Annotated in this window: 58 protein-coding genes and 1 pseudogene (2 of these 59 cut by a window edge); 43 read left to right on the top strand and 16 right to left on the bottom strand. The window is 69.2% G+C overall.

Annotated elements, in window-relative coordinates; genetic code table 11:
- Positions 1 to 940 carry the 3' portion of a hypothetical protein gene (locus tag ACIPC1_RS09090; RefSeq protein WP_402514676.1) on the top strand. Its footprint begins 227 nt before the window's first position, so only the last 940 of its 1,167 coding nucleotides appear in the window; its start codon lies off the left edge, out of view; the stop codon is at positions 938 to 940.
- 265 nt (positions 941 to 1,205) lie between these two features.
- Here the strand turns inward: ACIPC1_RS09090 and ACIPC1_RS09085 are convergent, their stop codons facing one another.
- Positions 1,206 to 1,625: a hypothetical protein gene (locus ACIPC1_RS09085; RefSeq protein ID WP_402514673.1), complete on the bottom strand. Its 420-nt coding sequence runs from the start codon at positions 1,623 to 1,625 to the stop codon at positions 1,206 to 1,208.
- Positions 1,626 to 1,751: 126 nt separating this feature from the next.
- Positions 1,752 to 2,963: a pyridoxal phosphate-dependent aminotransferase gene (locus ACIPC1_RS09080; RefSeq protein WP_402514671.1), complete on the bottom strand. Its 1,212-nt coding sequence runs from the start codon at positions 2,961 to 2,963 to the stop codon at positions 1,752 to 1,754.
- Positions 2,964 to 3,187: 224 nt separating this feature from the next.
- On the opposite strand from ACIPC1_RS09080, the gene ACIPC1_RS09075 reads away from it, so the two are divergent.
- Positions 3,188 to 4,057, top strand: a complete 870-nt coding sequence (locus ACIPC1_RS09075) for a serine protease (RefSeq protein ID WP_402514668.1) — start codon at positions 3,188 to 3,190, stop codon at positions 4,055 to 4,057.
- A 19-nt stretch (positions 4,058 to 4,076) separates the two neighbouring features.
- On the opposite strand, the gene ACIPC1_RS09070 is transcribed toward ACIPC1_RS09075, so the two are convergent.
- A complete protein-coding gene (locus ACIPC1_RS09070) occupies positions 4,077 to 5,684 on the bottom strand; it encodes an amidohydrolase family protein (protein WP_402514664.1) in 1,608 nt (535 codons plus the stop codon).
- A gap of 111 nt (positions 5,685 to 5,795) precedes the next feature.
- Positions 5,796 to 7,073: an amino acid deaminase gene (locus ACIPC1_RS09065; RefSeq protein WP_402514662.1), complete on the bottom strand. Its 1,278-nt coding sequence runs from the start codon at positions 7,071 to 7,073 to the stop codon at positions 5,796 to 5,798.
- A gap of 128 nt (positions 7,074 to 7,201) precedes the next feature.
- Between ACIPC1_RS09065 and ACIPC1_RS09060 the strand changes: the two genes are divergently transcribed.
- The 5 genes from ACIPC1_RS09060 to ACIPC1_RS09040 all read left to right on the top strand — a co-directional run bounded on the left by ACIPC1_RS09060 (position 7,202) and on the right by ACIPC1_RS09040 (position 11,839).
- Positions 7,202 to 8,281: a sugar kinase gene (locus tag ACIPC1_RS09060; RefSeq protein WP_402514660.1), complete on the top strand. Its 1,080-nt coding sequence runs from the start codon at positions 7,202 to 7,204 to the stop codon at positions 8,279 to 8,281.
- A complete protein-coding gene (locus ACIPC1_RS09055; RefSeq protein ID WP_402514658.1) occupies positions 8,278 to 9,045 on the top strand; it encodes an IclR family transcriptional regulator in 768 nt (255 codons plus the stop codon). The genes ACIPC1_RS09060 and ACIPC1_RS09055 overlap by 4 nt, the downstream gene beginning before the upstream one ends.
- A 7-nt stretch (positions 9,046 to 9,052) precedes the next feature.
- Entirely contained in the window at positions 9,053 to 9,472 is a 420-nt protein-coding gene (locus ACIPC1_RS09050; RefSeq protein ID WP_384387576.1) for a RidA family protein, read from the top strand.
- Positions 9,473 to 9,595: 123 nt separating this feature from the next.
- Entirely contained in the window at positions 9,596 to 11,080 is a 1,485-nt protein-coding gene (locus tag ACIPC1_RS09045; RefSeq protein WP_402514655.1) for a GntP family permease, read from the top strand.
- An 81-nt stretch (positions 11,081 to 11,161) separates the two neighbouring features.
- Positions 11,162 to 11,839, top strand: a complete 678-nt coding sequence (locus tag ACIPC1_RS09040) for a hypothetical protein (protein WP_402514653.1) — start codon at positions 11,162 to 11,164, stop codon at positions 11,837 to 11,839.
- An 81-nt stretch (positions 11,840 to 11,920) separates the two neighbouring features.
- On the opposite strand, the gene ACIPC1_RS09035 is transcribed toward ACIPC1_RS09040, so the two are convergent.
- Positions 11,921 to 13,288 (bottom strand): M14 family metallopeptidase, encoded by a 1,368-nt coding sequence (locus ACIPC1_RS09035; RefSeq protein WP_402514651.1) that lies wholly within the window; start codon positions 13,286 to 13,288, stop codon positions 11,921 to 11,923.
- 554 nt (positions 13,289 to 13,842) lie between these two features.
- On the opposite strand from ACIPC1_RS09035, the gene ACIPC1_RS09030 reads away from it, so the two are divergent.
- Positions 13,843 to 14,325 (top strand): hypothetical protein, encoded by a 483-nt coding sequence (locus tag ACIPC1_RS09030; RefSeq protein WP_402514649.1) that lies wholly within the window; start codon positions 13,843 to 13,845, stop codon positions 14,323 to 14,325.
- 128 nt (positions 14,326 to 14,453) lie between these two features.
- Here ACIPC1_RS09030 and ACIPC1_RS09025 read toward each other — a convergent pair whose 3' ends face one another.
- Both ACIPC1_RS09025 and ACIPC1_RS09020 read right to left on the bottom strand, forming a co-directional pair.
- The gene (locus tag ACIPC1_RS09025; RefSeq protein ID WP_402514647.1) at positions 14,454 to 15,710 is read right to left on the bottom strand and encodes a hypothetical protein; all 1,257 of its coding nucleotides are present in this window, start codon (positions 15,708 to 15,710) and stop codon (positions 14,454 to 14,456) included.
- A gap of 79 nt (positions 15,711 to 15,789) precedes the next feature.
- Complete coding sequence (locus ACIPC1_RS09020; protein ID WP_402514645.1) at positions 15,790 to 16,305, bottom strand: SigE family RNA polymerase sigma factor; 516 nt, start codon at positions 16,303 to 16,305, stop codon at positions 15,790 to 15,792.
- 199 nt (positions 16,306 to 16,504) lie between these two features.
- Here ACIPC1_RS09020 and ACIPC1_RS09015 point away from each other — a divergent pair, with 199 nt between their 5' ends.
- Together ACIPC1_RS09015 and ACIPC1_RS09010 are read left to right on the top strand one after the other, a co-directional pair.
- Complete coding sequence (locus ACIPC1_RS09015) at positions 16,505 to 17,089, top strand: hypothetical protein (RefSeq protein WP_402514644.1); 585 nt, start codon at positions 16,505 to 16,507, stop codon at positions 17,087 to 17,089.
- A gap of 4 nt (positions 17,090 to 17,093) precedes the next feature.
- Positions 17,094 to 17,510 carry a hypothetical protein gene (locus ACIPC1_RS09010; RefSeq protein ID WP_402514643.1) on the top strand — a complete coding sequence of 139 codons (417 nt, stop codon included), beginning with the start codon at positions 17,094 to 17,096 and terminating at the stop codon, positions 17,508 to 17,510.
- Positions 17,511 to 17,550: 40 nt separating this feature from the next.
- Here ACIPC1_RS09010 and ACIPC1_RS09005 read toward each other — a convergent pair whose 3' ends face one another.
- Positions 17,551 to 19,245, bottom strand: a complete 1,695-nt coding sequence (locus ACIPC1_RS09005) for a chitinase (protein WP_402514641.1) — start codon at positions 19,243 to 19,245, stop codon at positions 17,551 to 17,553.
- A 412-nt stretch (positions 19,246 to 19,657) separates the two neighbouring features.
- Here ACIPC1_RS09005 and ACIPC1_RS09000 point away from each other — a divergent pair, with 412 nt between their 5' ends.
- From ACIPC1_RS09000 to ACIPC1_RS08940, 13 genes are all read left to right on the top strand, one after another.
- Positions 19,658 to 20,623, top strand: coding sequence for a hypothetical protein (locus ACIPC1_RS09000; RefSeq protein ID WP_402514638.1), 966 nt, complete (start codon positions 19,658 to 19,660; stop codon positions 20,621 to 20,623).
- A 192-nt stretch (positions 20,624 to 20,815) separates the two neighbouring features.
- The gene (cpaB, locus tag ACIPC1_RS08995) at positions 20,816 to 21,529 is read left to right on the top strand and encodes a Flp pilus assembly protein CpaB (protein WP_384387553.1); all 714 of its coding nucleotides are present in this window, start codon (positions 20,816 to 20,818) and stop codon (positions 21,527 to 21,529) included.
- A 378-nt stretch (positions 21,530 to 21,907) separates the two neighbouring features.
- Positions 21,908 to 23,527: a CpaE family protein gene (locus ACIPC1_RS08990; RefSeq protein WP_402514635.1), complete on the top strand. Its 1,620-nt coding sequence runs from the start codon at positions 21,908 to 21,910 to the stop codon at positions 23,525 to 23,527.
- Complete coding sequence (locus tag ACIPC1_RS08985; RefSeq protein ID WP_402514634.1) at positions 23,524 to 23,898, top strand: TadE/TadG family type IV pilus assembly protein; 375 nt, start codon at positions 23,524 to 23,526, stop codon at positions 23,896 to 23,898. Before ACIPC1_RS08990 ends, ACIPC1_RS08985 begins: the two co-directional genes overlap by 4 nt.
- A 26-nt stretch (positions 23,899 to 23,924) precedes the next feature.
- Positions 23,925 to 25,268 (top strand): CpaF family protein, encoded by a 1,344-nt coding sequence (locus ACIPC1_RS08980; protein WP_402514631.1) that lies wholly within the window; start codon positions 23,925 to 23,927, stop codon positions 25,266 to 25,268.
- 49 nt (positions 25,269 to 25,317) lie between these two features.
- Positions 25,318 to 26,259, top strand: coding sequence for a type II secretion system F family protein (locus ACIPC1_RS08975; protein WP_402514628.1), 942 nt, complete (start codon positions 25,318 to 25,320; stop codon positions 26,257 to 26,259).
- A gap of 7 nt (positions 26,260 to 26,266) precedes the next feature.
- On the top strand, positions 26,267 to 27,163 hold the full coding sequence (locus ACIPC1_RS08970; protein ID WP_402514627.1) for a DUF5936 domain-containing protein: 897 nt from the start codon (positions 26,267 to 26,269) through the stop codon (positions 27,161 to 27,163).
- Positions 27,163 to 28,695: a sensor histidine kinase gene (locus ACIPC1_RS08965; RefSeq protein WP_402514884.1), complete on the top strand. Its 1,533-nt coding sequence runs from the start codon at positions 27,163 to 27,165 to the stop codon at positions 28,693 to 28,695. The genes ACIPC1_RS08970 and ACIPC1_RS08965 overlap by 1 nt, the downstream gene beginning before the upstream one ends.
- Complete coding sequence (locus ACIPC1_RS08960; protein ID WP_402514625.1) at positions 28,688 to 29,422, top strand: response regulator; 735 nt, start codon at positions 28,688 to 28,690, stop codon at positions 29,420 to 29,422. Before ACIPC1_RS08965 ends, ACIPC1_RS08960 begins: the two co-directional genes overlap by 8 nt.
- Before the next feature lie 117 nt (positions 29,423 to 29,539).
- A complete protein-coding gene (locus ACIPC1_RS08955) occupies positions 29,540 to 29,743 on the top strand; it encodes a hypothetical protein (RefSeq protein WP_402514882.1) in 204 nt (67 codons plus the stop codon).
- The gene (locus ACIPC1_RS08950) at positions 29,740 to 30,348 is read left to right on the top strand and encodes a pilus assembly protein TadG-related protein (RefSeq protein ID WP_402514881.1); all 609 of its coding nucleotides are present in this window, start codon (positions 29,740 to 29,742) and stop codon (positions 30,346 to 30,348) included. Before ACIPC1_RS08955 ends, ACIPC1_RS08950 begins: the two co-directional genes overlap by 4 nt.
- A 15-nt stretch (positions 30,349 to 30,363) precedes the next feature.
- Positions 30,364 to 30,963 carry a hypothetical protein gene (locus tag ACIPC1_RS08945; RefSeq protein ID WP_402514623.1) on the top strand — a complete coding sequence of 200 codons (600 nt, stop codon included), beginning with the start codon at positions 30,364 to 30,366 and terminating at the stop codon, positions 30,961 to 30,963.
- Between the two features lie 2 nt (positions 30,964 to 30,965).
- Complete coding sequence (locus tag ACIPC1_RS08940) at positions 30,966 to 31,616, top strand: OmpA family protein (protein ID WP_402514620.1); 651 nt, start codon at positions 30,966 to 30,968, stop codon at positions 31,614 to 31,616.
- Positions 31,617 to 31,647: 31 nt separating this feature from the next.
- On the opposite strand, the gene ACIPC1_RS08935 is transcribed toward ACIPC1_RS08940, so the two are convergent.
- Positions 31,648 to 32,064 (bottom strand): PIN domain-containing protein, encoded by a 417-nt coding sequence (locus ACIPC1_RS08935; protein WP_402514617.1) that lies wholly within the window; start codon positions 32,062 to 32,064, stop codon positions 31,648 to 31,650.
- The gene (locus tag ACIPC1_RS08930) at positions 32,040 to 32,375 is read right to left on the bottom strand and encodes a hypothetical protein (RefSeq protein ID WP_402514614.1); all 336 of its coding nucleotides are present in this window, start codon (positions 32,373 to 32,375) and stop codon (positions 32,040 to 32,042) included. The genes ACIPC1_RS08935 and ACIPC1_RS08930 overlap by 25 nt, the downstream gene beginning before the upstream one ends.
- A 677-nt stretch (positions 32,376 to 33,052) precedes the next feature.
- Between ACIPC1_RS08930 and ACIPC1_RS08925 the strand changes: the two genes are divergently transcribed.
- From ACIPC1_RS08925 to ACIPC1_RS08895, 7 genes are read left to right on the top strand one after another with little or no spacing between them, the layout of a single operon-like run.
- A complete protein-coding gene (locus ACIPC1_RS08925; protein ID WP_384387519.1) occupies positions 33,053 to 33,691 on the top strand; it encodes a hypothetical protein in 639 nt (212 codons plus the stop codon).
- Positions 33,682 to 34,767, top strand: a complete 1,086-nt coding sequence (locus ACIPC1_RS08920) for a hypothetical protein (protein ID WP_402514612.1) — start codon at positions 33,682 to 33,684, stop codon at positions 34,765 to 34,767. The genes ACIPC1_RS08925 and ACIPC1_RS08920 overlap by 10 nt, the downstream gene beginning before the upstream one ends.
- Before the next feature lie 43 nt (positions 34,768 to 34,810).
- Positions 34,811 to 35,122 carry a hypothetical protein gene (locus ACIPC1_RS08915; protein ID WP_384387513.1) on the top strand — a complete coding sequence of 104 codons (312 nt, stop codon included), beginning with the start codon at positions 34,811 to 34,813 and terminating at the stop codon, positions 35,120 to 35,122.
- Positions 35,123 to 35,124: 2 nt separating this feature from the next.
- The gene (locus ACIPC1_RS08910; RefSeq protein ID WP_384387510.1) at positions 35,125 to 36,405 is read left to right on the top strand and encodes a putative T7SS-secreted protein; all 1,281 of its coding nucleotides are present in this window, start codon (positions 35,125 to 35,127) and stop codon (positions 36,403 to 36,405) included.
- A gap of 11 nt (positions 36,406 to 36,416) precedes the next feature.
- Positions 36,417 to 36,989 (top strand): hypothetical protein, encoded by a 573-nt coding sequence (locus ACIPC1_RS08905; protein WP_384387507.1) that lies wholly within the window; start codon positions 36,417 to 36,419, stop codon positions 36,987 to 36,989.
- On the top strand, positions 36,989 to 37,687 hold the full coding sequence (locus ACIPC1_RS08900; protein WP_402514609.1) for a hypothetical protein: 699 nt from the start codon (positions 36,989 to 36,991) through the stop codon (positions 37,685 to 37,687). Before ACIPC1_RS08905 ends, ACIPC1_RS08900 begins: the two co-directional genes overlap by 1 nt.
- Positions 37,684 to 38,259: a hypothetical protein gene (locus ACIPC1_RS08895; RefSeq protein ID WP_384387501.1), complete on the top strand. Its 576-nt coding sequence runs from the start codon at positions 37,684 to 37,686 to the stop codon at positions 38,257 to 38,259. The genes ACIPC1_RS08900 and ACIPC1_RS08895 overlap by 4 nt, the downstream gene beginning before the upstream one ends.
- Before the next feature lie 181 nt (positions 38,260 to 38,440).
- Here the strand turns inward: ACIPC1_RS08895 and ACIPC1_RS08890 are convergent, their stop codons facing one another.
- Both ACIPC1_RS08890 and ACIPC1_RS08885 read right to left on the bottom strand, forming a co-directional pair.
- Positions 38,441 to 39,301: an ATP-binding protein gene (locus ACIPC1_RS08890; protein ID WP_402514606.1), complete on the bottom strand. Its 861-nt coding sequence runs from the start codon at positions 39,299 to 39,301 to the stop codon at positions 38,441 to 38,443.
- Positions 39,301 to 39,627 carry a hypothetical protein gene (locus tag ACIPC1_RS08885; RefSeq protein WP_384387495.1) on the bottom strand — a complete coding sequence of 109 codons (327 nt, stop codon included), beginning with the start codon at positions 39,625 to 39,627 and terminating at the stop codon, positions 39,301 to 39,303. The genes ACIPC1_RS08890 and ACIPC1_RS08885 overlap by 1 nt, the downstream gene beginning before the upstream one ends.
- A 288-nt stretch (positions 39,628 to 39,915) precedes the next feature.
- Here ACIPC1_RS08885 and ACIPC1_RS08880 point away from each other — a divergent pair.
- The 5 genes and pseudogenes from ACIPC1_RS08880 to ACIPC1_RS08860 all read left to right on the top strand — a co-directional run.
- Positions 39,916 to 40,101 (top strand): annotated as a pseudogene (locus ACIPC1_RS08880) (helix-turn-helix transcriptional regulator); the annotation flags it as partial.
- A 9-nt stretch (positions 40,102 to 40,110) separates the two neighbouring features.
- Positions 40,111 to 40,758: a DUF5753 domain-containing protein gene (locus ACIPC1_RS08875; protein WP_402514880.1), complete on the top strand. Its 648-nt coding sequence runs from the start codon at positions 40,111 to 40,113 to the stop codon at positions 40,756 to 40,758.
- Positions 40,755 to 40,979, top strand: coding sequence for a DUF397 domain-containing protein (locus ACIPC1_RS08870; RefSeq protein ID WP_384387492.1), 225 nt, complete (start codon positions 40,755 to 40,757; stop codon positions 40,977 to 40,979). The genes ACIPC1_RS08875 and ACIPC1_RS08870 overlap by 4 nt, the downstream gene beginning before the upstream one ends.
- 255 nt (positions 40,980 to 41,234) lie before the next feature.
- Positions 41,235 to 42,107: an LLM class flavin-dependent oxidoreductase gene (locus ACIPC1_RS08865; protein ID WP_402514603.1), complete on the top strand. Its 873-nt coding sequence runs from the start codon at positions 41,235 to 41,237 to the stop codon at positions 42,105 to 42,107.
- A 52-nt stretch (positions 42,108 to 42,159) separates the two neighbouring features.
- Positions 42,160 to 42,681 carry a GNAT family N-acetyltransferase gene (locus tag ACIPC1_RS08860; RefSeq protein WP_402514600.1) on the top strand — a complete coding sequence of 174 codons (522 nt, stop codon included), beginning with the start codon at positions 42,160 to 42,162 and terminating at the stop codon, positions 42,679 to 42,681.
- Between the two features lie 32 nt (positions 42,682 to 42,713).
- Here ACIPC1_RS08860 and ACIPC1_RS08855 read toward each other — a convergent pair whose 3' ends face one another.
- Positions 42,714 to 43,226 carry a DinB family protein gene (locus tag ACIPC1_RS08855; RefSeq protein WP_402514597.1) on the bottom strand — a complete coding sequence of 171 codons (513 nt, stop codon included), beginning with the start codon at positions 43,224 to 43,226 and terminating at the stop codon, positions 42,714 to 42,716.
- Between the two features lie 179 nt (positions 43,227 to 43,405).
- Between ACIPC1_RS08855 and ACIPC1_RS08850 the strand changes: the two genes are divergently transcribed.
- Positions 43,406 to 44,176 carry a class I SAM-dependent methyltransferase gene (locus tag ACIPC1_RS08850; RefSeq protein ID WP_402514595.1) on the top strand — a complete coding sequence of 257 codons (771 nt, stop codon included), beginning with the start codon at positions 43,406 to 43,408 and terminating at the stop codon, positions 44,174 to 44,176.
- Between the two features lie 61 nt (positions 44,177 to 44,237).
- On the opposite strand, the gene ACIPC1_RS08845 is transcribed toward ACIPC1_RS08850, so the two are convergent.
- The 3 genes from ACIPC1_RS08845 to mgrA form a co-directional block, all read right to left on the bottom strand.
- A complete protein-coding gene (locus tag ACIPC1_RS08845; RefSeq protein WP_402514592.1) occupies positions 44,238 to 45,389 on the bottom strand; it encodes a winged helix DNA-binding domain-containing protein in 1,152 nt (383 codons plus the stop codon).
- Positions 45,390 to 45,822: 433 nt separating this feature from the next.
- Positions 45,823 to 46,158 (bottom strand): DUF192 domain-containing protein, encoded by a 336-nt coding sequence (locus tag ACIPC1_RS08840; RefSeq protein WP_402514590.1) that lies wholly within the window; start codon positions 46,156 to 46,158, stop codon positions 45,823 to 45,825.
- Between the two features lie 408 nt (positions 46,159 to 46,566).
- On the bottom strand, positions 46,567 to 47,607 hold the full coding sequence (mgrA, locus tag ACIPC1_RS08835) for an L-glyceraldehyde 3-phosphate reductase (protein ID WP_402514588.1): 1,041 nt from the start codon (positions 47,605 to 47,607) through the stop codon (positions 46,567 to 46,569).
- 153 nt (positions 47,608 to 47,760) lie between these two features.
- Between mgrA and ACIPC1_RS08830 the strand changes: the two genes are divergently transcribed.
- The 7 genes from ACIPC1_RS08830 to ACIPC1_RS08800 form a co-directional block, all read left to right on the top strand.
- Positions 47,761 to 48,534, top strand: coding sequence for an isoprenyl transferase (locus ACIPC1_RS08830; protein WP_402514585.1), 774 nt, complete (start codon positions 47,761 to 47,763; stop codon positions 48,532 to 48,534).
- 332 nt (positions 48,535 to 48,866) lie between these two features.
- Positions 48,867 to 50,192, top strand: a complete 1,326-nt coding sequence (locus ACIPC1_RS08825) for a PhoH family protein (protein ID WP_384387471.1) — start codon at positions 48,867 to 48,869, stop codon at positions 50,190 to 50,192.
- Between the two features lie 434 nt (positions 50,193 to 50,626).
- On the top strand, positions 50,627 to 51,325 hold the full coding sequence (locus ACIPC1_RS08820) for a transglycosylase SLT domain-containing protein (RefSeq protein WP_384387468.1): 699 nt from the start codon (positions 50,627 to 50,629) through the stop codon (positions 51,323 to 51,325).
- 142 nt (positions 51,326 to 51,467) lie between these two features.
- Positions 51,468 to 52,982, top strand: a complete 1,515-nt coding sequence (locus ACIPC1_RS08815; RefSeq protein WP_402514582.1) for an AI-2E family transporter — start codon at positions 51,468 to 51,470, stop codon at positions 52,980 to 52,982.
- 275 nt (positions 52,983 to 53,257) lie between these two features.
- Entirely contained in the window at positions 53,258 to 53,785 is a 528-nt protein-coding gene (locus tag ACIPC1_RS08810) for a PadR family transcriptional regulator (RefSeq protein ID WP_402514580.1), read from the top strand.
- Between the two features lie 41 nt (positions 53,786 to 53,826).
- Complete coding sequence (locus ACIPC1_RS08805; RefSeq protein WP_402514578.1) at positions 53,827 to 54,525, top strand: ABC transporter ATP-binding protein; 699 nt, start codon at positions 53,827 to 53,829, stop codon at positions 54,523 to 54,525.
- Positions 54,522 to 55,111: the 5' portion of an ABC transporter permease gene (locus ACIPC1_RS08800; protein ID WP_402514576.1), read on the top strand. The gene runs 1,756 nt beyond the window's last position; 590 of the gene's 2,346 nt are visible here — the first part of the coding sequence; it begins with the start codon at positions 54,522 to 54,524; the stop codon falls past the right edge of the window. Before ACIPC1_RS08805 ends, ACIPC1_RS08800 begins: the two co-directional genes overlap by 4 nt.

Raw genomic sequence — 55,111 nt, 5'->3', positions numbered from 1 at the left:
GGCCTGGCCCACCGCGCTCGCCCGCGGCCCCAAGGGCGAGTTCCTCGGCTACGCCATGCGCCGCTTCGGCGAACCCCAACACGTCCAGCTGATCGGCCTGTTCACCCGCGCCCAGCGCCTCAAGCTCTTCCCCGACCGGGCCGACTGGCGCTTCCTGCTCGGCGTCTCCTGGAACCTCGCCTTCATGACCGCCCGCATGCACTACGACAACCTCGTCATCGGCGACTTCTCCAGCAGCAACGTCGTCGTGGACGGCCACGGCTTCATCACCTTCCTGGACTGCGACTCCATCGCCTTCACCGACCCGGTGACCGGGGAACTCTTCCCCTGCCTGATGCACACCACCGACTACTCGTCCCCCGAGCGCCAGGCCGGCGGCCCCGCCACCCGCGCCACCGACGACTTCGCGCTCGCCGTCCTCGTCTACCAGCTGCTCACGGCCGGCAACCACCCCTTCGGCGGTGTCCCGCACGACAGCGCCTCCGAGTCGACCGTCAAGGACAACATCGCCGCGAGCTGCTCCTACGTCGTGCGCCCCGAGCGCGTCGTCATCCCGCGCGGCACCGTCGACCCCTCCGTGCTGCCGCCGGAACTCCTCACCCTGGCCCGCGCCGCCTTCGGCCCCGGCGTGCAGGCCCCCGCCGCGCGCCCCACCGCGGAGGCGTGGCTGCGCGCCCTGGACAGGGAACGCGCGCTCGTACGGGTCTGCCAGAACCGCCCGCTGCACGCGTACGGGTCCCATCTGCCGACCTGCCCGTGGTGCACACGGGCGGCGGTCACGGGCCATGACGTGTTCAACGGGCCGCCGCCTGTTCCGGTGCCCGTCGCGCCGCCGCAGGAGAAGCAGCCGTGGCCCGCCGGCCTGAAGGTCGGTCTGCTGATCCTGGCGGTGCTGATCCTGCTGATCATCGTGGTGCTGAGGGACAGGGCCGGCGGATAGCTCGTCCTGGGGGCGTAAGGGGCGCAGGGGGCAGGGGGCTGAGCGCCGTCGCGGCGCTCAGCCACGAGGGCGCTTTTCGGCGGTGCCGACACGATGGCGCTTTTCGGCGGTGCACGAGCAGGCGCGGCCCAACGAAAACACCGGGGTCACCCCGAGGCCCGCAGCAAGGGCGACCCCGGCTCAAGCGAACGCAGTGCTGTGGCACCCGGCCCGCACATCGCTGCGGTATACGCGGACCGGGGCCGAACGAGGGGAGCCCGGAGGCTCAGTGGGCCGCGAGGGACTGCGGGGCGGTGGCGGACGCGTGGGCGTCCATCCGCTCGGCGGAAAGGATCGCGGCGGCGGTGTCGGCGCGGGACGCCGCGACGACGAGGGCGCGGCCCGCGAGGGCGTGCGCACGCTGGTGCAGGGAGATGAGCTGCGGCTCGCGGAGGGCGTCGGCCACCGACGACCGCACCGGCGCCGCCCCGTCCCGCAGCCGGGCCACCTGCGCGGCGAGCCGCTCGGCCGCCGTGTCCAGCTCGCCGGAGGGCGCGGCCGCACGGATCTCGTCGGTCACCGCGAGCAGCGCCGCGAGATGGCCGGCCAACTGGATGTCCAGCTCCTCCTCGCGCGACCTATGGGGAAAGTCGGAGGTGGTGCCGGCCATCCTGTGGACCGACTTGGTGCGGATCGGTTCGTACATGGGACAGCCTCCTGTGCGCTGACAGGATCCCATCCTAGCTTGGATTTCGTCTAAAGTTGAGCCGGATCGTCCGACCGGTCGGAGCCTGCACGCAGCGCCACCGTCAGCGCACGCACGGTGTGAGCGTCACGGTTGCCCGTAGCCGTCCAGGAAGTTCCCGATCCTCGTCACCGCGTCCGTCAGGTCCCCGACGGTCGGCAGGGTGACCACGCGGAAGTGGTCCGGTTCGGGCCAGTTGAAGCCGGTCCCCTGGACGACCATGATCTTCTCGCGGCGCAGCAGGTCGAGGACCAGCTGCCGGTCGTCCTTGACCTTGAAGACCTGCGGGTCCAGGCGCGGGAAGAGATACAGCGCCCCCTTCGGCTTCACGCAGGTCACGCCGGGGATCTGGGTCAGCAGCTCGTAGGCCACATCGCGCTGTTCCCTGAGCCGCCCGCCGGGCAGCACCAGGTCGTTGATGGTCTGCCGCCCGCTCAGTGCGGCGACCACACCGTGCTGACCCGGCATGTTCGCGCACAGTCGCATGTTCGCGAGGATCGTCAGGCCCTCGATGTAGGAGTCGGCGTGCGCGCGCGGCCCCGAGATCGACATCCAGCCGACCCGGTACCCGGCCACGCGGTACGCCTTCGACATCCCGTTGAAGGTGAGTGTCAGCAGATCCGGGGCGATCTTCGCGGTCGCCGTGTGCGTGGCACCGTCGTACAGGATCTTGTCGTAGATCTCGTCGGAGCAGACCAGCAGGTTGTGGCGGCGGGCGATGTCGGTCAGCCCGCGCAGCATCGCGTCGTCGTACACCGCGCCCGTCGGGTTGTTCGGGTTGATGATCACGATGGCCTTGGTGCGGTCGGTGACCTTCCGCTCCACGTCCGCGAGGTCGGGCATCCAGTCCGACTGCTCGTCGCAGCGGTAGTGCACCGCCGTACCGCCGGACAGGGACACGGCCGCCGTCCACAGTGGGTAGTCGGGCGCCGGTACGAGCACCTCGTCGCCGTCGTCGAGCAGCCCCTGCATCGCCATCACGATCAGCTCGGACACGCCGTTGCCGATGAAGACGTGCTCGACGTCCGTCTCGATACCCAGGGTCTGGTTGTGCATCACGACCGCCCGGCGCGCCGCGAGCAGTCCCTTGGCGTCGCCGTAACCGTGCGCCGAGGAGACGTTCCGCAGGATGTCCTCAAGGATCTCGGGCGGGCACTCGAACCCGAAGGCCGCCGGATTCCCCGTGTTCAGCTTGAGGATCCGATGCCCGGCCGCTTCCAGCCGCATCGCCTCCTCGAGTACCGGTCCCCGGATCTCGTAACAGACATTGGCGAGCTTGGTCGACTGGATCACCTGCATGTCCGTGAGCTTACGGCCGGGTAACGCTCGGCGGCGGGTGTTTTCCACCACGTGAGACGGGATGTTTTGTTCCCTTTTCTCCCCTGCCGTGGCGAGAGTCGGCCGGCTGGTCAGGCCGGAAACCGCTCCTTGTCGCCCCTGGCCGATCCCTTCACAATGCGCATGACAAAACAGAAGGTGACCGGAAAACCTCCGGTCACTCACGTCGCAAGAGGGGACCCCACATGAGAAAGCCTCTCGTCGCCGCGCTCTTCGCCCTGGTGATCGCCGGGGCGGGCGCGGCACCCGCGGTCGCGGCACCGGCACCCGAGCCGAAGTCCGTGTCCGCGGAACCGCAAAGCGCCGCCGCTCCCGCGATCCAGGCCGTCGACTTCGCCGGCACCGTCGCGCTCAGCAACTGTTCCGGCTCGGTCGTCCGCATGCCCGCCTCCGAGGCCGACGACCCGGCCCTCGTGCTGTCCAACGGCCACTGCCTGGAGACCGGCATGCCGACGGCCGGCCAGGTCATCGTCGACCGCGCCTCCACCCGCACCTTCAGCCTGCTCAACTCCGCGGGTACGAAGGTCGCGACCCTGCGCGCCAGCAAGATCGCGTACGGCACGATGACCGACACCGACATCTCGATCTACCAGCTCACCAGCACGTACGCGCAGATCCAGAGCACGTACGGCATCAGCGCGCTGACGCTGGACGACGCGCACCCGACGGCCGGTACGGCCATCAAGGTCGTCTCCGGGTACTGGAAGCGGATCTACACCTGCAACGCCGACGGGTTCGTCTACCGCCTGAAGGAGGGGTCCTGGACCTGGAAGGACTCGCTCCGCTACACCTCCGCCTGTAACACCATCGGCGGTACGTCGGGTTCGCCCGTCATCGACAACACCACCGGCAAGGTCGTCGCCGTCAACAACACCGGCAACGAGGACGGCGCGAGCTGCACCGTCAACAACCCCTGTGAGGTCGACGCGAACGGCACCGTCACCGTCCGCCAGGGCATCAACTACGCCCAGGAGACCTACCAGATCGTCCCGTGCTTCGGGCTCGACAACAAGCTCGACCTGAGCCGCGCCGGGTGCACCCTGCCCCAGCCGTAGCGGCGGAGAGAGCGGGCGGTCACACGGGAGTCCCGCGGACCGCCCGCCCCGCCAGTACGTCCGTCCTGCGCCCGTCCTCGATCACGAAGCGGCCGTCGATGAGGACGTGCGGGATGCCGGTGGGCAGGGTGCGGGGGGAGTCGAAGGTGGAGCCCGCCGCCACCGTGGCCGGGTCGAAGAGCACCAGGTCGGCGCGGTGGCCCTCGCGGACGAGCCCGCGGTCCGCCAGCCGCAGCCGCGCCGCCGGGCGGCCGGTGAGGTGGGCGACGCACTCCTCCAGGGAGAGGACGCCCAACTCCCTTACGTACTGGCCCAGATAGTGCGGGAAGGTGCCGTACGCGCGCGGATGCGGCTTGTCGCCCCGCAGGATGCCGTCCGAGCCGCCGGTGTGCACCGGGTGCCGCATGATCGCGCGGACGTTCTCCTCGTGCCCGACGTGCTGGAGGATCGTCGAGCCGAGGCTGTCGGCGAGCAGCAGGCGGCGGGCGGTGACCCAGGGAGCCTCGCCGTGCCGGTCCGCGGACGCCTGCACGGTCCGGCCCACGTACGGCGCGAGCGCGGGGTCGGTCACTCCCGAGATCTCGATCGTGTCCCACTCGATGGGGACGCCGTGGCAGCCGTCGGCGCCCACGACCTCCATGTGGTGTCGGATACGTTCCGCCGTCCCGTCGTCCTTCAGACGGGCGAGGATCGCCTCCGGGCCGCCCTCGCTCGCCCAACTCGGCAGCATCGCCACCAGGGTGGTGCAGCCGGGGGTGTACGGATATGTGTCGAGGGTGATGTCGGCGCCCTCCGCCAGCGCCTTGTCCAGGAGGGCCAGCAGGTCCGGGGCCTTGCCCTCGTTCACGCCGAAGTTCATGGTGGCGTGGGCGAGATGGAGCGGGCAGCCGGCCTCGCGGGTGAGGGCGACCATCTCCTCGTACGCCGCCAGGGCGCCCGCGCCGTAGGAGCGGTGGTGTGGGCAGTAGTAGCCGCCGTGCCCGGCCACCACCCGGCAGAGTTCGGTGAGTTCGGCGTCCTTGGCGTACATGCCGGGCGTGTACGTCAGTCCGGAGGACATGCCGACGGCGCCCTCGCGCATTCCGGTGGCCACCAACTCCCGCATACGGTCCAGCTCTTCGGGAGTCGCCGCCCGGTCCTCCCAGCCGACGGCGAGCATCCGCAGGGTGCCCTGCGGGATGAGATAGGCGGCGTTCACCGCGATGCCCGCACCGCCGAAGCCGTGGTCGAGCCGGTCCAGGTACTCGCCCACGGAGCGCCAGGTGAAGTCGATGTCGTCGCCGTTGCCGTTCCAGCCGGTGATCGTCCGGCGGACCTCGGCGAGCGTGCGGTCGTCGACCGGGGCGTACGACAGGCCGTCCTGGCCGATGACTTCGAGGGTGACCCCCTGCGCGGCCTTCGCGCTGTGGTCCGGGTCGCGGAGCAGTGCGAGGTCGCTGTGCGCGTGCATGTCGATGAAACCGGGGGCCAGTGCCAGGCCTTGGGCCTCCAGTGTCCGGCGCCCGCCGAGGGGTGGGCCCGCGCGGCGGATCTCGGTGACCCGGCCGGCTGTGATGCCCACGTCGGCGTGGTACGAGGCCTGGCCGGTGCCGTCGATGACATGTACGTCTCTGATCGCCAGGTCCACTTGTTGCCGCCTTTCCGGGCTTCGCCCGCGCTGCTTGTTACCCGCGCTCCGCGCGGTGTTGCCCACCCACGGCCACCCGACTCGGCCGTCTCCCCGGCTCCGCCGGAAAACTCAGAAAAACGTGCGGATGTAGTCGACGACCGTCCCGTCCCCCTCCACCAGCGGGATCAGCTGCCACTTGTCGAACGACGTGCACGGATGCGACAGCCCCATCCCCACCCAGTCGCCGACCTGGACGTCCGCCTCCGGGGTCGTACGGAGCCAGCCGTGCTGGTCGGAGAGGCCGGTGACCGTGACGCCGGTGGCCGGACGGTCGGTGCCGTCGCGGCGGATCACCTGGGCCTCCGGCAGATCGAGGTCGTACGCAGCGTCCCGCTTGCCCGCGTTGACGAAGGCCTGGTCGGGGGAGGGGCGGGAGACGACCTGCGCCCACAGCCGGAAAGCGGGGTGCAGGGCGCCCTCCTCGGGGACGCGGGTGAAGGGGGTGAGCTTGCGGTAGTGGCCGTCGTCGTGCGAGACGTACGCGCCGGAGCGGAGCAACTTCAGTACGGGCAGGGAGAGTTCGGGGATCTTCGCGAACACGTCGGCCACCGCGTCGAACCAGGCGCTGCCGCCCGCGCTGACGACGATCTCCGCAAGGCCCGTGAACCGGCCCGCCTTGTCGAAGTCCGCCGCCAGGGCCGTGAGCCGGCGCAGCCACGCGTGCACCCGGTCGGGGTCGGCCCCCGGCACCTCGCCCTCGTAGCCCGCCACACCCACCAGCCGCAGCGTCGCCGCCCCGGCCACCGCGTCCGCGACCGCCGCGCACTCCGCCTCCGTACGGACGCCGGTACGGGCGCCCTCACCGGCGGCGAGCTCGACGACCACGTCCACGGGGCGGGGGGCTCCGAAGAGCGCGGCGTCCATCAGCTCCACGCCGCGCACGGAGTCGACGTAACAGATGAAGCGGAAGTCCGGGTCCGCCGCGAGTTCGGACGCGATCCAGCGCAGGGCGGAGGCGTCGACGAGTTCGTTCGCGAGGAAGACCCGGTCGATGCCGAACTCTCGTGCCACCCGCACCTGGTGGGGGACCGCGAGGGTGATGCCCCACGCGCCGTGCTCGATCTGCTGCCAGAACAGCTGCGGGGCCATCGAGGTCTTGCCGTGCGGGGCGAAGGCGAGGCCGTGGCGGGTCGCGTACGTCTCCATCAGCGCGAGGTTGTGGTTCAGACGCTCGGCGGAGAGGGCGAGGACGGGGGTGGTGAAGCCGTCCGTGAAGAGGTTGCGGCGCTGGGCGGCGAGTTCGCCGACGGTCAGGCCCGCGGCGTCCGGGGGGAGGCCCTTGAAGCGGAGGTCGACGCGGTCCGCCGTGAGAGCGGTGAGCTGTGCGGCGGCGGTGTCGGCGCCCATGGGGCCTCCCTGGTGTTCTGCCGAGCGTGTTCCCGGACGAGGTGCTGTGTTGCATTCTCTGCAACGCTCATTGCGTATGACGCTTACTGCTGTCTAACATCCCAGCCAATGCAGGGTCAACGGTGCCGATGCCGTTGCCCGGGAGAGCAAGGGGCCCCACCATCGTGACCGCCTTCGACGTCGTGGCACTCGGCGAGTCCATGGTCACGTTCCTGCCCTCCCGGCCCGGGCGCCTCGCCGACGTCCCCTCCTTCACCCGGGGGATCGGCGGCGCGGAGTCGAACGTCGCCTGCGTGCTCGCCGCCGCGGGGCACTCCGTGCAGTGGGTCAGCAGGGTCGGCACCGACGGGTTCGGCGATCACCTGGTGGAGGCGATCGCCTCGTACGGCGTGGACACCTCCGCCGTACGACGGGATCCCGCGCGTCCGACCGGCATCTACTTCCGTACGGCGGGCGACCGGGCGACCGACGCGCACGAGGTGGCGTACTACCGGGCCGGGTCGGCCGCCTCCGCGATGGCGGTGGACAACGTGGACCTGGACGCCGTCCGCGCGGGACGCGTGCTGCACCTGTCCGGGATCACCGCCGCGCTCTCCGACGACTGCCTCGGCCTGATGCGCGCGCTCACCGCGCGCCGGCCCGGCCGGCCGCTGGTCTCCTTCGACGTCAACCACCGCCCCGGGCTGTGGCACGACACAGCCGGACCGCGCGTCCTGCTCGACCTCGCGCGCGGCGCCGACATCGTGTTCGTCGGCGAGGACGAGGCGCGGGACGCCTGGGGGCTGCGCGGCGCACTGGCGATCCGTGACGCGCTGCCGGAGCCGGACGTCCTGGTCGTCAAGTACGGCAAGGGCGGAGCCGTCATGTTCGACAGGGACGTCGAGGGGACCGAGGACGCGGACGGCACCGCCACGCTCGTCGGCGCCCTGCGCGTGGACGTCGTCGCGGCCGTCGGCGCCGGTGACGCCTTCGCCGCCGGTTTCCTCTCCGCGACCCTGCGCGGACTCCCCGCCAAGGACCGGCTCCGGCACGGCCACCTCATGGCCGCCGCCGCCCTCACCGTGCCGGGGGACCTGGCCACGCCGCCCTCCCGGGACCACGCCGACCGGCTGGTCGCTCTGGACGACCGGGCGTGGGAGACACTTCGACTCGGCCCCGGCTGGACCCAGGCCGTCACGCGGGCCGACGAGGAGGTACGTACCCCATGAGCCAGACCGTCGACCGAGCGCTGAGCATCCTGCCGCTGCTCGCCGAGGGACCCGCCGACCTCGGGAAGGTCGCCGAGCGGCTCGGCGTGCACAAGTCCACCGCGCTCCGCCTGCTGCGCACGCTCCACGAGCACGGGCTCGTCTACCGCCAGTCCGACCAGCGCTACCGCCTCGGCGCCCGCCTCTTCGCCCTCGCCCAGCAGGCGGTGGAGAACCTGGACATCCGGGAGATCGCCCACCCCCACCTCGTACGGCTGAACGAGCAGTGCGGGCACACCGTCCACCTCGCCGTCCACGAGGAGAACGAGGTCCTCTACATCGACAAGGTGGAGAGCCGGTACCCGGTCCGGATGTACTCGCGGATCGGCAAGCCCGTCGCCATCACCGTCGCGGCCGTCGCGAAGCTGCTCCTGGCCGACCTGCCCGAGGCCGAGCGGCGCGCGATCGCCGACAAGCTCGACTACCCGATGTACACGGCCCGTTCGATCCCGGGCGCCGCCGCCTTCCTCAAGGAACTGGCGGCGGTGCGCGAACAGGGCTGGGCCACCGACCTCGGCGGCCACGAGGAGTCCATCAACTGTGTGGCCGCGCCCATCCGCGGCGCAGACGGACGGGTCGTCGCCGCGATGTCCGTCTCCGCCCCGAACGTCGTCGTCACCGCCGACGAACTCCTCACCCTGCTCCCGCTGGTACGTCGTACGACGGACGCCATCAGCCGCGAGTACTCCGGCAAGTCGCCCACGAAGGAAGCCCCGAAGGAATGAGCACGGCATGACTGAGAAGACCGAGAAGATCGCCCTCACCCCGAAGACCCACACCACCCCGCCCGCCAAGTTCTCGCACGGCGTGAAGAAGGGGAACATCCTCCAGGTCGCCGGACAGGTCGGCTTCCTCCCGGCCGTCGAGGGCCAGTCGCCCACGCCCGCGGGACCCGGCCTGCGCGAGCAGACCCTCCAGACCCTCGCCAACGTCAAGGCGATCCTCGAAGAGGGCGGCGCGAGCTGGGACGACGCGGTGATGATCCGCGTCTACCTCACCGACGTCGACCACTTCGCCGAACTGAACGGCATCTACAACACGTACTTCGAGGAGCAGGGACTCACCGCGCCCCCCGCCGCCCGCACGACGGTCTACGTCGGTCTGCCGGCCGGACTCCTCATCGAGATCGACGCGCTGGCCGTACTCGGCTGACGCCTCTCTCCACACAACTCCCGCACCCCGTACGCCATCACGGTGCGGCGCCCGTCATCCCGTGGCGCCGTGCCGCGATCCTCCACGCCCTGAAAGCACCATGCACTTAAGAAGAGGTCCCCCTTGCTCTCGTACCCGCTCGCAGCAACGCCCCCCGCCCCCGAGACCCCACCTCACACCGGCGGCCTGCTCCTCCTCATCGACGGCACCGCCGGGCTGCTCACGGTCGCCGCCCTCGGCATCGCTCTCCTGCTCGTCCTGATCATCAAGCTCAGGCTCCAGCCCTTCGTGGCGCTGCTCGCCGTCTCCATAGCCGTCGGCCTGGCGGCCGGCCTTTCGGTGACGGAACTCTTCGGCACGGTCCAGCGGTCCACGGCCGTCTCGGTCATCGAATCCGGCATGGGCGGCATCCTCGGCCATGTCGCGATCATCATCGGCCTGGGCACCATGCTCGGCGCGATCCTCGAAGTCAGCGGCGGCGCCGAGGTGTTGGCCTCCCGGCTGCTGAACCTCTTCGGTGAGAAGCGGGCCCCACTGGCCATGGGCCTGACCGGTCTGATCTTCGGCATCCCGGTCTTCTTCGACGTCGGCATCTTCGTCCTCGCACCGATCGTGTACGCCGCCGCCAAGCGCTCCGGCAAATCGATCCTGCTGTACTGCCTGCCGCTGCTCGCCGGCCTGTCCGTGACGCATGCGTTCCTGCCGCCGCACCCGGGTCCGGTGGCCGCCGCCGGACTCCTGCACGTGGATCTCGGCTGGGTCATCCTCATGGGCGTGATCTGCGGACTTCCCGCCGTGGCCGCCGCCTGGGTCTACGCCGCCTGGATCGGCAAGCGGATCTTCGTCGCCGTACCGCAGGACATGGTCGAGGCCGCCGCGGAGGCGAAGCTGGCCGTGCGGGAGGAGCAGCGGGCGTCGGGTGTCGAGCCGCGCGAGAGCCCGGTACCGTTCGGCACCGTCCTCGGCATCATCGGTACGCCGCTGGTGCTGATCCTGGCGGCGACGTTCTCCTCGATCGCCCTCGACCCCTCGACCCTCCGTTCCGTGATCGAGTTCTTCGGCAGCCCGTTCGTCGCCCTCACCATCGCTCTGCTGCTCGCGTACTACCTGCTCGGCATCCGGCGCGGCTGGTCCCGCAAGTCTCTTGAGACGGTGTCGACCTCGTCGCTCAAGCCGGTCGGCAACATCCTGCTGGTGGTCGGTGCGGGCGGGATCTTCGGCGCCGTGCTGAAGGCCAGCGGGGTCGCCCAGGCACTCTCGGACACCTTCAACGACGTCGGTCTGCCGGTGCTCGTCCTCGCCTACCTGATCTCGCTGGTCCTGCGCGTCGCCCAGGGCTCGGCGACCGTCGCCATCGTCACGACGGCCGGTATCGTCGCGCCGCTGCTCGCCGAGGGCGACCACTCCCAGGCCTTCGTCGCCCTCGTCATCATGGCGATCTCGGCGGGCTCGATCTTCGCCTCGCACGTCAACGACGGCGGCTTCTGGATGGTGGCGAAGTACTTCGGCATCAGCGAGCGGGACACCCTGAAGTCCTGGACGGTTCTGGAGTCGGTGCTGTCGGTCGCCGGGTTCGCGGTGGCGGCGGTGCTGAGCCTTTTCGTATAACGGCCGGTTTGTCATAACGGCCGTGCAGCTATGTAGGGGCTGGCTGTTCCTGACACAGGATCGTCGACCATACTGCCCGCTGTGGAGCAGCGCATAGGTTCGAAGAGCCAGCCCCTGGATGCCGCCGCGGTCGACCCGGCGTACATCCCCGGGCTCACGGCACCCGTGCCCGCGGAACCGGACGCGAAAGCGGACGCCGAAGACGCGGAGGTCGAGGACTCGGAGGTAGAGGACTCGGAGGTAGAGGACGCCGACGTCGAGGCGACCGAGACGGCCGAGGACGCCGAGGCTGAGGAGGTCGCCTCCGAGGAGGCGGTTTCCGAGGAAGCCGCCGACGGCGAGGACGGCGACGAGGACGGCGAGGACGAGACCGAGGCTTCCGACGAAGCCGACGAAGCCGAGGCGGACGCCGACGGTCCCGCCTTCGAGGCTTCCGACCGGCGCGCCTCGATCAGGGCCGATCACAGCGGCGTACAGCTGCGCCTGGACGACCAGCAGGCGGAGTTCCGCTGGGAGGAGATCGGCGCGGTCGAGACGGAGTCGCCCCGCTTCGGGAAGCGGTTCACCATCACGGTGCACACGCCGGACCGCCGCTGGTACCCGATCGAGATCGAGGCGTCGGCCCGGGCACGCTTCAAGGAGTGGGAGGACCAGCTCGACGCCGTCCTCGACGCCTACTTCGAGGAAGACGTCGAGGCGGATGTCGAGGAAGACGTCGAGGCGGATGTCGAGGCGGACGACAAGGACAGCACCTCGTAAAGGGGCGCGGGGAACTGCGCGACCGGCTACGTACGGCCCGCAGTTCCCCGCTCACCTGTCTTCAGCTCACCGGCGGAGAGTTCACGCGCAGTACTGCGTCGCTTTGCCGATCGAGCGGTACATGCAGTCGGCGTTCTCCAGGAGTTGGAGCACCGCGTCCCGGTTGCGGGACGTCTCCCGGGTGATGACCTCGTCGGGCGGGTAGAAGCCGCCGCCGGAGCTGGATGTCGGGTACATCTCGAAGGTGTACGAGAAGATCTTCTGGTTGCCCCACAGCCAGTCGTCGATCGAGCCGTCGGTGATGTAGAGGTCACTGGCCTGCTCGGCCGTGTAGCCGTTGCTGGCGGCCATCTTCCCGCCGACCGTGGCGAAGGCGTCGCGGTCGTCCTGGGTCATCCCCGTCGCGGTGTTGGCGGTCGTGTAGCCGTAGGGCCACAGCACCAGTTCGCTGTACGTGTGGAAGTCGATGCCCGCCTTGATCTGCTGGGCGCCGCCGACGACCCGGCTGCGCACGAAGTTGGCGACCACCTTGACCTCGGGGGCGGACTCGGCCGACGTACCGCGGTAGGTCTCCGAAGAGGTCGTCCCGGAGGAGCCGCCGCAGCAGCCGAACTGGTAGGCCCAGTTGCGGTTCAGGTCCGTACCGACGTACGACGAACCGGTGTTGGGCTGGCGGTTCTTGCGCCACGAGCGGTACGCGCCGGTCGCGATGTCGTACTCGCCGCCGTCCGGGTTGAGGTCCGGGATGATCCAGATCTCACGGGAGTTGACCAGGCTTGAGACACGGGAGTCCGTGGCGTACTTGGAGGTCAGCTCCTTCAGCAGATAGAGCGCCATCTCGACGGTGAGGTGCTCGCGGGCGTGCTGGTGGTGGGTGAACAGCACCTCGGGCTCGGCCTCGTCCGTGGCGACGTTGTCGCTGATCTTGAGAGCGACGATGTTCCGGCCCTGGTACGTGGTGCCGATGACCCGCTGGCTCACGAGGCTCGGGTAGGCGGCGACGACGGAGTTGATGTCGGTCGTCATCTCCGCGTAGTTGTGATAGGTCGAGTCGGCGGTGGGGAAGTCGAGGATCCCCACGTCGGCCGCGCTCGAACGGTCCGGCGCCGAGCCGAGCAGCGAGACCTCGTAGCCCTGCGAGCGCAGCTTCTTGATCTGGTCCGCGCGGCCCGAGACGACGACGGTCTCCGAGTCGGCCTCGTCCACGGTCACGCCGGCCTGCTGGATCGCCGTCCGGGACTTGGAGTCCGAGTGCATGTGCACCTCGTACTGGCGGACGGGGTCCGGCTCGGCCGCGGGGGCCTTCGCCCCGTCGGCGGTGGCGTCGGTGGCCGTCGTCATGAGGGGGGCCGCGAGCGCGAGCGCCACCAGGGTGGCGAAGGCGGCGGTACGGCGACGGCGTCTGCTTCCGGTGCTTTCGGCGCCGCTGCCGCGAATGCGAAGTCGCATGAAATCTCCTTGTTTCTCCGGGCGTTCCGGGATCTCCGGAACGAGGGGAGTGGAGCGGTGGGGGGTGGATCAGTGCGACGTGCTGGTGCGGGTGTGGCGCTCATCGTGGAGGTCTGGCATGGTCAGGTCAAGTATTCCCCAAGGGTTGGTGGCGGGAATCGGCCGAAATTCAGCCGGACAGCTGTACCGGAGAGCTACGAGGCCAGCGCGCCGGCGAAGGCCAGGTCCCGTTTGCGGGTGAGGGAGACACCTACCTCCGTGATGCCGGCCTCGGCGGCCCGCGCGGCGACCGCATCGTCGAGACGGACGACGGTCGGACGGCCGCCGCACCGTCGAGACGCACGACGGGAGCACCCTCGTCCGACCGCCGGACGGCCACCTGGCAGGGACGGACACCGCCCGTCATGCCCGTGCCGAGCGCCTTCGGCACCCCCTCCTTCGCGGCGAACCGGCCGACCAGGAACTCCCGGCGCCTTGTCAGGACCGCAGCCGGCCGCGAGGGTCAAAGCACGAGCCCGCTCCGGCCGGCCCCAGGCTTCCCGCCTCGATCCCCGGTGCCCGGCGCCGCGCGCAGCAGCAGGGCCGCGGCCGAGTCGGTCAGCGGCGTCCGGCTGACCCAGGGGTATGTCGGTGGGCAGGGTGGTCTGTTCCAGTACCGCGAGGACCACCTCCGCGGCCCGCCCGGACCGCTGGTGGGCGGCCGCGACGCGCAGCGCCGTGGAGGGGGCAACCAGGCCACGCTGGGCGCTCGCGAAGTTGACCGCGTCGCTCCCGGACGCCCCGGCACGCTCGCGGACGGCCGGACGCGGTGGACCCGGTCTGGCCCGTCCGGCCCGTCCGGTGCGTCCGGTGCGTCCGGTGCGCCCGGCGTAACCGGCGTAACCGGCGTAACCGGCGTGGCCGACACGGACGAGGCCACCGAACAGCTCACGACGGAGCGGGAGGACCCGGTGAACAACGGGTCCGATCTGCTGGAGGCTGGGGCGGCTGTAGGAGGCAGTGGCCCACTACACGCCGGCGGCCCGGCTCCGGGATGAGCCGGACGCCACCGCGAACGACCCCACGGCCGAAAAGTACCGCCACCCCTGACCCGAACAGGGGTGGCGATCCCGAGCGTGCCGCAGCCGGAAGGCTTTCGGCGGCGGCCGGTCCCGGCGGGGGAGGCTCAGCCGACCGTCAGCCACTTCGAGCTCGTGGCGATCGCCTTCAACTGCTCGATCGTGACCGCCGGAGCCTCACGCGTCGCGTCGCTGTTCTGACTGCCGGAGTTGAACGCGCTGACCACCACGCGCCTGCCGTCGGTCCTGATGGTGTCGGCCGTCCACATGACGACCCCCGAGCCGCTCTTCTCGCCGGGCCCCTGCCGGGTGACGACCTTCGTGCCGTCGGGCAGGACCTCGGCGTCCGGGCCGAAGAGCTGACCCTCGACATCCGACATGTCGGGCTGGACATTGATCTGGATCATGCTCTTGCCCTGCCCGTCGTCGACCACGACATAGGCGAACTCGGTGTCCTGGCCGCCCTTTCCGACCACCTCGACGTCGTCGGGGAGGAGTGAGACGAGCGTCGACCGGATCGCCGCGCTGTCGATGCCGACGGGCGGCGCCTGGGGGGCGTCGGTCGGCTTCTTCGGGTCTGCGGGGATCGTGCCGATGGCCGCACGCCATTCCGTGGCCTTGGCCACTTCCGTCAACTGGGCGGTCGACAGGGGTGGTTCGTCCCGACTCACCGGAGCGCCCTTCTCGGCCGAGGCGTTCCATTCGCTCACGTTGATGTGCTGCCCCTGCGGGGTGACCAGGTCCGCGCTCCACAGTTTCGTGTCCACGCGGCGGTCCGGATACTCGTACCCCTTGAACAGCATGAGCGCCGAACCGTCGGGGAGCCGGCTGGTGACACAGGAGTCGTACGGAACCAGTGTCCTGTCCGGGCAGCCGACGGCCTGGCGGCTCTGCTCACTGTCCGGCACGAGCTGACTGAGGCTGACCGCGACGGCCGCCTTGCCCTGGCCGTCGTCGTACACGACCTGTGCGTACGGTGTCAGCGGCTCGTCCGTGCCCCGTGCCTGCCGTCCGCTGAACTCGCCCTCGGGGAGCAGCTTTTCGAGGGTCCGTACGAGTTCGTCGCCGGAGATCGCGTCGGCTGTCGCCCGGCCCACGGACGACGAGGTCCCCGGGCTCGCTGCCACCGAGCGTTCGCCGCCCTCGCCGCCCCCGGGTACGAGCAGCGCGCCGCCCAGTGCCACCAGGGCGACCCCGGCCACCCCGCCCACGACGGCGGCCTTCCGGCGGAGCAGCAGCCTGCGCCCGCGTACCTCCCCGGCGGTGACCAGTGCGCTCCGGTCGGTCTCGTAGGATCCGCCGGCCTGGCGCAGGACCGCGCCGATCCGGTCCTCGAACTGCACTTCCGGCTCTTCGATGGGCATGGCGAACCAACCTCTCCGCGGGTCGATGGTCGATGAGGGGACAAGTCGATGTGGATGTCAGTGAGTTGTGGGTGCCGGTTCAGGGTGTCGCGTACTCGCCGAGGACGTCGCCGAGCAGGACGCGCAGCCGGGCCAGGGCGCGGACGCAGCGGGTGCGCACGGCGGCCGAGCTGACGTTCATCGCCTCGGCGGTCTCCTCGATGCTGCGGTCCTCCCAGTAGCGCAGGACGACCACCGCCCGGTCCTTGGCGGACAGTTGGCCGAGCGCCTCGACCAGGGTCAGCCGCAGGGGTGTGTCGGCGTCGGCCGCGTGCGGGTCCGGGAGGTCGGGGAGTACGTCCGTGGCCCGCTCCCCGCTGCTGCGCCGCCGCTGGTGCGCGAGGAACGTACGGGTGAGGACGGTCTGGGCGTATCCCGCCGGGTTGTCGGCCTTGGCGACCCGGTGCCAGTTGACGTACAGCCGGCCGAGCGCCTCCTGCACCAGGTCCTCGGCGAGATGGGTGTCCCCGCCGGTGAGCAGACATGCGGAACGGTACATATGCCCTGCGCGCGCCACCGCGAACTCCTGGTAGCCCTCCGCCCGGCCCTGTCTCATGCGCCGCCCTCCCCGTGACTCCCTACGGCCTTCACCTCTTTGATGCGGTGGACCCGGGGAAATGTTTCAACGGAGTACGGGATCGCCGGAAGGCACCGTCGCCCCGTCCGCGAACCGGGAGTTGGGACGCGTATTCGAGCTCACCCCATGGTGTAGCACGCGGCATGAAGCCGCCTCGCTGTGCCTAGGGTTGATGGTCATGAGGTCAGACTTCGGACTGGGCGCCGCCGTGGTGGCGACCGTCCTCCTCGCCGTTCCCCAGCCAGTGGCGGCCGCGGATCCCGCACGCCGGGCGGCCCCGGCCGGGTGCGCCGAGGGCGGTGAGGATTCCCGGGTCCGTTCCTCCGTGCACGAGGGGGAGATCCGCTGGAAGGACGAGACCGGGTTCGACGACGCGCTCGCCCGGGCGAACAGGGTCTGGTCCACCGACGGGCTCGCCCAGGTCCGGATCAGGTCCGCCACCTCGAACTCGGCCGCCGACCTGCGCTGGCGCGACGTGAACCGGACCGGGCCGGGTTGGAAGAACGTCTACGGCAAGTGGTCGTCGGGGCCGGGAGCCGACACCATCCACCTCAACCGGGCCTACCTGGGAGACGGCAGGCGGCGGGGCGACACCGGGGCCCGCCGGGTGGTGGCCGCCCATGAGCTGGGCCACGCCCTCGGCTTCTGCCACAAGTCGGCCGATCGGTACGCGACGTTGATGGACGCGGACTTCGGGCGCCTCCCCGAGGACGGCAGGCCGACTAAGGGTGACCGCCGGAACTATCACCGCCTCTGGGGCTGACGGAATGCGGAGAGCCCGTATCGCCGCTGCCTCGGCCTTCGTTGCCCTGGCCCTGGCCGGTGGCAGCTGGATCGGCGGTCAGGACATCGGCCGGCCGACGAGGCGGCCGGAATCCCTCACCCGCTACGACCCCGCCGACCCCCGCCAGGTCGCCGCCACCGCCGACGACGTCTTCATCGCCGACGTCCTCGACACCGCGGGCCGCAGGACCATCGACGAGATCGACTGGGACCTCTACCGGGTCCGGGTCGGCGAAAGAAGGAAAGGTGACCGCACGGGCACGGTGCGGGTGGCCGTGGAACACGGCGGCCCCCCGCTGAAGGCCGGCGCCACCTACCTCTTCGCGACCAACCGCTTTCCGCACCCCGCCGACGGCAACGGCCAGGTGGCCGAGACGACGCCGAGGGCCGCACCCCCGTAAGGAGTGCGGCCCACTGGAGGAACTGGAGGAAACGGAGGTACTACGGCAGTGCGTGGACCTTCGGCCCCACCGAGTTGGACCAGGCGTTGCCCGCCGTGGCGTCCCAGTTCGTCGACCAGGTCATCGCGCCGCGCAGGTCCGGGTAGGTCTTTGACGGCTTGAACGTGCCGCAGTTGGTGCCCGCGGTGAGGCAGTCAAGGGCGTTGTTCACGATCGTCGGGGAGACGTAGCCGCTGCCCGCGCCGCTGGTGGAGGCGGGAAGGCCGAGGCCCACCTGGGACGCGGCGAGGCCGCCCTGCAACTGGATGCAGGCGAGCGCGGTCAGGAAGTTCACCGTGCCCTGCGAGTACACCTGGCCGTCGCAGCCGAGCATCGAACCGCTGTTGTAGTACTGCATGTTGACGACGGTGAGGATGTCCTTGATGTTCAGCGCCGTCTGGAAGTAGGTGTTGGACGTGGACTGCATGTCGATCGTCTGCGGCGCCATCGTGATGATCAGCGACGAGCCCGCCTTGGTGGAGAGGGACCGCAGCGCCTGCGTCATGTACGTCGCGTTGAGACCGTTCTCCAGGTCGATGTCGACGCCGTCGAAGCCGTACGTCGTCATCAGGGAGTAGACGGAGTTGGCGAAGTTCGTCGCGGACGTCGAGTCGCTCACGGACACCGTGCCGGTCTCGCCGCCGATGGAGATGATGACCTTCTTGCCCGCCGCCTTCTTGGCCGCGATGTCCGCCTTGAACTGGTCGACGGTGTAGCCGCCGAGCCCGGCCGAGTCGAGGCTGAAGGTCACCGCGCCCGGTGTCGTGGTGGCGGAGGCGAAGGCGACCGCGATGATGTCGTACTGGGCCTGGACGGCGGAGATCTTCTGGACCGTCGCGCCGTTGTTGAAGTTCTGCCAGTAACCCGTCACGGCGTGCTTCGGCAGCGTGCTGCCACCGCCGGTGCCGGACGCGGTCGTCGTGCCGGTGACCGTCGCCGACTTCGCCGACTCACCGGCCGAGTTCGTCGCCGTGATCTGGAAGGTGTACGAGGTCGAGGCGGCCAGCGAGGAGACGGTCGCCGAGGTCCCCGTCACCGACTGGACCTTCGTGGCGCCCTGGTAGACGTTGTAGCCGGTCGCGCCCGACACCGTGTTCCAGGCGAGGGAGACGGAGGACGACGAGGTGGAGGAGACGGCCAGACCGGCCGGGGCCGTCGGGATGGTCGGCGCCGGGTCGCTGCCACCGCCGCCGTCGGGACCGAACACCGAGATGTCGTCGGCGTAGTAGGGGGCCTGTCCGTACCAGCCGTTCGTGTACGCCGTCACCGAGGTCGTCGAGGCGCCGGTGGTGAAGGTGGTCGTCAACTGCTTCCAGGCGGCGGAGTCGGGCGTCCAGGTCGACACGTCCGTCGTACCCGTGCCGGTCACGCCGAGGTACGTGTACCCGCCCTGCACCCAGGCGCTCAGTGTGTACGTCGAGTTGGGCTTGACGGCGACGGGCTGCGTGCACTTGGCGTTGTCCTGGCCGGCCGGCGTGCCCTTCAGTGCGGCCGCGCCGCCGTGCACCGGAGAGGAGACGGTCGAACCGCTGCCCGCGGTACATGTCCAGTTGGTCAGGCCCGACTCGTAGCCGGCGTTCTTGACGTTGTTGATGTCCGCGGCCGAGGCATCGGTGGCGAGGCCGGCGACGGTGAGGAAGGAAGCGGTGACAGCGGCGGCGAGGAGCCCCGCCCAGGTGCGTTTGCGTCCGGACATGCCTGATACGCGGTCCACTGGGACCTCCGGTGAGGGGGACGGGATGGGGGAGTGCTGGGGGAGGCGGTACGGAACGGTGGCCACCGTCGTTGGGGTACAAGGTGGTCCAGACCAATTGGGTTGTCAAGACCTCTGGCGGTGCTCGGACCGCTCAACGCCCTTACCGGCACGTGGAGTTGTGGCATATGCGGCTCACTCTCCGTTGATCACGCCCGCACCTTCAGTGAGTTGATCTCGCGAATTCGGTGCTGAGGGGGGCATGCCGTGGATAAGGTGCTGGTGCAGGAGGGCGTCACAGTGGCGATCCGTGGCCATATGTGACAGTCCATGGCGAAACAGGGGCGATCTGGGGCGGTGGTTGACCACTCCGCCGCAGTGAAGGGCCCGCCGCAGCGAACGGGGTGTGTGCAGCGTGCCGACCGCGATAGCCGTCACCAGTCCCGATCTGGTGCTCCCACCGCACGACCGGCAGACCCCGCCCGCCGTCGTCCAGCCCCTCGACACTCTCGAAAGCTCCCTGCTGGGGATGCACGCGCTCATCGAGCAGCACGGGTACGTCATCTCGCTCTACCCCGCCTCGGTCTCCGACGCCGTGACGCAACGGCTGCGCACCGTCCGCTCGGTCCTGGAGAGCGACCGCATCGCCCTGCTCGGCATCGACCTTCCGCCGCTCGGAGTGGCGCTGCTGGCCCAGCAGTTGAGGCAGCTGTCGGTCTGCGACTTCAGTCCGGGCGTACTCGCCTCCGCCGCCCGCCTGCTCGCCCACTACATCTACGCCGGCGCGCTGCTCGGCTCGGTCGCCAAGCTCGACCAGGTCCCGGTGTCCCTGAAGTCCCACGCCAAGTCGTGGGTGCCGGGTGCCCAGTTCGCCGTACTGGCCAATCCGCGGCCACAGCTCGTGCGGGTCGGCCAGGAGGAGCTCGCCGGGCCGGAGTTCGGCACCCGGCTGCTCGCCGCCGCAGGTCAGGCACCCTCCGACTGGGTCACCGAGACGCTCGCGCCCGCCTGGCGTGTGCAGGGCGTCGCGACCGTTCCGCTGCCGGAGGCATCGGCGCGCTGGTGGGGGACCGGGAAGCTCGTCGAGTTCGCCGCAGGGCTGTACGACGTGTCCGTGCTCTACCAGCTCGTGTCGTCCGTCCGGCGGGAGCAGTGCCACTGGTGCGGGCTCGAACTCATCGGTGACCGCTGCGGGTTCTGCGCGGCTCCACTGTCACCGCCGTCGTCCACGCCGCAACCGCAGTCGTCCACGCCGCAACCGCAGTCGTCACAGACCTCGCCGTCGCGGTCACTGTCCGCACCGGCATCGTCATCGGAGCTTCCGGCTGCCGCCGTACGGGCAGCCTCTTCTGTACGCGCCCTGCCCCCGGGCGCCACATAAGCACCACCGAGCAACAGCAGGTACGACCGCGCGACGACCAGCAGGTACGACCACTCAACCAACAGCAGGTACGACCGCTCGACCAACAGCAGGTACGACCGCTCGCCGACACCAAGTATGACCGCTCGACCAACACCAGGTACGACCGCTCGACCCCGCCGTCTCCGCCCCACGATCGAGGTTGTCCGGATCATGAACTCACGCCAGCGCCGCGGCGTCATCCTGCTGGTCCTCTCGGCCCTGTGCGCCATGGGTGCCTTCGCCGGAGTGCTCTCGGTGATCCGTGACGTGAACTCCAAGGTCGGCCCGGAGGTGGCCGCGTACCGCCTGAAGGGTGACATCGCGCCCTACAAGGAGCTGTCGGCCGACCAGTTCGAGAAGGTCGAGATGCCCGAGCGGTGGCTGTCGTCCACGGCCGTCACCGACCTCTCCCAGATCCGCGGCAAGATCGCGGTCACCCAGCTGGAGAAGGGCTCCCTGCTCCAGACCGACATGATCGTGGACCGGCCCGCACTGGAGGCGGGCCAGCAGGAGATCGCGATCATGATCGACGCGTCGACGGGGGTCGCCGGCAAGATCAACCCGGGTTCACGGGTGAACATCTACGCCACCTTCAAGGCCGAGGGGGACACGAGCGTCAACCAGTCCAAGGTCATCGTCGAGAACGCCCGCGTCATCGACGTCGGCAAGCTCACCGCCCTCGACCCCGGCCAGTCCACCGCCGAGCGCAGCCGGACCGCCACCCAGGCCGTCCCCATCACCTTCGCCCTCGACACCGCGGACGCCCAACGCGTCGCGTTCGCCGAGTCCTTCGCCGAACACGTCCGCCTGGCCCTGGTGGCAGGCGGCTCGAACACCCCCGTCGCCCCCGGCGACCGCACATACACCCTCGACGAGGACAAGTAGGAGGCCGGGCATGACGACCAGGAGGCCGGGCATGACGAGGCCGGGTGTGACTGTTCCGGGCGTGCCTCCGGCGGGGCGGCGCGGGGCGACGGCGGTGCCGGTGGTGACCCCGGCGGGGCCGCGTGTGGCGGCCGCGGAGTTGGTTGTGGCAGTCGTGAGGCGGCAAGCGGTGGCCGGTAGGTCGCGCGTGGCGACCGCTGTGACGGCCGTGACGACCGTGAGGCGGCGTGCGGTGGCTGTGAGGTCGTGTGTGGCGACCGCGGAGTCGGCTGTGGCGGTCGTGAGGCTGCGTGCGGTGGCCGTGAGGCGGCGTGCGACGACCGCCGAGTCGCCCGTGGTGATCGCGAAGCCGGTCGTGACGACCCGTAGGTGCGTCCGATGACCATCCGTATTCTCCCGGCCGTCGGGGACATCGACTCGGCTCGCGCGCTGACCACGCTGCTGAGTCAGCTCGCGGATGCCGAACCGGCCCCGCCGGTCCCCGACTCGACCGCCCTGCTCGACACCCTCGCTCGGCTCGCCGGGGAGTCGCTGGACGAGCTGCCGGAGGTCGTCCTCGTCCACGAACGAATAGGTCCCGTCCCGGCGTTGGACCTGATCCGGGACCTGGTGATGCGCTTCCCGGCGGTCGGCATCGTCCTCATCACCGCCGACACCGGCAACGGCGTACTCACCGCGGCCATGGACTCCGGCGCCCGCGGCATCGTCGGACTGCCGCTGGGCTACGACTCCCTCGCGGAACGCGTCCAGGCGGCCGCCGCCTGGTCGCGCGGCATGCGCCGCCATCTGGTCAGCGGTACGCCGGAGTTGTACGCGGGGCCCGGCGGCACCGTCGTCACGGTGACCGGCGCCAAGGGCGGCGTCGGCGCAACGGTGACGGCCGTCCAACTCGCCCTCGCCGCGCGGGCGTCGGGCCGCGACGTGGCCCTGGTCGACCTGGACCTCCAGTCCGGCGACGTGGCCTCCTACCTCGACGTCCAGTTCCGCAGGTCGATCGCCGACCTCGCCGGCATCAGCGACATCAACCCCCGCGTACTCCAGGACGCCGTCTACACCCACGACACCGGCCTCGGCCTGCTCCTCGCCCCCTCCGAGGGCGAACGCGGCGAAGAGGTCACCGACCGGGTGGCCCGCCAGGTCCTCGCCACCCTGCGCTCCCGCAACGACGTCGTGATCGTCGACTGCGGCTCCCAGCTGAACTCCGCGACCGCCGCCGCCATCGAGATGGCCGACCACGCCCTGCTCCTGGTCACCCCCGACGTCATCGCCGTACGCGCCGCCAAACGCATGATCCGCATGTGGGACCGCCTCCAGATCCGCAAGGCCGAGGAGACCACGACCGTCGTCAACCGTTTCGCCCGCGGTACGGAGATCCAGCCGTCCCTCGTCGAAAAGGTCACCGGCACCAAGGTCGCCCGCTCCGCGATACCCGCCGCCTTCAAGGAACTCCAGTCCGTCGTCGACGCGGGCCGCCTCCAGGACCTGGACGCCCGCTCGACGGTGAAACAGGCCCTGTGGGCGCTCGCGGGTGAGCTGGGACTGGTGATCGCCCAGGAGGGCGGAGGCGGCGGCAGGCGACGCAAGGCACCGTCCTCGGACCGGGGCGCGCTGGCACTGCGGCGCAGGGGCGGCGACCGAGGCGCCGTGACCCTCGAATTCGCCGGGATGTTCCCGCTGTTGCTCGTCGTGATGACCATCCTCTGGCAGTGCGTGCTGTACGGCTACTCGTACTCCCTCGCCGGGAACGCGGCGGACGAGGCGGCTCGCGCGGCGACGGCGGCGTACGCCGTGAATGGCGATGTGGGCGGGGCGTGCCAGGCCGCGGGGAGTGCGCATCTGCCGGGGGCCTGGAGCGGCGCCGAGATCGGTTGCGCTCCGGCCGGCTCGCTGATGACGGCCAACGTCAGCGTCCAAGTCCCGCTCTTCTTCCCCGGGTTCGACGCGGGGTGGACCGTGAACGGAAAGGCGGGCGCGGCGCTGGAGGGTGAGGGCGGATGAGCCTCTCCCAGATCCTTCAGAGATTCAGGCACCGGCTCCGCGACGACCGGGGCGTCTCCATCCTGGAGTTCACCGGCTTCCTGCCCATCCTGCTCGTCGTCGGGATGGCCGCCATCCAGCTGGGTCTGATCGGGTACGGCATCAACCAGGCCGGCACGGGGGCGCGAGCCGCGGCACGGGTCGCGTCGCAGGGAGGGGATGGCAACGCGGCCGGTCAGGCCGCCGTGAGCGGGTGGCTGGACCCGGACGTCTCGGCACCCGAGGGCCCCGACCTCACCACCGCCACCGTCACCGTCCAAGTCCCCGCAGTCATCCCGCTCTTCGACGACGTGACCGTGGTACGCCGCGCCACCATGCCCACCGACGACTGACCGCCCGTACGAGAGGAGCCGAATCCATGAGCCTGCGTTCCCGCATCGCCGCCCCCGACGAGGGGGGACCCGCCCGTGAGGACGGACACCTCGTCGCCCTGTACCGCACCAAACTGCTCGAAGAGATCGACCTCGCCGAGATGTCGAGCCTGGCGGCGGCCGAACGACGGTTGCGCCTGGAACGCGTCCTCGGCCACATCATCAGCCGAGAGGGCCCGGTCCTCTCCTCCGCGGAACGCTCCCAGCTGATCCGCCGAGTTGTCGACGAGGCCCTCGGACTCGGCGTCCTGGAACCATTGCTCGCCGATGCGTCGATCACCGAGATCATGGTCAACGGCCCGGACTCGATCTTCGTGGAGCGAGCGGGACGGGTGGAGCAGCTCCCCCTCCGCTTCGCCTCGAACGAGCAGTTGATGCAGACGATCGAACGCATCGTCTCCACCGTCAACAGGCGGGTCGACGAGTCGAACCCCATGGTCGACGCCCGCCTCCCCACCGGCGAGCGCGTCAACGTCATCATCCCGCCGCTCGCGCTCACCGGCCCGACCCTCACGATCCGCCGCTTCCCCCGCGCGTACACCCTCCCGGAGCTGATCGGCCTCGGCACCCTCGACGAGCAGATGCTGATGCTCCTCGCGGCGTTCGTCCGGGCCCGCTTCAACGTCATCGTCAGCGGCGGCACCGGCAGCGGCAAGACGACCCTGCTGAACGCCCTCTCCGGGCTCATCCCGTCCCACGAACGCATCATCACCATCGAGGACTCGGCGGAACTCCAGCTCCAGCAGGAGCACGTCATCCGCCTCGAATCCCGCCCCCCGAACGTGGAGGGCAAGGGCCAGGTCACCATCCGGGACCTGGTCCGCAACTCCCTCCGGATGCGCCCCGACCGCATCATCGTCGGTGAGGTCCGCGGCGGCGAGACACTCGACATGCTCCAGGCCATGTCGACGGGCCACGACGGCTCCCTCGCCACGGTCCACTCCAACTCCGCCGAGGACGCGCTGATGCGCTTGCAGACCCTCGGCTCGATGTCCGAGGTCCAGATCCCCTTCGAGGCGCTCAAGGACCAGATCAACTCGGCCGTCGAGGTCGTCGTGCAGCTCTCCCGGCACGCCGACGGCTCCCGCAAGGTCACAGAGATCGCGCTGCTCGTCTCGCACGGCCGCGAAGAGTTCCGTATCGCGCCCGTCACCCGTTTCGTATCCCGCCCCGTCGGCCCCGACCGGGTGGTCCGCGGCTACTTCGAGCACCTCCCGCTCCCGCGCGCGGTCGCGGAGAAGCTGTACGTCGCGGGCGAACCGCTCCCGCCGGCCTTCGGCGTGACCGAGGCCCCCGTCGACGTACTGAACACAAGGCAGGCCATCGGATGACCCCCGGGCCGGAGAGTCGGACGCCCCCCATGCCCGGGAGGTGTGAGCCATGAACAGCCCCGCCCTGCTCGCCCTCGGCGCGACGGTCCTGTGCGGCACGCTCGCCGTCGCGGGCGTCCACGCGTACGCCTCCGGACGCGCCCAGCGCCAGGCACTGGTCGACCGCCTCTCCGGCGCCGGCCCGCTGCGCACCGCGGCCGGCCGCGTACGCCGCTTCACCGGCATCGACCGGCGGCTGCGCCGCACCCGCGTCGGCCGCGGTATCCACCTGCGGCTGTCGGCGACCGGACTCGACGTGACGGCGGGGGAGTTCTTCACGTACGTCACCGCCGTGGTCGTGGCGCTCTGGCTGATCGCGGCGGCGGCGCTGGCCCCCTTCTTCGGCCCGATCGCCGCCCTCATGGGTGTCTGGGGCGCCGCCGTCTTCCTCAACTGGCAGCGGCAGAAACGCATCGAGGCCTTCATCAGCCAACTCCCCGACGTGGCACGCCTGCTGGCCAACGCGACCGCGGCGGGACTCGCGCTGCGGACCGCCCTGGCGATGGCGGCGGAGGAGCTCGAAGCCCCGGCGGGCGAGGAACTCGCGCATGTGGCCGACCAGTTGACGATGGGCCGGACGGTCGAGGACGCCCTCGCCGAACTCTCCGAACGCCTCCCTTCCCGCGAACTGATCGTCCTGGTCACGACCCTGGTGCTCGCCAACAAGGCGGGCGGCTCGGTCGTCAGCTCGCTGCGCAACCTCACCCAGACCCTGGAGGACCGCAAGGAGACCCGTCGCGAGGTCCGCACGATGCTCTCCGAGGTCAACGCCACCGCCTTCACGGTCCCGTTCCTGGGCATCGGCTCACTCGTGCTGATCAACTCCTCGAACGAAGGAGCCCTGGCCCGTGTCACCGGCTCCCCACTCGGCCAGGGCCTGGTCCTCCTCTCCCTGGGCCTCTACACCGTCGGCTTCTTCGTCATCCGCCGCCTCGGCAAGATCGACGTATGAGGGAGGGATGACCTTGCTGCCCCTGCTGCTTGCTCTCCTCATGGCCGCCTCGATCGCGGGCGTCCTGCTGGGCATCCGCATGATCCGGGCCGAGGCCAAACTGCCCTCCGACCTCGTGCTCGCTCTTGAGGTCGGCGGAACCCGCGTCTCCAAGGCGGACTCGGCCGTCGACCGTCTCGGCATGCGCTTCGCCCCCACGGTCCTGCGGCTGATGGGCCCCCGCCGTGTCGACGCCAAACGCCGCCGCATCGACATGGCGGGCAACCCCGGCGGCCTGACCCTCAACCGCTACGCGGCCCGCCGGGCGGTGTACGGCGTCTTCGGCGTCGTACTCGGCCTCGTCTTCCTCTCCAACGGCCAACTTCTCTTCGCCGCCCTGACCCTGGCCTTCGGCCTGGTCGCCGCCGACGCCCTCATCTGGCAGGCCGTCCGCGAACGCAAGGAGGTCATCGACCGCACCCTTCCCGACTTCCTCGACGTCCTCGCGGTCGTCGTCTCGGCGGGCCTCGGCTTCCGCCAGGCCCTGGACCGCGTCGCCGAGAAGTACGAGGGCCCCTGGGCGGACGAACTGCGCATCACGCTCCGCCAGATGGACGTGGGCGTCAGCCGCCGCCAGGCCTTCGACGAACTCCGCAGGCGCAACTCCTCCGAGCAGGTCGCCCAGTTCGTCTCGGCGTTGCAGCAGGGCGAGGAACTCGGCTCCCCGATCGCCGACACCCTCATCCAGCTCGCCAACGACATGCGCCGGACCGACGCCCAGAACGCCCGCCGCCGCGCCGCCAAAACCATCCCCAAGGCGACGATGGTCACCCTGGTCTTCATGCTCCCGGCGACCATGATCCTCATCGCCACAGGCATGTTCCTCGGCTCGGGCACCGACTTCGGCTCGATCCTGGGCCGATGATGACCACCCGCCGACTGACTTCGCTGTGGGCCGTGCGCGCCGGGGGCCGTCACCACTGCCGTCCCAGCTGTGGGCGTGTGTGCCGCCAGGGGCGGCACCCTTCCCAAAGTGAGCGGCACCCTGCAAGCGCCGGTAAGCGCACCCACCCCGACGGCACCCCGAACGCCGGGCTCCCGGAAACAGACGCAAGCGGGGCCTGGCCCAAGGGCGACGCCGGCTACCTCGCGGACGACGCCCCGGCCCCGGGAAGCATCCGCCTCCAACTGAACGCCCTACAGGCACTCTGCCGCCAGGCCTTCGCCGTACGCCTCGCAGCCATCGCGATAGGCGCCCCCGTCGCGATGGCCAACGCGACAGACGGCCCACCCCGCTACGCCGTACTTGCCGCGGCGGTCCTCGGCGTCATGGGCTCGTACGCCATGCTCCGCGACTGGGACCGGTTCGGCCCCCGCCTCCTGGCCCACCCCACCCTCATGGCCGTGGATCTCGCCTTCGGCGCGATCCTCCTCCTGACCGCGTCCCCGGCCTCCCCCCTCGCCTACGCGACGGTCTGCACCCCGCTCCTGGCAGGCCTCCTGTACGGCTGGCGCGGCTCGGGAGTCTTCACCGGCCTGCAACTGATCGTCCTGCTCACCGTGTACAGGGCCTGGGCACACCACCCGGGAACAGGTGCCAACACCCTCCTCATCGCGGGCTTCTGCGTCGGCGCCGGCATCATCGGCGTCACCCTCCGCAACCTGATGTTCCGCTTCGGCGCGGCCAGCGAGGCACTGTCGGAGGCGACCTCCCGCCTGGCCGTGGCGGAAGCCGTGGAGTCCGAACGAGCCCGCCTGGCACGCGAGATGCACGACTCCGTCGCGAAGACCCTGCACGGCCTGGCGTTGGCGGCGGAGGCGCTGGCGGCAGCGGCAGAGGCCTCGTGCACCTCGGAGGCTTCGGACCCGTCGGACCCGAAGGCGCTCAACGCACTTGACGGGCTCAAGGCACTCAAGGGCCAGGCGACGACGGTGGCGGGTGCGGCGCGCAGAGCGGCGGCGGAGTCACGCGCACTCCTGTCGGACCTGCGCCATCACACGGACCTCGTCTCCGAACTGACTCTCCGCACAGCGGACTTCGAGTCGCACACGCACATCAGAACCTCCCTGAACCACAAGGGCGGCCGCTGCCCGTCCCTCCCCGACACCACGGCCCACCATGTCCTGGCGATCGTGTCCGAGGCCCTGGAGAACACCCACCGCCACGCGGGCGCGAAGCGGGTCACGATCGAACTGGAAGCCTCCGACACCGCCCTCACGGTCCGCGTCCAGGACGACGGACGAGGCCTTCCGGCCGCCACCACGCTCCAAGACGCAACGAAAACCGGCCACTTCGGCCTGCTGGGCATGACGGAACGGGCCGCCACCCTCAACGCCCGCATTCACCTGGGCCCGTCCCCACAGGGCGGCACAGAGGTAGCCGTAACGCTCCCTGTCACCCTCCCTGCTCCGCCCGGCGCTCCCCACCCACCTCAACAGGAGGCCGCACATGCCTGACCAGGCACTTCCCGGCCCGCCGCCGCTACGCGTACTCGTGGCCGACGACAACCCGGTCGTCCGGGCCGGCCTCACCGCGCTGCTCGGCGGCCACCCGGACATCGAGGTCGTGGCGGCGGCGGCCGACGGCGACGAGGCCCTCACCCTTGCCGCCGACCTCACCCCGGACCTCGTACTCCTCGACGTCCGCATGCCCGGCACCGACGGCCTGACCGCCCTGCCGGGCCTGGCCCGTCTCGCCCCCGTGATGATGCTGACGTACAGCCGCGAACCCGAGGTCGTGGCCGAGGCCCTGCGCCGCGGCGCGACCGGCTACCTCGTTCACGGCGAGTTCACCGCCGCCGAACTGATCACAGCCGTACGGAACTTGAGGCACGCCACACCGACTTTCACGAATTCACTCGGTGTTTCCTACGAACCGAACAAAACTTCTTCGCATCTGCAACCATCTGTGGCACAGTCTTCAAAGGCTCGGCTCACATATGCGGCGGCTCTTCACCGCCGCATCCCCAACCGGTCCGACTTCGGCCTGAGTTCAAGGGAGGTGGAGGTAATGGACCTCATCGCAACCGGCATGAGCAACCGCCAGATCGCCGCCACCTGCTTCATCAGCGAGAAGACTGTCAAGAACCACATCAACCGCATCTTCGCAAAACTGCACAGTTCCTCGCGCAGCGAAGCGATCGCCCACTGGCTGGGCACCGCACGCGAGGGGTGGACCCGGTGATTCCAAGACGGACGCCGGTACGGGGAAGTTGGGCCCATGGACCCACTCGCAGTAGGCGTGTTCTCACGTACGGTGCTCGGGTTGGTGTTGATGGCGTCGGCTGGGAAGGCAGAGACAATGAGCAGGTTCGAGACGTGGACGCGGACCGTTGCCTCCCGGATGCGGGGCGCGGAGCGAGACGCGGGGGCCGGGTTCGTGGAGTATGCGGGCCTGATGATCATCATTGCGGGGATTTTCACGCTGATCGACAGCCTGGGGCTGGACAACATGATTTCAACCGCGATCTTCAACGCGGTTTCGGACGTCGTCGGAGGCGGCTGACCTCCGTAAACCTGCGCAGTGACAGTGGGCAGACTCTCCCGATCTACATCTGGTTGACCACGATCCTGCTCTTCGCCGCGTTCGCCTTCTTCGCATTTGCCCAAGCAGCGTCCGCCCGCAATGGAGCTCAATCCGCGGCGGACGCTGCGGCGTTGGCGGCCGCGCAGGCCGCGCGGGACGAGATAGTCGACGAATTGGGCGTCGCCATCGGCAAGGAGGACAACTGGCTGGACTGGCTCGACGGCGATCTCGACCCCGAGGGTGCGGGAGCGGCCGCCGCGGCCCAGCAGTTGGCCGCCGAGAACGACTCGACCCTTCAGGGCATCCAGTTCGTCACGGCGAACGGCTTTCCCGGGTTCGAAGCCGACATCCAGACCAACTACACGGTCGGTGATTCGATCATTCCCGGTACGGAGGGCATGCAGGCCAGCGCCGACGCCGTTGCCGTCATCCAGCCGCGGTGCGATTTCGATCTGGACGCGGATCCCGAGAATCCTGTCCAACTGGACTGTGGCGGCGAGATCGTGGACATCGATCCCGGAGACTTCGATCCGATCGACCTTCCGGACGCGTCCGTGCTGTTCTCAGTGCATCTGGCCGAGTGAGAGGAAGTCGTACCGATGGGCATTCGGCACACCATGAAGGGCCGCAGGGCGCTGAGCGCGCTGGCGATCACGACTGGGCTGCTTCTCACGGTGGCCGGCTGCGGTGGGGGAGACGACGGGAACTCCGACGAGGGAGCCCCGACCTCGTCGGCTTCCACGACGAGCAGCAGCAGCGACGGTGGCAACTCGGAATCGAAGACGCCGGAGCCCGAAACGGTACTTGCAGAGGTCAAGGGTGAGAACGGTCTGGTGCTGGCGATCACGTCCGCCAAGCGCGACGAGGGCGGGTTCGTGACTGTCGAGGGGACGGTCACGAACAATACGGGCGACGGCTGGATTGCAGGGACCTGGCGCGGTGACGAGAGCGAGTTGGCGAAGAACGGTGCTTCCATGGCGGGCGCCAGCCTGATCGACCAGAAGGGCAAGAAGAAGTACCTCGTCCTCCGGGATACCTCTGGCCGCTGCCTGTGCACGCAGTTCAGCGGCGGGCTCACTGCGGGAGCGACCACCCAATGGTTCGCCCAGTTCCCCGCCCCACCCGCCGAGACCACCGCGGTCGACTTCCTGGTCGGCGCCATGCCCCCCGCCTCCATCGAACTCACCGAGGGCGAGTAACCATGGCCCTCCATCCCCGCACCACCGCAACAACGCTCACAGCCCTCGCCGTACTGGTCACGCTCAGCCTCCCCGCCACCCCGGCGTATGCGGACGACCCAAGCGCTCCCCCAGGCAGCGTCACCACGCCCTCACCCCCCGAGGTGGACGCCAACAGCCCAGGCCTGAAGCTGGCTGACGGCGCGACGCTCGCCCCCGCCAAGGTGCTGGACATCAAGTCCGTCGTAGAAGACCTCGGCGGCGAAGAGCGCCGCGAGGACACGAACTCGGACGTGACCTTCGCCCTACAGGCGGAGGTCCTCTTCCCCAAGGACAGCTCGAAACTGAACCCGGAGGCCCGTTCCCGTATCCAGGCGATCGCGGACGAGATCAAGGCCCAGAACGCGACAACCGTCCGGGTCTTCGGCTTCACCGACAACCTCGGCTCGTACACCCACGGCCTCACCCTCTCCAAGAACCGCGCCGAAGTGGTTCACGACCAACTGGCCTCCTATCTTGGCTCGATGGACGTGACCTTCGAGGTACGCGGCTACAGCGAGGACTACCCGATCGCCGACAACACCTCGGAACAGGGCCGCAGGAAGAACCGCCGGGTGGAGGTGACGTTCCCGCGCGTCGCGGCCGACGGGACAGGCGCCACCACCAGCAGCTGAGACGCCGAGAGGTCCAACGTGCCGTCCGTCTTCACACGCCCACGGCGTGGACCCTGTTCCCGCAGAGCTTGTTCATGTCGTCCGCGTCGGAAGTGACGATGATGCGAGGCCCTGCGTAGCCCAGGGCTGTCGCAGCCACGACGGAGTCGATCGCGTACTTGTGGCCGTGCAGGCCCGCGTTCCGCAGCAGGTCGATGGCACGCCAGGTGACCGCGTCTGTGACGGGGACAACCTCCAGCCGCGACACATGCCAGCGGAGGCGGTCCATGCGGACCTTCGAGTGCCATGCCTCGATAAGCGTCAGGTTGCTCACGGCAACGAGGGTGTCCTTGGCCTGTGCGGTACGGATCAATCCCGTGATGCGCGGGTCGTTGGCCATGAACCTGCAGAGTCCCTCGCTGTCGAGGAGCAGGACGCCGTTGCTCAACTGGCCTTGTGCGCGTGCCATTCGGGGCCCTCGTCCCCCTCGCCGGTCTCTGCCGACGGCTCGTTCGCAGCCAGCGTCTCGGCCTCGCGGAAGATCTCCGCGGCCCACTTCTGAATCTCGGGGGACGGCGAGCCGATCTCCGCTTCCTTCGTCCGGAGCAGCTCCTCCAGCAGATCGCGTTGTATCTGTCGCTCCACCGCTGCGCTGACATACGCCGAGAAGCCGCGGGCACCCACCCGCTGCTTGACCGCCGCGATGCGGCCGGCGGGCATGGACACGCTGACCTTCTGGGCCGGTCCCTCGTCCTTGCCGTACTGCTCGATGCCGGTCATGTCGCCAGGCTAGCATCGAAGTAGTAAAGCAAGTAGCAATATGCCTCTCGGAGGGCGAGGAGGTGTTCGGGCCACTCGGCAGATCGCGCCGACCGCCACTGCGGTGCCGGGGTCTGGTCGTCACCGGTGGACCCGTCAGGCCGTGGATCGGCGACGAACGTGCCCTTGCGGTGCACGGTGACGATCAATCCGCTGTCGCGAAGCCCTTCCGGATGACCCGCCGTGCACCTGCCTGGGCTGCGGGGGTGCCCCCGCAGCCCGGGGTAACCCGTGCTCGCGAGGTCGGCCAGCCGATGCCCGCCACCCCCGGACGCACCTGAGCGCCCGGGGCCCGGTGGCCCATCCATAGTGGTAACGCGCCGGAGGGGGACCCGCCTCCGGCGAACATGTACGTCGGATGGCCTGCGGTTCACAGGTCGGCGGGGCTCTGGACCGGGAGACTCAGTGCACTCTGGCCACGGCTGCGGCGCGTTCTGGCTACTGTCGGCAATCGAATGGAGTGCCTTGAGTCACATGTGGCACACCATCTAGCTACGCGCCGCGTAGGACAAAGCTGCGTAAACCGATTGAGTTCGCCTGTCTAGTTGGTTCTCCTTGACGGAACTCGCCCTGGCGTCGTACATACCTCCTGGATAACTTTGGTTCGCTCATCACCCCCACCTCACCAGGAGTCCCGAGTGAACCGCCCCACCCGGCTCGTGACAGCAGCTCTCACCGCATCCGCGGCTCTGTTGCTGACCGCCTGCGGCTCGGGAGGAGGTGAGGGCAACTCGGACAAGATCGAGGGAGCGGACCAGGGCCCGAGCAGCAGCCCTGCCGTATCGGCTTCGGCGGCGTCCGATGCCGAGCGCCCGGAGATCACGCTCCCCACGTCCTTCCAGGTGACCTTCGACGGCTGGACGAACAGCGACGCGAAGCTGCAGGCCGTCATGGACGACGGCAAGGCGCGGCTCCTCGGAACCTACGCAGCGATCATCAAGCAGGATCCGCAGGCGGATGCCGTCACCTTCTACAACGAGGGCGCCGCGCTGACCAGCGCGCAGGAGTGGGTCAAGGGACTCGTGGACGAGGACTTGACGCTCATCGGTAAGGGGCAGGTGTTCGACCCGCAGGTGCGCATCAGCGCGGATGGCTCGGGCACGCTCTTCTACTGCGTGGACGAGGGCGAGGGGTCCACGAAGAACCTGAAGACCGGCGAGGTTACGGACACGCCGTCTGACGAGGCGTACGTGCTGTACCAGACCAAGTTGAGCAAGTCCGACGACGGTGTCTGGAGGACCACGACGGTCGAGTCGACCCGGGGTGGGTGCCAGTGAAGCGCCACATTCGTTCCGTAGTCGGCCTGGCCGCGGGGGCGTTGGCACTGGTTCTGCTCACGCCGTCTTCGGCGTTTGCCTGGGGTGATGACGACGGCGAGGGTACCGGAGAGCCGGGAGGGTCCTCGGGCAGCGACACCAGCGGCTCCGCCAGCGGTAAAGAGCTCATGGCGAACGTCTCGCAGTCCAGGATCACCATCACGCACTCCGGCGGAGGGACATCCACGGTATCCACCGGGGAGCTCGCGTCCGTCGACCCCAATTGGGAGCCTCCGGCCTGCTGGTACGAGCCGGTCATGACCCCGGAGCAGCTCAAGGCCGGTGTCGAACGGCTGAAGAAATCCACTGGGCTGGGCGCGGTGAACGCCCACCTCTTCTGGAACAGTGACCTGTTCGTCGACCAGTACGAGACGGGCAAGGCCGAGGACGGCTACAAGAACTACAACCTCGGCGAGGACGGCTACTTCTGGCGCAGCGTCGTGCGCGAAGGTCATGAAGACGACATCGAGGCGTGGGACTGCGAGAGGGTCATGTTCTGGCAGGACGCCGGCACCGTTCCCGACGACCCCAACGCGCCCACTCCGGACGTCCTGGCTGCCTATGCGTACGACAAGATCCGCGTCCCGGATACGAAGGTCGAGCTGAAGCCGGAGACCAGGTCCACGGTGAACCTGCCGACTTGGGCGTGGCTGGACAAGGGCACCTTCCAGGAGGTCAAGGTCCGCGCCGAGCTGCCCGGCACCGGTCTGTGGGCGGAGACCACCGCCAAGCCGATCGCCCTGCACCTGGAGCCCGGCACCGACGACGCCGAGACCTACCCTGCCTCAGGCAACTGCGAGATCGACGACGGCGGCTCCATCGGCACCCCGTACGCCGAGGGTGACGCTGACGAAACTCCGCCGTGCGGCATCAAGTACCTCCGTGCAAGCAGCGGGGAGCCGTACCAGCTCAAGACGTCGATCACCTGGGAGATCTCCTGGGAGGGTTCCGGCGGCTCGAAGGGCGACCTACCGAACGGCACTTTCGAGACCACTCAGGACATGGAAGTCCAGGAGATCCAGTCGATCAACCGGTGATCGTGAAGCCGTACCCTTGCCCCTTTGACAGGAAGCCTGAATCGTGGCGGACAAGACTCGATACGACCTCGACATGATCAAGGACTGCTCGGAATCGCTCTACCGCATCCACCGCGAGTTCAAGGAGAACGGCAACCCGGCAGACGGCTATGGCGACGATCTCGGCAGCGACAAACTGCGCGACATCTTCGACGACTTCTCCGAAACGTGGAAGAAGAACCGCAAGAAGCTGATGAAGGACATCGAGAACCTGGCCAAGTACACCGACAACGCGGCCAAGGCGTACGAGGACATCGACCACGAACTCGCGGAAGCTCTCCGGGATGCCAAGAAGAGCGACAAGAAGGGGAAGTAGCCGTGACAGCGCGTCCAAGGGACTGGACACCGATGTACGACTCCGATCCGGTGCCCGGTGATCCGTACGAGGTGGCACGGCTCGGCAAGAAACTCCGTGGCATGGCCGAGGAGATCGACAAACAGGCCCGGAACATCAAGGCGTTGGCGTCGGTCGACGGGTGGGACAGCGACGCGGGTCGTGCCTTCCACGAGATCGCGGGTGACACGTCCGGGCGGCTGAAGAAGGCGTACGACCGCTACGACGAGGCTGCGTCGGCGCTCGGCACCAAGGTGAACGACGGGGAGTCGGACGAGTACGCCGGTGAGCTGCATCGGGCGCAGCGGATGGCGGACAAGGGCCTGGAGGAATACCGCGAGGCCGAGGTCGACTACAAGGCCGCGGCCAAGGTGCTGGAGCCGTTGACGGGGAAAGTCCTCACCGGTGACGACGCGGTGCAGCACAGTAAGCAGCAGAAGAAGCAGGATGATGCCGCCGACCTCATGGTCAAGGCGGAAGGCAAGATACTCAAGGCGACGAGTATCCGCGACGAGGCCGCGAGGAAGGCCGCCAGGAAAATCAAGAACGTGATCCACCATGACGGGGTCAAGGACCCCGGCGGGATCATGAACTGGATCGCGGACCATGCGGACTGGATATCGACCGCGGCCACGGTTCTGGCGGTGGCGGCCCTGGTTGCAGCGGTGGTGCTGTCGGGAGGCACGCTCGCCGTCTTCCTTGTCGTTGTGGCGGGCGCGCTCAGTGCCACCGCTCTGTCGGGCCGTCTGTACGATTACTTCGCGCGCGGCGGGAAGTTCGACTGGTTGAAGATCACCTTCGATGTCCTCGGTATTATCCCGGGACTTGGGGCCGTGAGGGGGCTCACCGCCGCGGCCAAGGGGTCGAGATTGCTGGTCGCGCAGGAGGCCGTCTGGGCGGGCTTCACCAACGGCTTCGCGGTGAAGAACATCAACAAGGGTGTCGGTCTTGCCTCGAAGTTCCTCACCAAACGCGGCATCACCAAGGTGAAGCTTCCTGAAGGAGGATTCGACCCAGTGGCCGTTACGCGTTACATCAAGGGCGCTGCGCTCGGCAACGCGTACGTGCAGAGCATTCGAAGGCTGGGCCACTACATCTCCCCGGACGACAAGCCGAACACGGTGAGCCCTCCGCCCGGTACGCCTACCCCCACGCCCAGCACGCCTCCCAGCCCGTCCTCCGGCGGGGCGAGGACCCCCTCGCCGACGCCGCAACCGAGCCCGTCACCGGCCTCGTTCCATGGCGCGTTGGCGCCCGTCGGGTAAGGAGACCATTCATGGGTGACTACCAAACGCTGGAGTTTGGAAGGTTCGTCGATGATCAGGGGACCGTGCACAACATGGTCTCCTCGTCGGTTATCGCGGCCGTCCCCGCCGCAAAGGCGGCAGCGGAGCGCTATGGACGCGAGGTGCGCTTCGACTTTCTTGATGACCAGGCCATGCACTGGATGCTGTTCCAGCGGCGCGAAGATACCGAGAAGGCCAGCGTCCTCGGCTGTCTCCTAGCACTGCCGATTTTCGTCTTCGGGTTCGGTGCGTGGCCGTTCTGGGATCTGGTCGCCTCGCAGAAGTCCCAGCAGTTCCAGATCGCGTTCATCGGCGTCGACGCGCTGATTGTCTGTGCCTCATTGGTGGGGACGTACCTGGTGCGTCGCCGCAGCCTGCTCGACCAGACCAACCGAAACGTGCGCTGCAGGGCTCGTCTCTACCGCAAGATCGTCGGCATCGCACGCCAAGGCGGCGCCGACATCCCCGGCCTTTACCCCTACTACGGAATGTATGCCACCTCCCGGAAGTACTTCCCCGAGGCTCCTGAGCGCCCCATACCCGAAAGAGACCAGACTCCGTGATGGCCGAGCTCAAGCTGTCAGCGTTCGTCCCCACCCACACCGCACCGCCTGTCCTCCGCTCCGACGACATCCAGGTCCGTTGGGTGATGCCAGAGATCTACCATGATCTCCCCATTCACCAGACCGATGACGACGAGGCGATACGGCTGCTGGAGGAGCTTGCGAACAAGGCCCTCCCGGGAGCGGGCGAGGACGACAAGACCAGGTTCGGGGCTGTCTGCGCGCTCGGGTTCGACGACCTGCTGGCCGCCGGCGCCGAGTACGCCGCCATCTGTGTGAGTGCAGTTGAGGAGACACCCTGTACCGCAACGCTGTTCGCATCTCTGGTGGACAGCCCAGAGGTCGACGGAGGTGTTTCGGGAGCGGTACGGGAGATCTCGTCGAGCCTCGGCCGCCTGGGCGCCGGTGAGGCTTCCAGGATCGAGCTTCCCTGCGGACCTGCCGTGTCGTACATCGGTGTCCGGGAGTCGCAGTTCACCGGCGAGCTGACCGAGTCCGGCGAAAGCTTCACGTTCCCGACCTCGTTCATACGCGTCTACGTGCCCCTCCCCAACGGCACCACCCTGGTCATGGAGATGGCCACCCCCACCGAGGCCGGCTGGGACACCTTCTCCACAATGTTCGGCAATACGGTCAGCAGCATCCGCCTCTTCAACGCCGACGGCTCGCCGCTGATCACCTCCGGGACCCCGGTGTGACCGCGTACGAGACCCCGCCCTCGGACTACCGCCTCCTCGTCCCCCGCGACTGGTTTCGGGTCGATCTCACTCACGAGCGCTGGCGCCGCCAGTTGAAGACCTTCGTGGACAAGGAGTCCGCGGGAAGCGGGGTACCCGCGGAGTCGGCCCGAAGCGTCTGGACGACTTTGCGCAACACCGCCGAAAGCGGCTTGGCGCAGGGCGCGTTGGAGTTCTTCCTCAAGACGGAGTCACCAGGCGAGTCGGTCCTGCCCGCTTCGCTCCTCATCTCGCTGGCACCGACACCCCGCGGACTGGCCCCGATACCGGGTGAGTTCGCCCAGGCACTGGCCCAGCGCACTGGTCGGTGCGTCGAGGTGGACGTGATTGAGCTACCGGCCGGCCGGGCGGTTCGCGCCATCACCGAGACCACCGTTGAGTTCCACGTACACATGCCCGGCGGCGTGGGCTACCTGAACTTGGCTTTCTCGGTACCGCTGAGCGGTACCGAGGGGCCGATGCGGGAGCTGTGTGACGCCATCGCGCACTCGCTGCGATGGATTACCGTTGCCGTCGCCCCGTCAACCGGGTGACCGGACGGGGCGGTTGGTGCGCTTGAGGATCGTCCCCCGGGCCTCGTCGCAACGAGCTCTCGGCTCTCGTACTCACTGTCCAGGGCGAGTTGGTGCGAGCGGAGCAGCCTACGGGCGATCGCGGGGAACGCAGAAGGCAGGCGGGGCTGACCGAGTGGCTGGTGTGATGTGCGCGGGCGGGTCAGCCCGGTGTCGCGTCGGTGGTGACCTCGGCCCAGACGGTCACGCCGGCGCCGGTGCGCCGCTGGCCCCAGCGGTTGGCGAGCGTGTCGGCGATCAGCAGGCCCCGTCCGCGTTCCTGTCCGGGCCCTGCCGTCTCCGGCACGGTGATCCGTCCCCGCCCCTCATCGGTCACGCTGACCGTGGCGGTCTGAGTGGCGAGGGACAGGGTTACGGTGACTGACCTGCTGTGGCTGTGTTCCAGTGCGTTTGCGGCGAGTTCACCGGTGATCGTCTCAAGGGTGTCCACGGTGTCCGGGGGCAGTCCCCATGACCGGGCCGTGTCCCGGACGTAGTGGCGGGCGGCTCCGGCCGAGGCGAGGTCCCCGCCGGGGAGCCTGAGCAAGCCCAGGGCGTGCGGGGCGGCGGGGCTGTCCGTTGCCGCATGGCGGACGATCTCGATGAGCTGCGGTATGTCCGAGTCCCCGGCGGGATCGTTGAGGCCTCTCGTAAGGTTTGTCGCCGCCGGGTCGTCTGTGTCGTGCATCCCACGTCCCACGGCGTTGACCGCGGCCTCCGGAAGCCGGTTAGCCAGGCGGGCGCCGCGGCTTTCGGCAATGAGGAGCGCGTCATGAAGGGCGAGGGCCAACTGGGCTGCCAGCAGACCTAGTTGATCAGGCTGGGTGATTGCGTCTGGTACTTCGATCAACTGTCGGGCGCGGTCGAGCAACCTGCCCCCCAGTCCGAGCTGTACGGCCTCGACGCGGTCCGCGTGCCGTGACAGCACTCCGGCCCCCGAGCCGTCGCCGAGTAGATAGCACCTCTTGCCGTCGGCGCCGGTCCAGGGCAGGAGGCGTACGTGTCGGCAGTTGTCATCGTCCACTACGCCGCCTCCAACCAACCGTGGATGTCGCGGTTGTCGAGGTCGATCCCGTAGGTGGCCCACCAGAGTGTGTCGCGGCGCAGCCGCTGGAGCCGGGCCTTCTCGTCGCGCTCGTACGCGTGGAGGTAGGGGCGGACGAGTTGGGTGGCCGCGCCGTCGATGGGGTCGTACCAGGCGCGTACGGTCGCCGCGATGGATGTGTGGTGAGGTTCGGGCGGGGATGTCTGCGATGGGACCCGCGGTAATGGGTATCCCGCACGGTGACGGCCGATTGGCGCGATGAACACCCTTGTCCAGTTGGCGAGTTGTCTGATCAGTCGTCGCATGGCCGCTCCTCCTGAAGGCGCCGACACGTGCCGTAGATCACTGCGATTGGTGATCGCTTCAACACGTGGCGCGGTCATTGAGTACGATGCCATTGAATTTCAATTGTTGATAGTCGGTTGGCTCGACTCTCCCTCAACAAGGTGAACTTCACGGGTGGAGCCGACGCTGCCGGTGCTGCGTACGCTCTGCGTGCGTACTGGCTCCCTGCGGAAGAGACGAGTGCCAATGGCGGCCGAGTTGGAGACGAGACGGTGACCGTACGAGGATCAGCGGGACCCGCTGGGCGCATGCAGATTGCCCGTGGACTCAGGGCCCTTCGTGCTCGGGCCGACCTCACGCAGGCCGAGGTGGCCAAACGGGCTGGAGTTTCCGTCGGGACCGTGAACCGGTACGAGATGTGGCAGGACCGTGCCAAGCTCCGAGTTCCTACAGTGAGGGCGCTTGCCGACATCTGCGGTGCTACAACCCAGGAGCGGGACACTTTGATCCAGCTTGTCCGGGACCAGGAGAACGGCTGGTGGATGGATCATCCTGCCGTGCCGGAAGTCATGGACCCGTTGCTGTCGTTCGAGGATGTTGCCGCGTATGAGCACGTTTTCGCGAACGCACTGGTTCCTGGGTTGCTCCAAACTCCGCGCTATGCACTCGCGATGCACGAAGCGCTGGATGTCCGCACAGAGGCGGACGTGATCGCGAGCAAGGTGGACGCACGGGTCAAGCGCCAGGCGATCCTGGACCGCTCCCCTTCGTTGCACCTGTGGGTGGTCCTCGATGAGGCTGTACTCCGGCGGTCAGTCGGCGGCGTGGATGTGATGGCGGAACAGATCGGCCATCTGCACGCCATTGCGCAGAGCCCCAATGTGGACATTCAGGTTCTCCAGTTCACCGCGGGCGCTCACTCGGCCGGCTCCGGCGGCCACTTCCTGATCCTCGGTCGTGACGACGAGGGTGACCCGCTCGGCAGCATGAACGTGGTCTATCTCGAACTCCACAAGCGTGGGCTCTATCTCGATGCCCCCGCCGAAGTGCAGAGCTACAAGCTCATGTTTGACTACCTGCGATCGCAGGCGGCCGACACGTCGGTCAGCCTCGCTCTGCTGGCCGCAGCACGACAGGAGCTCACCGGATGAACGAGGCGCAGACCGCCGCGCAGCCCCCGATAGCGGGCTGGTTCAAGAGCAGCTACAGCGCAGTTGACAACGAATGCGTCGAGATCGCCAACGCCCAGCGGTGGGTAGGAGTCCGCGACTCCAAGGCCCCCGGTCGAGGGGCGCTCACCGTAGGGGCTGATGCCTTCGCTGCATTTGTCGGCGGAGTGAAGGTCATGGACGGGATCGAAGACATCCGCTGAGTCCGCGCGTGTACAGCCGGGAATGACTGCGGTCTTCGTATCCGTCTCATCTCCAACCCCCTTGAGAGGTAGGAGAGTTGATTCTGCGGGATCGCGCGAGGCTGCAACGGGAGGAGGGAGCGCCAATGGGGCGTCGCCGGTCCGACCTGCTGCCCGCACTCCGTAGGGAGCCGGACCGACGCCCCGACGGCCTGGTTGACATCACCACCACGTAAAGCGGTTGTCCGCCGTGACCACCGCAGGTAAGAAGGCCCTATGACTGGACTCGGCGCGGTGTTCCGGCCTCAACTTCCCCCCGAACGTCTGCGTGCCATGGCGCGCACGGCGGACGAGGCGGGCCTTGAGGAACTCTGGTTCTGGGAGGACTGCTTTCTGGAGGGCGGGATCTCGGCCGCGACGGCCGCACTCGCCTGGACCGAACGGGTACGGGTCGGCGTCGGCCTGCTCCCCGTGCCGCTGCGCAATGTCGCCGTCACCGCGATGGAGACCGCCACGCTGCACCGGCTGTTCCCGGGGCGCGCGATCCTGGGCGTCGGCCACGGCGTACAGGACTGGATGGGGCAGGTCGGGGCGCGGGCGGAATCGCCGGTGACCCTGCTGCGTGAGTACCTCGACGCCTTGCGCGCGCTGCTGCGCGGGGAGCGGGTCAGCACGGACGGGCGGTACGTGAAGCTCGACGGTGTCGCCCTCGACTGGCCGCCGACCGAGGTACCGGAGGTTCTCACCGGCGCCACCGGGCCCCGTACGCTCCGGCTCTCCGGTGCGGCGGCGGACGGCACCATCCTCACCGCCACGACCACACCCGAGGGCGTACGACAGGCACGCCTGCTCATCGATGAGGGGCGGGCACAAGCCCGGCGGACCGATCACCACCGGGTGGTCGTCTACCTCCACGCGGCCACCGGGCCCGACGCCGAGGCCCGTCTGCGCGCCGAGATCGAGGCCAATGGCGAGGCTTCGCTGCCCGAGCACGGAGTCGCCGGTGACGCGGGTGCGGTCGCCAAGGCCGTCCAGCGCCTCGCGGACGCCGGAGCCGACACCGTGATCCTTCAGCCGACCGCCGACGAACCCGATCCCGAGGGTTTCGTACGGTTCGTGGCCGGCGACGTACGGCCGCTGGTCCCCTGAGAGGTCCTGAGGGCACCCCGGTTGTCAGTGCCCGGTGCCACACTCCCTGGGCATGAGCGACGACGTGGGGATCAGGGACGTACAGGACGCCGATCTGGAGCTGTTCTACGAGCAGCAGCTGGACCCGGAGGCGGTGCGGCGGTCGAGGTTCCCCTCCCGGGAGCGGGAGGCCTTCATGACCCACTGGGCCACGAAGATCCTCGGCGACAGCACCGGCTTCGTCCAGGCGATCACCGTCGCCGGCGAACCGGCCGGCAACATCGTCGCCTGGTGGGAGGACGAACAGGACCACCAGACCCAGGCGCCACAGGACCCACGGCGCGACCCACGGCGCTTCATCGGCTACTGGTTCGGTCGCCCCTACTGGGGCCGGGGTATCGGCACCCAGGCCCTCGCCCTCTTTCTGGCACTCGAAAAGACCCGCCCCCTGTACGCCGATCCCTTCGTCGGCAACACCGCCTCGGTACGCCTCCTGGAGAAGCACGGTTTCCAGCACACCGGGACGGTCCACCACGGCGAGGACGAGCACGCCATGCTCGTGCTCCACGAGGGCCTCTCCGAAGAACTCCACTAGGAACTCCTCTGAGGACTCCACGAGGTGGGCAGTCAGCCCGGCCGGTGATCCCCCTCCCGACCGTCGATCAGCTCCCGCACGATGTCCATGTGCCCTGCGTGCCGGGCCGTCTCCTCGACCATCCGGATCAGGACCCAGCGCAAGGAGACGGTCTTCCCGTCCCAGGACTTGCCCAGCTCGTCCGGCGACAGCTCGGTGATCGTGCGGTCGGCGGCAGTGCGGGCGCGGGCGTAGAAGTCGACGATCTGTGCCGTCGTCTCGCCCTGGCCCGCGCTCATGTCCTCCCCGGCGAACGGGTCGAACCAGAACGGCTCGACCGCACGCCCGAAGGTCGAGCAGAACCAGCCGTACTCGACGGACGCCAGATGCTTCACCAGGCCCAGCAGACTGGTCCCGGACGGGGTCATCGGCCGCCGTAGCTGCTCGTCGTCGAGACCCTCCAGCTTCCACAGCACCGCGTCCCGGTGCCGCTGGAGACTCGCGTGCAGACTTTCCTTCTCGCCTCCGGTGTACGGCACCTCGAGGGCCCCTCGATTCGTCGTCATGCCCGGAACGTAACAGCGGCCACTGACAAGGCCCGCGAACGCCCAGCAGCACCCCGGCAGCACCGCGGCAGCACCGCGGCAGTGTGCCCCGGGCAGCGCCCTGCCGGGGCCTGAGGACGGGGCGAAATCCCCTCGCCCCCTCCCTCGCCCCCTCCCGCGCCCCCTGGGAAGATCCCCGTATGACCACCGCCCACCGCACCTTCGAAGCTCTGGTCGCCGAGGCCGAGGGCGCGTCCGTCGACGGGTGGGACTTCTCCTGGTTCGAGGGCCGGGCCACCGAGGAGCGGCCCTCGTGGGGGTACGCGCGGGCGATGGGGGAGCGGCTCACGCACGCGTCCGCCGCGCTCGACATCCAGACCGGTGGCGGCGAAGTCCTCGCCTCCGCACCGGAGTTGCCGCCGCTCACCGCCGCGACCGAGGGCTGGCCGCCGAACGTCGCGAGGGCCACCGCGCTCCTCCACCCGCGCGGCGCCGTCGTCGTCGCCTCCCCGGAGGACGCGCCGCTGCCCTTCGCGGCCGAGGCCTTCGACCTGGTCGTCAGCCGTCACCCGGTCCGTACGTACTGGGACGAGATCGCGCGCGTCCTGCGCCCCGGCGGCACCTACTTCTCCCAGCAGGTCGGCCCGGCGAGCGTCGTCGAGGTCGTGGAGTACTTCCTCGGCCCGCAGCCGGACGAGGTCAGGAACGGCCGGCACCCCGACCGCGCCGTCACTGCCGCCGAGGCCGCCGGGCTCGACCTCGTGGACCTCCGCTCGGAGCGCCTCCGCATCGAGTTCTACGACATCGGAGCCGTCGTCCACTTCCTGCGCAAGGTGATCTGGATGGTCCCCGGCTTCACCGTCGACCAGTACCGCCCCCAACTCCGCGCCCTGCACGAGCAGATCGAGGCCGGGGGCCCGTTCGTAGCCCACAGCGCCCGCTTCCTGATCGAGGCCCGGAAACCGGCATAGCGCGCTCGGAAGTCGGGTCGGCGTGACCACGCGCAGCGGCCCGGAAGCGCGGACAGCGCGCTCACGCGTGCGCCCCCGCCGTCACCCTCCCGATCACCAACTCGGCCTTCGCCTCCAGTACGTCCCCCACCCGCGCCACCTGCTCCGCCAACTCCCGTTCCCGCGCCGCCGTCAGCCGCCCCAGCGGCTCCACCGTGACCGTCGTACGCCGTCCCTGGCGCCGCTGGTGCCAGACTCCCGCGACCACGCCGTCGATCAGGAGCACCGGGTAGTTCCCGGCCTGACCGCCCGCGAGGGCACGCTCGTACGCTGCCCCGGGGAACAGCGTCTCGCGCGGCTGGGCGGCGATGCCGTACGCGTCGAAGTACGGGAGCAGCCGCACCCCGCGCACGGGCGCCGTGGGGAACTCCGTGTCGCCCGCCGCCACCCAGGCCGGTCCTCCCGCGAAGCCGACCTCCTCGATCTCACCGGCAAAAGCGCGCGAGGCGAACAGCTCACCCACCCAACCCCGTGGCGCCGCGGCCCACTTGGCGAAGTGGGCCGGCGTCGCCGGTCCGTAGGCGCGCAGATAGCGTCGTACGAGGGTGGAGAGCGCCGCGTCCGCCGCGAGCGGTTCGAAGCGCGGAGGCCGGGTGTACGTCACCTTGCGGCCCCGGTTCGGTCCGAAGGACAGCGCACCCCGCTGCCCCGCCCGGTGCATCACCTGACGCCAGCGCGGCCACATGGTCTGGAACGCGGGCATCACCAGGTCCCCGGCCCACGGCCCGGTGCGCGCCACGACCGCGTCGCCCAGCTCGTCGATGGTCAGATACGCCCCGTCCAGCGCGTCCCCGATCGCCGCGATCACCTCCTCCGCCCGTGCCTCACCGAGTCCTGCGTCTCGTGCGAACGGGCTCCGGCCGGCCGGAATCGCCGCCAACGCGGCTGTCCAGAAGGGGAGTTCGGCGGCGGGCAGCAAATGCACGGTGCCCCGCGGACCGTACGTCTTCACCAGCGACCGGTGCTCCCACAGCGCCGCGCGTACGTCCGCCCGCGTCACCCCGTCCGTGCGGACGCCCACCGACACCTCGGCCGCCGACAGCACTTGCGCGTGCGCGCCGAGCATCGCGCCGACGATCTCGGCGACGGGGGTGCCGGTCTCCGCCGGCGCGGCGAGGAACTGCCGTTCCAGCCGCCGGGCGCTCGCCTCGGCCCATGTGATCTTCACGGTCATGGGCCGACGCTAGAGCCGAAAGAGGTCAGATTCTGTCCTCTGAACGGGCACGGGCCGACCGTCCGGCCGATTGACCGAAAACATGCCGATGCGGACCGGTCTGCGTGAGATGTCCGTCCGTATGGCGGACGCACGGCGGGAGATGGGCGGCCTGCGGTGCCTGGCCCGACCCGTGTTCGGGGTGTGGCGGACAACGCACAGATTTTCCACATCGTTATCGAGACCGGCTCGCCTCGGCTGTTTGCCTCACGTAAGTTCAGACCAAGGTAATTCGCGTGAGCAAAGCTGCGCGTGTGGCACCGCGCAGTGGAGGGGGCTGCGCGGTGCCCGGTCCACTCCCTGAGGTGGCCCGACGCGAACTGACGTGAGGTCACCGGTCTGCGGCAGCGCCACTGCCCTCGGTTTACGGACCGTGAGCAGGCCTCGGTTCATGTCAGGGCGCCTGGACCGCGAGGCGCACCCCGCGCCGTACGCCCCACCGCTCCATCGACCCGGCCTCCGCCTCCAGGACATGCCTGGCGCGCGGGCGCGGCAGCCCCACCCGTCCCGGACGCATCGTCCGTACCGCCAGAACCCGGAACTCCCGGTCCAGATGCGCGACGTCGATCGCGAACCGCATCCCCAGGGTGTGCACCGAGTTCGCCGGACTCAGCAGCAGCGCCCCCTCGATCCCGTCCCGGCCGAGTAGTCCGCGCCCACGGGTCCGCGCCGACTCGGCGAGCTCCAGCGGTACCGGCTCGGACGTCTCAGGGGTGGTGAACGTGGCCATGGCTGCGAAGTTAGCGGTGGCGTCAAGCGGACGTTCCTGACGCGGTCACTCTCTCGGGGTACGTCCGGGTGAGTCGCCGGGGAAGGGCACAGTGGTGGGTAAATCCACGGGATCTTTCCGAATCCTCCGCGTTAGCCGGAGAATCCCTTTGATTCCGCTGCTATTCGGCCATGATCACGCCCTGAATCCGGGCTTCCACACCCACCGTGGCGTTGTCGGGCAACTCCGGAGAGTAGTTGTGGCACGCCGATGCACGCAGCATCACTTACGAAGGGTTATGGTGGAAACCCCCCCTCGGGCCGGTCCGTCTCCCCCCCACGGACCGGCCCGTTTTTTGTCCCCGCACCCGGCCCGCCCGACGGGCGCCCCCGTGCGCCCCCCGGCTCAGCGGACCGAAGCCCCGGTGACTCAGCGCCGACCGGCCCAGATGTTCGTCCCCGGCGTCGACACCGCGAACGCGTCGATCTCCTTCAGCTCCTCGGCCGTCAGCCCCGGCGCGGACAGCGCCGCCAGGTTCTCCTCCAGCTGCCGCACGCTGGACGCACCGATGAGGGCGGATGTCATCCGCGGGTCCCGCAGCACCCAGGTGAGCGCGAGCTGGGCGAGGGACTGACCGCGGCGGGCCGCGATGTCGTTCAGCCCGTTCAGCCGGCGTACGACATCCGCGTCGCCCGCCAGGCCCGGGTCGAGCGACTTGCCCTGGGTGGCGCGCGAGCCCTCCGGGATGCCCTTCAGGTACTTGCCCGTCAGCAGGCCCTGCGCGAGCGGCGCGAAGGAGATACAGCCCATGCCGGCCGCCTCCAGCGTGTCGAGCAGGCCGTCGTCCTCGGTCCAGCGGTTGATCATCGAGTACGAGGGCTGGTGGATCAGCGGACGCACCCCCAGCCCGGCCAGGATGCGGACCGCCTCGGCCGTCTGCTCGGCGGTGTACGAGGACACCCCCACATACAGCGCCTTGCCCTGCTGGACCGCGGACGCGAGCGCGCCCATCGTCTCCTCCAGCGGAGTGTCCGGATCGAAGCGGTGCGAGTAGAAGATGTCCACGTACTCGACACCCATCCGCTTCAGCGAGGCGTCCAGCGACGACAGCAGGTACTTGCGGGAACCCCACTCGCCGTACGGGCCGGGGTGCATGAGGTAGCCGGCCTTGGTCGACAGGACCAGCTCGTCACGGTACGGCGCGAAGTCCTGCTTCAGCAGCTTGCCGAAGTTGAGCTCGGCCGAGCCGGGCGGCGGCCCGTAGTTGTTCGCCAGGTCGAAGTGTGTGACGCCCAGATCGAAGGCGCGGCGCAGGATCGCCCGCTGGGATTCCAGGCCCCGGTCGTCACCGAAGTTGTGCCACAGGCCGAGCGAGACGGCGGGCAGCTTCAGTCCGCTGCGCCCCGTACGCCGGTATTCCATCGAGTCGTACCGCTCCGTCGCGGCGCCGTATACAGAAATGTCGTTCATGAATACGAAGCTACGTCAGCCCACGGACAACTCACCGGAGGGCCTCGCCCCCCGTCGCAGGAGAGCCCCGTACCCCAAGGGAACACTGCGTTCCCACAGGGGTAGGGTGTCGGCCCTGGGGGACCGTCATCTGCATGGAGGGGCTGACAACACGTGAACCTGCGCGACAACCTGCGCCGACTGCTGGTCAGGTTCTATGCACGCAGGGTGGAAGGTCATCTCGATCACGATCAGGTGCCCAAGCACATCGGCGTCATCATGGACGGCAACCGGCGCTGGGCGAAGGCGGCGGGTTCCACGGCCGCCCACGGGCACCGGGCCGGAGCCGAGAAGATCGAGGAGTTCCTCGGCTGGTGCTCCGAGACCGACGTCGAGGTCGTCACCCTGTGGCTCCTGTCGACGGACAACTTCGACCGTCCGGAGGAGGAGCTCGTCCCGCTCCTCGGGATCATCGAGAACGTCGTCCGCACCCTCGCCGCCGACGGCCGCTGGCGCGTCCATCACGTGGGCACGCCCGACCTGCTGCCCGGGCAGATGCAGAACGCCCTCAAGGAGGCCGAGGAGTCCACCGCGCACGTCCAGGGGATAGTGGTCAACGTCGCCATCGGCTACGGCGGCCGCCAGGAGATCGCCGACGCCGTGCGCTCGATGCTCCTCGACGCCGCCGACAAGGGCTCCTCGATCGAGGACGTCGCCGAGTCCGTGGACATCGACCTCATCGGCAAGCACCTCTACACCAGCGGCCAGCCCTTCCCCGACCTGGTGATCCGAACGAGTGGCGAGCAGCGGCTGTCCGGATTCATGCTCTGGCAGACGGCCCACTCCGAGTACTACTTCTGTGAAGTCTTCTGGCCGGCCTTCCGCAAGGTCGACTTCCTGCGCGCCCTGCGTGACTACGCGGCGCGACACCGCCGCTACGGCGGCTGACCCGCGGGTCCATTCAGGACGTCGTACGGGACGCGTCAGGACGTCGTACGGGACACGCGTCATCTGGAGTTAACGAACGCGCCGTCATCCGGCTTGGCATGGCATCGCGCGTTCGAGGGCATAAGCCTTCCAGGTCGATGCCCGAACCACGGGCATCGGATCTCAGCGGGCGGCACGGGGCCGTCCGCCCGGGAGGCCCTTTGCACCAGCCCGACCGTGCGGTCAGTACGGACGAAGCGGAGGGCCGGTTTTCGGCCCGCGCATCGGCGCCGCAGACCGGTCCAGATCTCCTTCGTCGCTCCCCGACCTCATCCGAGGGGGTACGTCCTTCCGTGGTGACCAGCACAAAGCGCCGTATGCCAGACCGGCGCACATATGTAATCGACACCAGCGTCCTGCTGGCCGACCCGAACGCCCTGAACCGCTTCGACGAGCACGAAGTAGTGCTGCCGATCGTCGTGGTCACGGAGTTGGAGGCCAAGAGGCACCATCCCGAACTCGGCTACTTCGCCAGGCAGGCCCTGCGCCTGCTCGACGAGTTCCGGGTGCGGTTCGGCCGCCTCGACGCCCCTCTCCCGATCGGGGATCTCGGAGGGACCCTGCGCGTCGAGCTCAACCACTCGGATCCCAGCGTGCTGCCCAGCGGCTACCGCCTGGGGGACAACGACTCCCGCATCCTCGCGGTGGCCCGCAACTTGCAGGCCGAGGGGTACGACGTCACGGTCGTGTCGAAGGACCTGCCGCTCAGGATCAAGGCATCCTCCGTCGGACTCCTCGCCGAGGAGTACCGCGCGGAGCTCGCCATCACGGGCAACTCCGGCTGGACCGGAATGTCCGAACTGACCCTCGCGGGCGAGCAGGTGGACATCCTCTTCGACGAAGGCCATGCCTACGTCCCCGAGGCGGCCGACCTGCCGGTGCACACGGGCCTGACGATCCAGTCGGAGCGCGGCAAGGCACTGGGGCGCGTCACGGCCGAGGGCAATGTCCGGCTCGTCCGCGGTGATCGCGAGGCGTTCGGCATCAAGGGCCGCAGCGCCGAGCAGCGCATCGCGCTCGATCTGCTCCTGGACCCGGACATCGGGATCGTGTCGATGGGCGGCCGGGCCGGCACCGGCAAGTCCGCACTCGCGCTCTGCGCGGGTCTGGAGGCCGTCCTGGAGCGGCGCCAGCACCAGAAGGTGATGGTCTTCCGGCCGCTGTACGCGGTGGGCGGGCAGGAGCTCGGCTATCTGCCCGGCTCCGAGTCGGAGAAGATGAGCCCGTGGGCGCAGGCGGTCTTCGACACCCTGTCGGCCGTCACCTCGCGGGAGGTCATCGAAGAGGTCACCGCACGCGGCATGCTGGAGGTCCTGCCGCTCACCCACATCCGCGGCCGCTCCCTCCACGACGCGTTCGTGATCGTGGACGAGGCGCAGTCACTGGAGCGGAATGTGCTGCTGACCGTGCTGTCCCGGATCGGCGCCAATTCACGGGTCGTTCTGACCCATGACGTGGCACAAAGGGACAATCTGCGAGTCGGCCGGTACGACGGTGTGGTCGCCGTGGTCGAGAAGTTGAAGGGCCATCCGCTCTTCGCGCACGTGACCCTGAACCGGTCCGAGAGGTCCCAGATCGCGGCACTGGTGACCGAAATGCTGGAGGAAGGGCAGATCTGAACCGTCTGACCCACCTGGCCCCGTTCCGGCAATGGGTGGCGGATGCACAGTAGTTGGCGCCGTCCGGCGAAGGCGAAAACCTTAGCCGGGCGGCGTTCTGCTGCGCGCTCGTTTCCGCAAAACTCCTGGGGCAAACGAGGTGTGAGCTTTCACACGCAACTCGGAATTGCCCTGTGGCGTCGAGGTACGGCAGAGTCTCACTCCTGTCAGGCCCCGCATACGACACACCTGTACCCCCAGCGGTACGGCACCACAGGAACCTCAGAACTCCATAGAGCCGTCGTATGCCGCCCGCGCACCACGTGGCAATCCCCGCAAGGGAGTTGCCCACCGGGCCCGCGCCTCCCGTGACCCCGCAGTTGGGAGGCCAGCGCCGAGGGGCACGATTGCGTCCGCGAGGGTCACCTAAGCGGTCGATGCTGGAAGGAAACCGTGTGAGCCGGATTTCGGTCCGGGGATTCGCAGTGGCCTCGGCCACCGCGGTCACCGCTGTCGGAAGCGTCGTCGGAGTTGCCTCGGGCAGCACCGCTGTGCCCTCGAACGACGCCGAGGCGACGGCAAGCGACGCGACTCTCCTCGCGGACATACCTGTCGGCCAGCAGGCCCAGGTGCAGACCGCATCCCTGACGCAGCAGGCCACCGCTCAAGCCATCCAGGCCGACGCGAGCGCCAAGAAGGACGCGGAGGAGGCTGCCCGTAAGAAGGCCGCCGACGACGCCGTCGCGAAGCAGAAGGCCGCGGAGAAGGCCGAGCAGGACGCCAAGGAGCGCAAGGAAGCCGAGGAAGCGGCCAGCCGCGACGCGACGCGTGACGCCAGCAGCTTCGCCGTCCAGTCCTCGTACACCACCGCGCAGATCCAGGCGATGGCCCAGTCCATGGTGCCGAGCGGCCAGTACCAGTGTTTCAGCAACATCGTGGACCACGAGTCGAGCTGGAACTACACGGCCGTCAACGCCTCCTCCGGTGCCTACGGTCTCTTCCAGGCCCTGCCCGGCTCCAAGATGTCGTCCGTCGGTTCCGACTGGCAGACCAACCCCGCCACGCAGATCAAGTGGGGCCTCAACTACATGAACGACCGCTACGGCAGTCCCTGTGAGGCCTGGTCGTTCTGGCAGGCCAACAACTGGTACTGAGCCCGCGCTCAGCACGCCGGCCGCTCAACCTTTCGGAGCCCCTCCCCGTCCTACGGTGAGGGGCTTCGGCCATGTACGGTCGGACCCGACGACTCCAGGGGGAGTGGTGGGGAGCAACGGGGGCGGCGGAAAAGGACGGATCATGTCGCGCGTACCAGGATGGATCGGCCGCGCCGGGGCCGGACTGACCGAACTGGGCAGACGGTTGGACGAGCGGCGGGCGGAGGTGGAGCGGGAGTCGCAGTCCGGACCGGACGAACAGCCGGCACCGGATGCTGGGTCACGCGGCACGTCCCCGGCGGACACCCCGTCTTCCGCGGCGGCCGGGGCCTCGCGCGATCCCAGGGCCCCAGGTGATGTCCCGCCCCTGTCGGGTGCCCGGTCCTCGTCGGACGCCGGCCCGGACGCGCGGGGTTCCCACGACGACGCGGCAGCGGCTTCAGGTACCTCGGGCGCATCGGGCGTCTCCGATCTCTCCGGTGCCCCTGTCGACCCCGCCTCTGCCCCCGCTCCCGCCCCTCCCACCTACATGACCGCCGTGGCCGCCCGCCCCGACCCCGCCGTGGCCGTGCCGTGGGGCGTACGGGTGGCTGCCGAGGCCGGCTGGCGGCTGCTCGTACTCGCGGGCACCGTCTGGGTGTTGATGCGGGTCATCGGCGCCGTACAGCTGGTGGTGTTCGCCTTCGTGGCCGCGCTGCTCATCACCGCGATACTGCAACCCGCCGTCGCCCGTCTGAAGGACTACGGGGTGCCGCGAGGGCTGGCCACCGCGCTCACCGCGATCCTCGGCTTCGTCGTCATCGGGCTGATCGGCTGGTTCGTGGTCTGGCAGGTCCAGGAGAACATCGACACCCTCTCCGACCAGATCCAGGACGGCGTCGACGAGTTGCGGAACTGGCTCCTCAACAGCCCCTTCCATGTGACGGACAAGCAGATCAACGAGATCGCCAAGAACCTGCGGGACGCGATCGGCACGAACACGGATCAGATCACGTCGGCCGGCCTCGAAGGCGTCACCGTCATCGTCGAGGCCCTGACCGGCATCCTGCTGACGATGTTCTCGACGCTCTTCCTTCTCTACGACGGCAAGCAGATCTGGGAGTGGACGCTCAGGCTGGTGCCGGCGGCGGCCCGTCCGGGCGTCGCGGGCGCGGGCCCGCGGGCCTGGCGCACGCTGACCGCCTACGTCCGGGGCACGGTCGTGGTGGCGTTGATCGACGCGATCTTCATCGGCCTCGGCATCTACTTCCTCGACGTCCCGATGGCCGTGCCGCTCGCCGTCTTCATCTTCCTGGGCGCGTTCATCCCGCTCGTGGGGGCGGTGATCTCGGGGGCGCTGGCGGTGGTCGTCGCGCTGGTGACGCAGGGGCCCTTCACGGCCGTCATGGTGCTGGCCGTGGTGCTCGCCGTGCAGCAGATCGAGGGGCACATCCTGCAACCGTTCATTCTCGGGCGGGCGGTACGGGTCCATCCGCTGGCGGTCGTCCTGTCGGTCGCCGCGGGTGGGATGGTCGCCGGGATCGGCGGGGCGGTGGTGGCCGTGCCGCTGGTGGCCGTCACCAACACGGTGGTGGGCTATCTGCGCTCCTATGCCTCCGACGAGCCCGGCGGAGCCACGGCGGTGGAAGTGGCGCCGGTGCGGCGGCCGGTGCCGTAGCGCCTGGGCGCGGGCCCGGGTTTTTCGCCCCCTCCGCCCCTGCCCGTCCCTTGTTCCTGGGGGCCCGCCCCCAGACCCCCGCGTCGCGCCGGACGCGCTCGTCCTCAAACGCCGGACGGGCTGAAGGTCCCTGGCCCTGGGCGGAGTTGAAGGGCACTGCCCCCGGTGACAGAACCGTGACAATGGGGCCTGACCTGCGCTTCAGCCCTCCCCGCTGCCCCTCTATACGCAGTGGGTATACACGCCATGTATACGCCGTGTGTAGAGTCCTCCCCATGTCCATCGGTCACACCCTCCTGGGACTCCTTGAGTCCGGGCCCCGTCATGGTTACGACCTGAAGCGGGCCTTTGACGAGAAGTTCGGTCACGACCGGCCGCTGCACTACGGCCAGGTCTACTCGACGATGTCGCGCCTCCTGAAGAACGGTCTCGTGGAGGTCGACGGGATAGAGGCGGGCGACGGTCCCGAGCGCAAGCGGTACGCGATCACCGAGGCCGGGATCACCGACGTACAGCAGTGGCTTGCGACTCCGGAGAAGCCCGAGCCGTATCTCCAGTCGACCCTCTACACGAAGGTCGTCCTCGCGCTGCTCACCCACCGCGACGCGAGCGGGATCCTCGACACGCAGCGCTCGGAACACCTGCGCATGATGCGCATCCTCACCGACCGCAAGCGCAGGGGCGATCTCGCGGACCAGCTGATCTGCGACCACGCCCTCTTCCATCTGGAGGCCGACCTGCGCTGGCTGGAGCTGACCGCCGCGCGCCTCGACAGACTCGCCGAGGCGGTGACGACTCGATGACCCCGACCACCCCGACCACCCCTACGACTTCGATGAGCGCGATGAGCCAGCCGACTGCACCTCCCGGTTCCCTGCTGACCGCGGCGGACCTTCGTAAGACGTACGGAACGACGGCCGCGCTGGACGGCGCCGAGTTCTCCATCCACCCCGGCGAGGTCGTCGCGGTGATGGGGCCCTCCGGCTCCGGCAAGTCCACGCTGCTGCACTGCCTCGCCGGAATCGTGACGCCCGACTCGGGATCGATCATGTACAACGGCCGCGAGATGGCGACGATGAACGACACGCAGCGCAGTGCTCTGCGACGCACCGAGTTCGGGTTCGTCTTCCAGTTCGGACAGCTCGTACCTGAGCTGACCTGCGTCGAGAACGTCGCGCTGCCCCTGCGGCTCAACGGCACCGGCCGCAAGGAGGCCGAGCGCGCCGCCCTGGCGCGGATGGAGCAGCTGGAGGTCGACGACCTCAGGGGCAAGCGGCCCGGCGAGGTCTCCGGCGGCCAGGGGCAGCGCGTGGCGGTGGCCCGTTCACTGGTCACCGACCCCCGTGTGCTGTTCGCCGACGAGCCGACCGGCGCGCTCGACTCGCTCAACGGCGAGCGCGTGATGGAACTGCTCACGGAGGCCGCCCGGTCCACCAACGCGGCCATCGTGCTCGTCACGCACGAGGCACGGGTGGCGGCGTACTCCGACCGCGAGATCGTCGTACGAGACGGAAAGTCCCGGGACATGGAGCGGGCCGTATGAAGGCACGGTGGGCCCGTCAGTGGGCCAGAGACCTGGCCATGGGGACCAGGTTCGCCTTCACCGGCGGACGCGAGGGGTGGGGCCGGGTCCTGCTGACGGCCGTCGGCGTCGGACTTGGAGTGGCGCTGCTGCTGCTCACCGCCGCGATACCGAGCGCGCTGACCGCCCGGCACGACCGCGAGAGCGCGCGTACGGACATCACGTTCAGCGACGTACGGAAGCCGAAGGCCGACAACACGCTGATTGTCGCGAACGTCGGCACCACCTTTCGCAAAAAGAACGTCCGAGGGCGGGAGTTGGAGCCCGAGGGACCCGGGGCGCCGCTCCCACCGGGCGTGGAGAAGTTCCCGGCGCCCGGCGAGATGGTGGTCTCCCCGGCGCTCGACGAACTGCTGAAGTCGGACAGCGGGAAGCTGCTGCGGGAGCGGTTGCCGATGCGCACCGTCGCCACCATCGCCGAGCCCGGTCTCATCGGTTCGGCCGAACTCGCCTTCTACATGGGCGGAGAGGGGCTGGCACCGCAGATCGACGGCAGCGGCCGGGTGACCCGCATCGACCGGTTCGGGGAGCCGCAGCGGACGTCCGA

Origin of the sequence: Streptomyces sp. NPDC087263, assembly GCF_044744645.1 — a bacterium.
Classification (GTDB): Bacteria; Actinomycetota; Actinomycetes; order Streptomycetales; family Streptomycetaceae; genus Streptomyces.
Note: the sequence above shows the minus strand (reverse complement) of the source record. Positions and strands in the feature narration are given on the sequence as shown.

Excerpts from the sequence above, each read along its gene's own strand:
- ACIPC1_RS09085 (WP_402514673.1), bottom strand. The coding sequence starts at position 1,625 with ATGTACGAACCGATCCGCACCAAGTCGGTCCACAGGATGGCCGGCACC.
- ACIPC1_RS09080 (WP_402514671.1), bottom strand. The coding sequence starts at position 2,963 with ATGCAGGTGATCCAGTCGACCAAGCTCGCCAATGTCTGTTACGAGATC.
- ACIPC1_RS09075 (WP_402514668.1), top strand. The coding sequence starts at position 3,188 with ATGAGAAAGCCTCTCGTCGCCGCGCTCTTCGCCCTGGTGATCGCCGGG.
- ACIPC1_RS09065 (WP_402514662.1), bottom strand. The coding sequence starts at position 7,073 with ATGGGCGCCGACACCGCCGCCGCACAGCTCACCGCTCTCACGGCGGAC.
- ACIPC1_RS09060 (WP_402514660.1), top strand. The coding sequence starts at position 7,202 with ATGCCGTTGCCCGGGAGAGCAAGGGGCCCCACCATCGTGACCGCCTTC.
- ACIPC1_RS09055 (WP_402514658.1), top strand. The coding sequence starts at position 8,278 with ATGAGCCAGACCGTCGACCGAGCGCTGAGCATCCTGCCGCTGCTCGCC.
- ACIPC1_RS09050 (WP_384387576.1), top strand. The coding sequence starts at position 9,053 with ATGACTGAGAAGACCGAGAAGATCGCCCTCACCCCGAAGACCCACACC.
- ACIPC1_RS09035 (WP_402514651.1), bottom strand. The coding sequence starts at position 13,288 with ATGCGACTTCGCATTCGCGGCAGCGGCGCCGAAAGCACCGGAAGCAGA.
- ACIPC1_RS09025 (WP_402514647.1), bottom strand. The coding sequence starts at position 15,710 with ATGCCCATCGAAGAGCCGGAAGTGCAGTTCGAGGACCGGATCGGCGCG.
- ACIPC1_RS09020 (WP_402514645.1), bottom strand. The coding sequence starts at position 16,305 with ATGAGACAGGGCCGGGCGGAGGGCTACCAGGAGTTCGCGGTGGCGCGC.
- ACIPC1_RS09015 (WP_402514644.1), top strand. The coding sequence starts at position 16,505 with ATGAGGTCAGACTTCGGACTGGGCGCCGCCGTGGTGGCGACCGTCCTC.
- ACIPC1_RS09010 (WP_402514643.1), top strand. The coding sequence starts at position 17,094 with ATGCGGAGAGCCCGTATCGCCGCTGCCTCGGCCTTCGTTGCCCTGGCC.
- ACIPC1_RS09005 (WP_402514641.1), bottom strand. The coding sequence starts at position 19,245 with ATGTCCGGACGCAAACGCACCTGGGCGGGGCTCCTCGCCGCCGCTGTC.
- cpaB (WP_384387553.1), top strand. The coding sequence starts at position 20,816 with ATGAACTCACGCCAGCGCCGCGGCGTCATCCTGCTGGTCCTCTCGGCC.
- ACIPC1_RS08990 (WP_402514635.1), top strand. The coding sequence starts at position 21,908 with ATGACCATCCGTATTCTCCCGGCCGTCGGGGACATCGACTCGGCTCGC.
- ACIPC1_RS08985 (WP_402514634.1), top strand. The coding sequence starts at position 23,524 with ATGAGCCTCTCCCAGATCCTTCAGAGATTCAGGCACCGGCTCCGCGAC.
- ACIPC1_RS08980 (WP_402514631.1), top strand. The coding sequence starts at position 23,925 with ATGAGCCTGCGTTCCCGCATCGCCGCCCCCGACGAGGGGGGACCCGCC.
- ACIPC1_RS08975 (WP_402514628.1), top strand. The coding sequence starts at position 25,318 with ATGAACAGCCCCGCCCTGCTCGCCCTCGGCGCGACGGTCCTGTGCGGC.
- ACIPC1_RS08970 (WP_402514627.1), top strand. The coding sequence starts at position 26,267 with ATGACCTTGCTGCCCCTGCTGCTTGCTCTCCTCATGGCCGCCTCGATC.
- ACIPC1_RS08965 (WP_402514884.1), top strand. The coding sequence starts at position 27,163 with ATGACCACCCGCCGACTGACTTCGCTGTGGGCCGTGCGCGCCGGGGGC.
- ACIPC1_RS08960 (WP_402514625.1), top strand. The coding sequence starts at position 28,688 with ATGCCTGACCAGGCACTTCCCGGCCCGCCGCCGCTACGCGTACTCGTG.
- ACIPC1_RS08955 (WP_402514882.1), top strand. The coding sequence starts at position 29,540 with ATGAGCAGGTTCGAGACGTGGACGCGGACCGTTGCCTCCCGGATGCGG.
- ACIPC1_RS08945 (WP_402514623.1), top strand. The coding sequence starts at position 30,364 with ATGGGCATTCGGCACACCATGAAGGGCCGCAGGGCGCTGAGCGCGCTG.
- ACIPC1_RS08940 (WP_402514620.1), top strand. The coding sequence starts at position 30,966 with ATGGCCCTCCATCCCCGCACCACCGCAACAACGCTCACAGCCCTCGCC.
- ACIPC1_RS08935 (WP_402514617.1), bottom strand. The coding sequence starts at position 32,064 with ATGGCACGCGCACAAGGCCAGTTGAGCAACGGCGTCCTGCTCCTCGAC.
- ACIPC1_RS08930 (WP_402514614.1), bottom strand. The coding sequence starts at position 32,375 with ATGACCGGCATCGAGCAGTACGGCAAGGACGAGGGACCGGCCCAGAAG.
- ACIPC1_RS08905 (WP_384387507.1), top strand. The coding sequence starts at position 36,417 with ATGGGTGACTACCAAACGCTGGAGTTTGGAAGGTTCGTCGATGATCAG.
- ACIPC1_RS08900 (WP_402514609.1), top strand. The coding sequence starts at position 36,989 with ATGGCCGAGCTCAAGCTGTCAGCGTTCGTCCCCACCCACACCGCACCG.
- ACIPC1_RS08885 (WP_384387495.1), bottom strand. The coding sequence starts at position 39,627 with ATGCGACGACTGATCAGACAACTCGCCAACTGGACAAGGGTGTTCATC.
- ACIPC1_RS08870 (WP_384387492.1), top strand. The coding sequence starts at position 40,755 with ATGAACGAGGCGCAGACCGCCGCGCAGCCCCCGATAGCGGGCTGGTTC.
- ACIPC1_RS08865 (WP_402514603.1), top strand. The coding sequence starts at position 41,235 with ATGACTGGACTCGGCGCGGTGTTCCGGCCTCAACTTCCCCCCGAACGT.
- ACIPC1_RS08860 (WP_402514600.1), top strand. The coding sequence starts at position 42,160 with ATGAGCGACGACGTGGGGATCAGGGACGTACAGGACGCCGATCTGGAG.
- ACIPC1_RS08855 (WP_402514597.1), bottom strand. The coding sequence starts at position 43,226 with ATGACGACGAATCGAGGGGCCCTCGAGGTGCCGTACACCGGAGGCGAG.
- ACIPC1_RS08850 (WP_402514595.1), top strand. The coding sequence starts at position 43,406 with ATGACCACCGCCCACCGCACCTTCGAAGCTCTGGTCGCCGAGGCCGAG.
- ACIPC1_RS08845 (WP_402514592.1), bottom strand. The coding sequence starts at position 45,389 with ATGACCGTGAAGATCACATGGGCCGAGGCGAGCGCCCGGCGGCTGGAA.
- ACIPC1_RS08840 (WP_402514590.1), bottom strand. The coding sequence starts at position 46,158 with ATGGCCACGTTCACCACCCCTGAGACGTCCGAGCCGGTACCGCTGGAG.
- mgrA (WP_402514588.1), bottom strand. The coding sequence starts at position 47,607 with ATGAACGACATTTCTGTATACGGCGCCGCGACGGAGCGGTACGACTCG.
- ACIPC1_RS08815 (WP_402514582.1), top strand. The coding sequence starts at position 51,468 with ATGTCGCGCGTACCAGGATGGATCGGCCGCGCCGGGGCCGGACTGACC.
- ACIPC1_RS08810 (WP_402514580.1), top strand. The coding sequence starts at position 53,258 with ATGTCCATCGGTCACACCCTCCTGGGACTCCTTGAGTCCGGGCCCCGT.
- ACIPC1_RS08805 (WP_402514578.1), top strand. The coding sequence starts at position 53,827 with ATGAGCCAGCCGACTGCACCTCCCGGTTCCCTGCTGACCGCGGCGGAC.